Annotated in this window: 15 protein-coding genes (2 of these 15 only partly in view); 6 read left to right on the forward strand and 9 right to left on the reverse strand. The window is 68.5% G+C overall.

Features of this window, described 5'->3' with window-relative positions:
* The 3 genes from FHR38_RS04120 to aceA all read right to left on the reverse strand — a co-directional run.
* Positions 1-236, reverse strand: the 5' portion of a protein-coding gene (locus tag FHR38_RS04120) for a hypothetical protein (protein WP_184532907.1). It extends 118 nt beyond the left edge of the window; the window shows 236 of its 354 coding nt (coding positions 1-236); its start codon is at positions 234-236; its stop codon lies beyond the left edge, outside the window.
* A gap of 238 nt (positions 237-474) precedes the next feature.
* On the reverse strand, positions 475-2,085 hold the full coding sequence (aceB, locus tag FHR38_RS04125) for a malate synthase A (protein ID WP_184532909.1): 1,611 nt from the start codon (positions 2,083-2,085) through the stop codon (positions 475-477).
* Positions 2,082-3,353: an isocitrate lyase gene (gene aceA, locus FHR38_RS04130; protein ID WP_184532911.1), complete on the reverse strand. Its 1,272-nt coding sequence runs from the start codon at positions 3,351-3,353 to the stop codon at positions 2,082-2,084. The genes aceB and aceA overlap by 4 nt, the downstream gene beginning before the upstream one ends.
* Before the next feature lie 232 nt (positions 3,354-3,585).
* Between aceA and FHR38_RS04135 the strand changes: the two genes are divergently transcribed.
* Positions 3,586-4,992 (forward strand): short-chain fatty acyl-CoA regulator family protein, encoded by a 1,407-nt coding sequence (locus FHR38_RS04135; protein ID WP_221448904.1) that lies wholly within the window; start codon positions 3,586-3,588, stop codon positions 4,990-4,992.
* Positions 4,993-5,052: 60 nt separating this feature from the next.
* Here the strand turns inward: FHR38_RS04135 and FHR38_RS04140 are convergent, their stop codons facing one another.
* Complete coding sequence (locus tag FHR38_RS04140; protein WP_184532913.1) at positions 5,053-5,634, reverse strand: STAS domain-containing protein; 582 nt, start codon at positions 5,632-5,634, stop codon at positions 5,053-5,055.
* 306 nt (positions 5,635-5,940) lie between these two features.
* Here FHR38_RS04140 and FHR38_RS04145 point away from each other — a divergent pair, with 306 nt between their 5' ends.
* Genes FHR38_RS04145 through FHR38_RS04155 form a run of 3 tightly spaced genes read left to right on the forward strand, consistent with a single transcriptional unit; the run spans position 5,941 to position 8,545 of the window.
* Entirely contained in the window at positions 5,941-6,615 is a 675-nt protein-coding gene (locus FHR38_RS04145; protein ID WP_184532915.1) for a response regulator transcription factor, read from the forward strand.
* On the forward strand, positions 6,612-7,970 hold the full coding sequence (locus FHR38_RS04150; RefSeq protein WP_184532917.1) for a sensor histidine kinase: 1,359 nt from the start codon (positions 6,612-6,614) through the stop codon (positions 7,968-7,970). Before FHR38_RS04145 ends, FHR38_RS04150 begins: the two co-directional genes overlap by 4 nt.
* Positions 7,967-8,545, forward strand: coding sequence for a GerMN domain-containing protein (locus FHR38_RS04155; RefSeq protein ID WP_184532919.1), 579 nt, complete (start codon positions 7,967-7,969; stop codon positions 8,543-8,545). The genes FHR38_RS04150 and FHR38_RS04155 overlap by 4 nt, the downstream gene beginning before the upstream one ends.
* A gap of 87 nt (positions 8,546-8,632) precedes the next feature.
* Here FHR38_RS04155 and FHR38_RS04160 read toward each other — a convergent pair whose 3' ends face one another.
* The 4 genes from FHR38_RS04160 to FHR38_RS04175 all read right to left on the reverse strand — a co-directional run bounded on the left by FHR38_RS04160 (position 8,633) and on the right by FHR38_RS04175 (position 13,667).
* Positions 8,633-9,655, reverse strand: coding sequence for a siderophore-interacting protein (locus FHR38_RS04160; RefSeq protein ID WP_184532921.1), 1,023 nt, complete (start codon positions 9,653-9,655; stop codon positions 8,633-8,635).
* A gap of 61 nt (positions 9,656-9,716) precedes the next feature.
* Positions 9,717-11,825: an iron ABC transporter permease gene (locus FHR38_RS04165; protein ID WP_184532923.1), complete on the reverse strand. Its 2,109-nt coding sequence runs from the start codon at positions 11,823-11,825 to the stop codon at positions 9,717-9,719.
* Positions 11,822-12,808, reverse strand: coding sequence for an ABC transporter substrate-binding protein (locus FHR38_RS04170; RefSeq protein ID WP_184532926.1), 987 nt, complete (start codon positions 12,806-12,808; stop codon positions 11,822-11,824). The genes FHR38_RS04165 and FHR38_RS04170 overlap by 4 nt, the downstream gene beginning before the upstream one ends.
* A gap of 34 nt (positions 12,809-12,842) precedes the next feature.
* Positions 12,843-13,667 carry an ABC transporter ATP-binding protein gene (locus tag FHR38_RS04175; protein ID WP_184532928.1) on the reverse strand — a complete coding sequence of 275 codons (825 nt, stop codon included), beginning with the start codon at positions 13,665-13,667 and terminating at the stop codon, positions 12,843-12,845.
* Positions 13,668-13,819: 152 nt separating this feature from the next.
* Here FHR38_RS04175 and FHR38_RS04180 point away from each other — a divergent pair, with 152 nt between their 5' ends.
* Both FHR38_RS04180 and FHR38_RS04185 read left to right on the forward strand, forming a co-directional pair.
* Positions 13,820-15,577 carry an ABC transporter transmembrane domain-containing protein gene (locus FHR38_RS04180; protein WP_184532930.1) on the forward strand — a complete coding sequence of 586 codons (1,758 nt, stop codon included), beginning with the start codon at positions 13,820-13,822 and terminating at the stop codon, positions 15,575-15,577.
* Entirely contained in the window at positions 15,574-17,358 is a 1,785-nt protein-coding gene (locus FHR38_RS04185) for an ABC transporter ATP-binding protein (protein WP_184532932.1), read from the forward strand. Before FHR38_RS04180 ends, FHR38_RS04185 begins: the two co-directional genes overlap by 4 nt.
* A 61-nt stretch (positions 17,359-17,419) precedes the next feature.
* Here the strand turns inward: FHR38_RS04185 and FHR38_RS04190 are convergent, their stop codons facing one another.
* Positions 17,420-57,671 carry the 3' portion of a WXG100-like domain-containing protein gene (locus FHR38_RS04190; protein WP_184532934.1) on the reverse strand. Its footprint extends 1,211 nt past the window's final position, so the window shows 40,252 of its 41,463 coding nt (coding positions 1,212-41,463); its start codon lies beyond the right edge, outside the window — the gene reads right to left on this strand; the stop codon is at positions 17,420-17,422.

The following is a 57,671-nucleotide window of genomic DNA, read 5'->3' on the forward strand; positions in this document are numbered from 1 at the left end:
TTGGTCGGAAGGTTCAGGCACTTCGCCCAAGTCCGGTAGGTGCCGGTGCCCGAGGTGCACTTCCAGGCGGTGAAGTTGTTCGGGAAGGTAATTCCCGAGCAGTTCGTCGGCAGGGCGTAGGCCGGTGACGCCACCACGGCCACGGACCCGAAGGTCAGTCCCAATGTCATGACCGCGCCGACCGCCATCTTCCTTGTGGCCGTTGCGAGCCGCCCGCCGTCGGTCTTCTTCCACATCGTCGTCCTCCGCTGCCTGGGATCGAGGCGGACGTGCCGATCGGCATCCGCGAAACGAACCTAAAACCCCGAACTGCTCCCTCGCATGTCCCACTTATGTGGCATACGGTCGACGATCAAGTAGTCGGTCCGACCTTTGTCGGTCGCCGGTCGGGACCGATGACGTGGGTACGGCGGGGCCGGGAAGGTCGGTGCCTGCCCACCTCCCCGGCCCCCGGGGCGTTGCTGACGATCCCGGTCAGCGCCCCGTCGGGCCGGAGCCGCAGGACGGCCCGAGATGGTGGGCGTACGCGTCGGTGGTGAAGAACGCCGGCAGGTCCTCCCCGAGTGCGGTCCGCTCGAAGATCCGCGCGGCCTGCTCGGCGCGCTCCCGGTCGGCGGCCGTACCGCCCCGGACCAGGTCGCCCCACTCCTCGGCGAGGATCGACCGCACCAGTGCGTCGGTCACGCAACCACCGTCGGCCAGTGGTGTGCCGTGGTGCACCCACTGCCACACCTGGCAGCGGGCGATCTCGGCGGTCGCCGCGTCCTCCATCAGGTTCCACAGCGCCACCGCACCGGTGCCGCCGAGCCAGGCGTGGACGTAGCGCAGGGCGACCGCGATGTTGGAGCGGAGGCCCGCCGCCGTGACCTGGCCGGGGGTCTTGTCGACGGCGAGCAGGTCGGCGGCGCTGACCAGCACGTCGTCCCGGCGACGCGCGATCTGGTGCAGGCGGTCGCCCAGCACCTGGTCGAAGACCTCCCGGCACACCCCGACCAGACCCGGGTGGGCGACCCAGGACCCGTCGAAGCCGTCGCCGGCCTCCCGCTGCTTGTCCGCCCGTACCCGGGTCATGGCGTCCTCGTTGACCTCCGGGTCCCGGCTGGGGATGAAGGCGGCCATTCCCCCGATCGCGTGCGCGCCGCGTCGGTGGCAGGTCCGCACCAGCAACTCCGTGTACGCCCGCATGAACGGCACGGTCATGGTCACCGCGGACCGGTCCGGCAGCACGAAGTCGGACCACTGCCCGAAGTTCTTGATCACGCTGAAGATGTAGTCCCACCGCCCGGCGTTCAGGCCCGCCGAGTGTTCCCGCAGCTCGTAGAGGATTTCCTCCATTTCGAACGCAGCGGTGATCGTCTCGATCAGCGTGGTGGCCCGGATGGTGCCCTGCGGTAGCCCGAGGTAACGCTGGGCGAAGACGAAGATGTCGTTCCAGAGCCGGGCCTCGCGGTGGGTTTCCAGCTTCGGCAGATAGAAGTACGGCCCGAGGCCGGCGTCCAGTTGCCGACGGGCACAGTGGAACAGGTAGAGGCCGAAGTCGACCAGGCTGGCCGAGATCGGCCGGCCGTCCACCGCGATCCCCTTCTCCACCAGGTGCCAGCCGCGCGGGCGGACCACGATCGTGGCCAGCTCGTCGCCGAGGGCGTACCGCTTGCCGCGCGGATCGGTGAAGTCGATCCGCCGCTCCAGGGCGTCGACCAGGTTGAGCTGGCCGTCGATGATGTTGTGCCAGGTGGGCGCGGTGGCGTCCTCGAAGTCCGCCAGCCACACCCGGGCACCGGAATTGAGGGCGTTGACGGTCATCTTGCGGTCGGTCGGTCCGGTGATCTCGACCCGCCGGTCGGTCAGGCCGGGCGCGGCTGGTGCCACCTGCCAACTGGGGTCGGTGCGGATCCGGGCGGTCTCCGGAAGGAAGTCGGGCAGTTGCCCGCTGGCGTACCGGGCCCGGCGAGCCCGTCGGGTGTCCAGCAGCGCCACCCGGCGGGTGGCGAACTCGCTGTCCAGGGCGACCAGGAAGTCGAGTGCTTCGGCGGTCAGGATCTCGTCGAACCGGTCCGCCATCGGGCCGATGATCTCGTACCTCATGCGAACTGCTCCTCCTCGGTGGAGCCGCGCAGCGCGGTGGTCTCGGCGGTCGGGTTGAGCACGGTGCTGATCAGGTCGAAGTAGCCGGTGCCCACCTCCCGCTGGTGCTTGACGGCGGTGTAGCCGGCCGCCTCGGCGGCGAACTCCCGCTCCTGGAGTGAGACGTACGCGGACATGCCGTCGGTGGCGTACCCCCGGGCCAGGTCGAACATCGAGTAGTTCAGGGCGTGGAAGCCGGCCAGGGTGATGAACTGGAACTTGTACCCCATGTGCCCGAGTTCCCGCTGGAACTTGGCGATCGTGGCGTCGTCCAAGTGCTTGCGCCAGTTGAACGACGGCGAGCAGTTGTAGGCGAGCAACTGCTCCGGGTACTGCTCCTTGATGGCCTCGGCGAAACGGCGGGCGACCTCCAGGTCCGGGGTGCTGGTCTCCATCCAGAGCAGGTCGGCGTGCGGGGCGTAGGCCAGGCCCCGGGCGATGCACGGCTCGATGCCGTTGCGGACCCGGTAGAAGCCCTCGGCGGTCCGCTCGCCGGTGACGAAGGGCTGGTCCCGCTCGTCCACGTCGGTGGTGAGCAGGGTCGCCGCCTGCGCATCGGTACGGGCGACGACCACCGTGGGTACGCCGGCCACGTCGGCGGCCAGCCGGGCCGCCTCCAGGGTACGGATGTGCTGGCCGGTGGGGATGAGCACCTTTCCGCCGAGGTGGCCGCACTTCTTCTCGGCGGCGAGCTGGTCCTCCCAGTGCACCCCGGCCGCACCGGCGGCGATCATCGCGGTCATCAGCTCGTACGCGTTGAGCGGCCCGCCGAAGCCGGCCTCGGCGTCGGCGACGATCGGGGCCAGCCAGCCGCCGCTGTCGGTGTCGCCCTCGGCCGTGGTGATCTGGGCGGCCCGCAGCAGGGCGTTGTTGATCCGGCGGACCACGGCGGGCACCGAGTTGGCCGGGTAGAGGCTCTGGTCGGGGTAGGTGTGTCCGGCGAGGTTGGCGTCCGCCGCCACCTGCCAGCCGGAAAGGTAGATCGCCTTGAGCCCGGCCCGGACCATCTGCACGGCCTGGTTGCCGGTGAGGGCACCGAGCGCGTGAACGTAGTCCTCGCGGTGCAGCAGCCGCCACAGCTGGTCCGCCCCGTGTCGGGCCAGCGTGTGTTCCTCCTGGATCGCGCCACGCAGCCGGACGACGTCCTCGGCGCGGTAGCTTCGCCGTACCCCCTGCCAGCGCGGGTCGGTGTTCCACTCGTTGCGCAACCGCTCGACTGCGTTCTCCATCTCTTCGTACCTCCGCAGGTCGGTGGTGTCCGGAAGTCGTCTTCAGGCCGCACCACGGCGTCGACGGGCGGTGGGATCGGTGCTGGTCCGCCCGTGTGTCGACCACGGTCACATGGAGCTGGCAAACAGGTCGAGGGACGGAACAAGCCAACTATTGGAAATTCTCGATGCCATTCTGCGAAGTTGCGAAGAGGTAGATTCACAGGACTGTTAACCAGGTCGGCTCCGGCCGATGGGACGGGAGGTGAGGGCGATCGCCAAGACCTTCGCCGGTGCCCGGCTCCGCCGGATGCGGGAGGACCGGGCGCTCAGCCAGGCGGACCTGGCCCGGCACCTGAACATCTCCCCGAGCTACCTCAACCAGATCGAGCACGACTCCCGACCGTTGACCGTCGCGGTGCTCATGCGCATCACCGAACTGTTCGGCGTCGACCCGACCGTCTTCGCACCCCACGACACCCCCCGGCTGGTCGCCGGGCTACGCGAAGCACTCACCAGCCGATCCAGCCTCGCCGACCTCACCGAACTCGCCACGCGGCTGCCCGAGATCGCCGAAGCCGTCATCGACCTGCATCGCCGGTACCAGCAGGTGGACGAGCAGCTCGCCGAACTGGTCGGTGACCGGGACACCGTCGGCCGCAGCCCGCACGACCAGGTGACCGAGTTCTTCTACCGGCGGCAGAACTACGTACCGGACCTGGACGAGGCGGCCGAGGGGCTGGCCGCGCGAATCGGGCTGCGTCGAGGCGAGGTCCGCGCCGCGTTGCAGGACCGGTTGGCCCAGCGGCACGGGGTACGGATCTCCCGGGACGACGCCGGGTCGCTCAGCGGCGAGCTGCACCGCTACCGGCCACAGACCCACACCCTGCACCTGTCCACCTCGCTACGGCCCGGGCAGGAGGCGATGCGGATGGCGGCGCAGATCGCCCTGCTGGAATTCGCCGACGTCATCGACGAGATCATCGAAGAGGAGCGGTTCGACGACGTCCAGACCCAGATCCTCACCCGGGTCGGCCTGGCGAACTACTTCGCGGCGGCGCTCATCCTGCCGTACGAGAAGTTCCTGACCGCCGCCGAGAGCCGCCGGTACGACATCGAACTGCTCACTCAGCACTTCGCCATCGGCTGGGAGCCGGTCTGCCATCGCCTCAGCACGCTGCAACGGCCCCGGGCCCGCGGTGTGCCGTTCTCGTTCGTCCGGGTCGACCGGGCCGGCAACATGTCGAAGCGGCAGTCGGCCACGGGATTTCCGTTCTCCCGCACCGGCGGGACGTGTCCACTCTGGAACGTCTACGAGGCGTTCAGCTCGCCGGGCCGGGTGGTCACGCAGGTGGCCGCCATGCCGGACGGGCAGCGCTACCTGTGGATCGCCCGTACGATCACCCGCCACCACGGCGGCTACGGTCAGCCCGGCAAGGTCTACGCGATCGGACTGGGTTGTGAGACCCGACATGCCAGCCGGCTGGTCTACTCCGCCGGGATGGACCTACACGCGGTCGAGGCCGCCACCCCCATCGGCCCCGGCTGCAAGACCTGCGATCGGATGACCTGCCCGCAGCGGGCCGCCCCGCCGATCAGCCGGCAACTCGACCTGGACGAGAACCGGAGCACCTTCATCCCGTACCCGTTGAAGAGCTGAACCAGCGGATTCTCCCGACGCGGGTCGTCTGCCGCTTTCCCGCTCCGCACCGGTCGCCCGCTACCCGCCACGAAGTTCGTCGAGCGCCTGCCGCCGGCTCCCGAAGATCGGAAAGAGCAGGTCGATTCGCATGGTGTGCAGGACGGTCAGGATGAACCGGGAGGGTGCCGCCAGGCAGAGGTTCCCGCCGCGCTGCCGAAGATCCTGATGGGCTCGGACCAGCACCCCCAGGCCGGTGGAATCGATCAGCCGCACATCGGTGAGGTCGAGAACCACCGACTGCCGGAGCAGTCCGGCTACCGCCAGCGCATCGCGCAGGGTTGGCGCAACGGAGGCGTCGACATCGCCATCGACCCACACCACCGCCGCGGCGGCCTCGTAATCAATCCGGAGACTCCCGGGCAGCGGTCGCGGACCGGTCGACCGGCCCCGGCCGTCCTCGCCGAGTAGGCCCAGCGCCACGCAGGTCGGGCAACTGTGTGGCCCGAGCGCGAAGGGCGACCCAGCCCAGCCATGCTTCGTGGTGATCGGCCACACCAGGTCGCTGTCCCGAATGTCACTGGCCGGGGCGACCACGGCCCCACCACACCGGTCGCAGATCAACCTGACGGTACCGCCACCTGGTCCGGGTACGACGGTCATCGGTGTCCTACTGATCGTCGAGGTCTACATATCGCGCGTGGTGGGGCCGGGCTCGAACCGATACCCGGCCCCACCACCCGCCTCGGGGGAGCAAGGTCTGCCCGCCGGTGTCACGGGTTCGTCAAGAACCTCCACCACGCTCGACGCCCCGTCCCTGGGTAGTCAGCTTGCCGCGCGGTCTTGGCGTTTCGTTTTCGGAATCATGACAGTCGCGTGACAAAACTGCTTCGACTCGGCCAGCGACAGCGGGCGATCCCGCATACCCTCGATTTCACCCCCATTCGGTTCGGCCGCCATGATGACGAGATGGCGGACGTGCTGGTGATCGAGGATGACGACCGGATTCGGTTGTCCCTGGTGCTCGCGCTACAGGACGAGGGTTACCACACCCGTGGCGCGTCGACCGCAGAGGAGGGCATCGCGGAGCAGCGTCGCAACCCAGCTGACACGGTCCTGGTCGACCTGATGCTGCCCGGGGTCGACGGGTACGAGTGCATTCGTGAGCTGCGCCGTACCGACGGGGTACCGATCGTGGTGGTCAGTGCCCGGGACGACACCCACGACATCGTCGCCGCGTTGGAGGCGGGTGCCGACGACTACCTGGTCAAGCCGGTGGCGGTGAAGGAACTGTCGGCGCGACTGCGGGCCCTGCGCCGCCGGATGCGTGCGGTGGCCGCCCCGGTACTCGGCCTGCGGTTCGGAGAGTTGGAGGTGCTACCGGAGGCCGGCGAGGTACGGCTGCGGGACGAGCCGGTGCCCGTGACCCGGACCGAGTTCCGGCTCCTCTGCGAACTCGCCCAACACGCCGGTCGGGTACTCAGCCGGCAGCAACTGCTGGAGCGAGTCTGGGACTACGTGGTCGGCGACGAGCGGCTGGTCGACGTGCACATCGGACGGCTCCGGCAGAAAATCGAGGACGACACCTCGGCACCCCGCCATCTGGTCACGGTCCGTGGCCTGGGCTACCGGCTCCAGCGATGAGACGTGCTGGCCTCCGTACCCGGGTGACCGCGGGTTTCGCCGCCGGGGCACTATTCCTGTCCACTGCGATGGCACTGGTGTCGTACCAGTTGACCTGCGATTCCCTACTGGACGAGCGGGAACGCACGGCGGTGCGGGCCGCGTACCTTGAGGCGGCGATGGTGCAGAGCCGGCTCACTGCCGACCGGCCGGACATCGTCGAGACCCTCCGCTCGTTGAACACCGGCGAGAACCGTCGGGCGGTGATCCGACGCAACGGCACCTGGTACGCGCGTAGCGCCGACACCGGCATCACCGCTGCCATTCCGCCACAGTTGCAGCAGCTCGTCGAGGACGGGCGGCCGGCGATGCAGCGGGTCCGTACCGACGGTATACCGGCCGTCGTGGTGGGCGTGCCGCTGTCTGGATCGACCACCCTCTACCACGTGGACTCGCTCATAGAGCTGGACCACACCCTGCGGGTCCTCGGCCTCGTGCTGACCGTGGTCGCCATCATCACCTCCGCCGCCGGTGCCGGCATCGGTTGGTACACGACTCGCTACACGATGCACCCGTTACGTTCGGTCGCGAACGCCGCTCAGGAGATCGCCAAGGGCGATCTGACGGCCCGCCTGGACGCCGCCACCGAACCCGACCTGGCTCAGCTCACCACGTCGTTCAACGACATGGTCGACCAACTCGCCCGGCGGATCGAACGCGACCGCCGATTCGCCGCCGACGTCAGCCACGAGCTGCGTTCCCCGCTACAGACCCTGGCTGCGGCGGTGAGCGTACTGGCCCGACGTCGGGAACACCTCGACGAACGAACCGCCACCGCTGCCGGCCTTGTCGCCGACGAGGTCACCCGGTTCCAGTACCTGGTCGACAACCTGCTGGAACTGGCCCGTAGCGACCGCCCGCCAGACCGGGGTCCGGTCGACGTGGCAAAACTGGCCCGGCAGGTCTGCCGAGCCCGGCAGCTGCCAGAAACTCTCGTCGAGTCAGACGACGACGGCACCGAACCGATCTGGCTGGTCGACCGGCGACGCCTGGAACAGGTGCTCAGCAACCTGTTGGACAACGCGACCAAGTACGGCGGTGGGCCGTCGGCGATCCGGCTCGGCAGGTCGCACGGGCGGTACCACCTCGAAGTCGACGACGAAGGCCCAGGCGTCACGCCCGACGACAAGCTCGTCATCTTCGACCGCTTCGTCCGTGGCCGGACGGCGGGTGCCCGAGGCGCGACCGAGGGCAGCGGGCTGGGCCTGGCGATCGTCGCCCAGCACGCCGCCGCGCACGGCGGCGAAGCGGCGGTGCGGGACCGGCCCGGCGGTGGTGCGCGGTTCCGGGTCGAGCTGCCGGAGGTCGCCCCGTGAAGCACCGCATCGGCCTGGCCGGAGTGCTCACCGCAGCCGTCCTGTACGCACTTGTCGGGTGTGGGGTGCCCGATGAGGACACGCCACGTCGGGTCACTCCCCCACGGGACATCCTCCCGGCAACCGGCACCCCGGCAACCGCGCCAACCCAGGCAGGTACGGTCGTCGAACGCCTCTACTACGTGCGTGACGACCGACTCGTACCGGTCGATCGTCGGCTCTGGACCGCGCCATCCGCTGCGGCCCATCTCGAACTGCTCCTCGCCGGACCGAACAACGAGGAACAGGACGCCGGGCTGAGTAGCGCCCTCACGGGTGCCGATCCGATCGTCGGGCTACGGATCGTCGGCAACGAGGCGATCATCGATGTCGGCGACAGCCTCGCCGGTGCCGGCCGCACCGACGAGATCCTCGCATTCGGCCAGATCGTCGCCACCCTCACCACCCGCCCCGACATCGATCGGGTCACCTTCCGGCACAACGGCGATGGCCTCGGCATACCCCGCGCCGACGGTTCGCTGTCCCGCACACCGCTGACCGCCGGCGACTACGCAGCGCTGACCTCGACGGACTGACCGCCGAGGACGGTCCGATCGATGATCGTCGCCATCGGTTCAGCCACCGGTTCAGCCACCGGCTCAGCCATCGGTTCAGCCACGGACTCAGCCCTCGGCGCGGCCCAGCCGCCAGTAGCCCATGAAGGCCACCGCACTGCGGTCGAGGCCCCGTTCCACGACCAGATGCCGTCGCAAACCACGGATCACACCCGCCTCGCCGGCCAGCCACGCATAGATCGTCGCGGCTGCCGAGGAGGTGGGCACCTCCCAGAGGATCTCCTGGTCCACGTCCACGTCCGGCAAGGGCTCGGAACCGACGGCCGGGGCCGGCGGAAGATCGACGCGACCCGTCGGCAGCATCCCAGCGGTGGACGGAGTCACGGCCGGCAGCATCCCAGCGGTGAGCGGAGCCACTGCCGGCAGCATCTGGGCGGTGGGCGGAGCCACTGCCGGCAGCATCTGGGCGGCGAGCGCGGTCACGGCCGGCGTGAGGCGGCTGCCGTACTGGCCGCTGTTGCGGGCCAGCCAGGTCACGGTCATTCCCGGCGGAGCGGAAACCGGCAACTCGTCGTCCGGGTGGGGCACCTCGATCACCGCGTGGCCGTGGCTCTCCATCGGCAGCCGCTCCAGGATGGCGCAGATGGCGGGTGCGGCGGTCTCGTCCCCCGCGAGCAGCAGTGCGGCATCCTGCGGCGGCTGGAACTCGATTCCGCCGTGTACGCCCGGATAGCCGGCGTCGGGCCCGACCAGGGCGAGCCGGTCGCCAAGCCGGGCTCGTCGGGCCCACCGGGTCGCCGGGCCGCCGTCACCGTGGAGGACGAGGTCGACGTCCACCTCCTGCCGGTGCTGCCGGACCGCCCGAACGGTGTACGTACGGACCGGACTGCGCCGATCCTCGGGGAGCTCTCGCCACTGCTGGTACCAGTCGGGACCGTCGGGCAGTTCCGCCACACTGTCCCCGGCCAGTGGCAGGGCCAGTTTGATCCGCTGGTCGTATCCGTTGTCGGCGAACCGGTCCAGGTCCGGCCCGGTGAAGGTCACGCGCAGGAACGACGGGCTGAGCTGCCGCAACGTCCGTACCTCGACGTTGAAGACGCGCCACGGCACGACGGACAGGGTGGTCGTCATGATTGTGCCTCCTTACTGGACATCGACCGTCGGGCGGGCCGCCGTACGGCTTTACGGGTTCTCATCGGGGTCCGGTCGTGGTGTTGCGCGAGCGCCACAGCAGCCAGACGAAGTACGGGGTGCCGATCATGGCGGTGACCAGACCGGCGGGAATCTGGGCCGGGGCGATGACCGCCCGGCCGAGGGTGTCCGCAATGCTGACCAGTGCCGCACCGAGCAGGATCGCGACCGGCAGCACCCGGCCGTGCCGGCCACCGACGAGGGCTCGCGCGGCGTGCGGCGCGACTAGGCCGACGAAGCCGATCACGCCGACGGCGGAGACCGCGGTCGAGGTGAGCAACGCCGCCACGCCCAGGGCGATCAGCCGGGTGCGTTCCAGCCGGACCCCGAGCACGCGGGGCGTGTCGTCGTCCAGGGACAGCAGGTCGAGTTCGCGGCGGACCGCGATCACCGCCGGGATGCTGAGCAGCAGGGCGATCAGCACCGGGAGGACCTGCGGGCCAGTACGACCGTAGGTGGAGCCGGAGAGCCAGGTCAGGGCCTTTGCGGTGTTCCACGGATCGGAGGTGACGATGATGAAGGTGATGACCGCCGTGCCGCCCTGCCACACCGCGAAGCCGATGAGTACGAGGCGGTCGGAACTCAGTCCCCCGGATCGGGCAATCCCGTAGACGAGGGCGAACGCCACGACCGCACCGAGGGCGGCGGCCCCGGAGATGGCGGCCACCCCGGCGAGCGGGACGAAGGTCAGCAGGGAGACCGCGCCGATCCCGGCGCCGGCGGTGATGCCGAGGATGCCTGGTTCGGCCAGTGGGTTGCGGCAGACCGCCTGCACGATGGTGCCGGCCACCGCGAGCGCCGCACCGGCCAGCAGGGCCGCGGCGACTCGCGGCCACCGCTGTTCCAGCACGAAGGTGTACGCCGGACCGGTGCGTCCCTGGATCCAGTTGACGATGTCGCCGAGGAGGACCCAGGTGTCCCCGGCAAGCATGCCGAGCACCACCGCCCCGACGGTCACCACCGCGCAGACGGTGACCACGCTGAGGTGGAAGCTCCGGGACCGGACGGCGGCGTGCGCACCCGGGGGCTGTCGGGTCGGCCCGGCGTCCCGGTGCCGTCGGGCCAGCCACACCATCAGCGCGGCGCCGAAGAGGGTGGTGACGACCCCGGCGGGCACTTCCACCCCGGCGTGTCCGCCGAGCACGACGCGGAGCAGGACATCGGAGCCGAGCACGATGACCACCCCGACGAGGCCGGACATCGGCAGCAGGATCCGGTGCCGGTGCACGCCGGGGACCGCCCGGCCGAGCAGCCGGACGATGACCGGTGCGCAGAGGCCGACGAACGCGACCGGTCCGGCCAGGGTCACCGCGGCGGCGGCGAGCAGGACGGCGAGCAGGGTGACCACGAGCCGGGTACGGCGGACGTTCAGCCCGAGCACGGTGGCGGTGTCGTCGCCGAGGGCGAGGATGTCCAGCCGGTGTCCGAGGGCCACGAGTAGTACGGCGGCGATGCCGATGACCGGGGCGAGTTGGGTGAAGGCGGTCAGGTCGGTCTGTACGAGGGAGCCGTTGCCCCAGGCGAAGAGGCCGATGGTGGCCTGTTCGAAGAGGAGTAGCAGCAGCATGGTGAGCGAGTTGAGGGCCAGGGCGGTGGCCGAGCCGGCGAGGATCAGTCGGGTCGTCGCGGCCTGTCCCCCGGCTGACAGTGCCATCACCAGACCTGCCGCGAGGAGTCCGCCGCAGAAGGCGAGCGCACCGGAGGAGAGCACCGGCAACGCGATCCCGGACGCTGCCACGACGACGATCGCCAGGTGTGCTCCGGCGTTGATCGCGAGGGTGTCCGGTGCGGCGAGTGGGTTACGGGCCAGCGACTGGAGCGCGGCGCCGGCGAAGCCCAGGGCGATGCCGACGGCCAACCCGGCCAGCAGTCGCGGGATGCGGGCGGCGACCAGCACGCGGGCGGCCTCGTCGTCACCGCCGGTGATCAGGTGCAGCAGGTCGCGGGCGCCGACCGAGGAGGTGCCCTGGGTGAGGTGCACCAACATGATCACTACGAGGAGCGCCCCGACGAGGACGAAGGCACCGACGACCCGGGGGTGGGAGCGTGGCTCGGGTGGGGCCGGCTCGGTCGCCGGCCCCACCTGAGGGGATGTGCTTAGCTGACTCAACCCGCGTAGACCTTCACGAACTGGTCGATGTACTGCTTGGCGGAGAGCGGACCGCCGAAGGTCCAGATGCCGTTGGGCATCCGGTGCAGCTTCTTCTGCTGTACGAACGTCAGGGACTTCCAGATCGCGTTCTTCGCCAGCCCGTCGGCGAAGACGTCATCCCCGTCCGAGGCGTTGTAGAAGAAGTGCAGATCCTGGCCCTTGAGGACGGTCAGCCCCTCGACGTCGGTCTGCCCCAACCCCCATTCCTTGTCGGTTTCACCGGTCCAGGCGTTCTTCAGGCCGAGTTGGATACCGAGTTGCGAGATCAGCGATCCCTGGCCGAACGTCCGGATCGAGATCGTGCTGCCCTGTTTCCAGCCATCGGCGACGACGAACTGCTGGCCGGCGGCGCCGGCGTCGGCGATCTTCTTCTTTCCCTCGGCGATGGCGGCGTCGAAGTCGGCGAAGAGCTTCTGTGCTTCGGCGGTCTTGCCGGTCGCTGTGGCGATCATGTTGACGTCGGACCGCATCCGGCCGATGTTGTCGGCGGCGTCGCTACCCTTGGCGACCAGCACCGGGACGAACTTCTCCAACTGGGGGATCAGCGCGGCACTCGAGTCGTTCTCCATCACCACGAGGTCCGGCTGCAACGCGACGATCGAGTCGACGCTCGCCTCACCCCGGGTGCCGACGTCCTTGACGCTCGGGTCGAGCGGGGCGGCGGTGACCCAGGTGGCGTACCCCTTGGTGTCGGCGACGCCGACCGGCATGACGCCGAGGCCGACCAGGATCTCGACCTCGCCCCACTCCAGCCCCACGACCCTGGTGGCCGGGGCCTTGAGCGTGACGGGCTTGCCACGGGCGTCGGTGATGGTGATCGGTCCGCTGGACGGGGTGTCCGAGCCGGCCGGGCCGGCGGCCGGGGTCTCGGTGGTGCCGCAGGCACTGAGCAACAGCGCCGCGGCGGCAGCGACCAGTACGGTCGCGCGAATGCGCTTCATCGGTTTCTTCCCTGTTCGTGAGGGGTTGCGGGGGTCAGGCAGGAACCCGGGCCGTGTGCCGCCCGATGGGACGGGTGGAGAGCATGCCGGTCATCGGGTCGAGGCTCACCTCGATCCGGATTCCGTACGTCTCGGTGAGAACGTCCTCGGTGAACACGTCCGCAGGTCGGCCAGCCGCCCGTACCCGTCCAGCGGAGAGGAGCACCACCTCGTCGGCGACGGCGGCGGCCTGGTTGAGGTCGTGCAGGACGACACCGACGGCGATCCCGTCGGTGTCGGCGAGTTCCCGCATCAGGTCGAGGATCTCCACCTGGTAGCGCAGGTCGAGGAAGGTGGTCGGCTCGTCGAGGAGCAGGACGGCGGTGTCCTGGGCCAGGCAGGTGGCCAACCAGACCCGCTGCAACTCCCCGCCGGAGAGTTCACCGACAGACCGGTCCGCCATGGCGGTGACGCCGGTGACGGTCATGGCCCGGTCGATCAGGGCTGGCCCCTCGGGGTCGTCGGCGCGCCACCGTCCCCGGTAGGGGTGCCGGCCGTATCCCACCACGTCCCGCACCGTGACTCCGTTCGGCGTGGGACGGCTCTGGGCGAGCAGGGTGACCCGGCGGGCGAACTCGCGGGCGGAGAGGGCGCGGGCCGGGGTGCCGTCGGCGAGCAGGACCTCACCTCGATCGATCGGGTGCAGCCGGGCCAGTCCCCGCAACAGCGTCGACTTGCCGCTGCCGTTCGGCCCGATCAGTGCCGTGACCGCTCCCGGGCGCAACGTGATCGCCGCGTCTCGCACCACGGTGGCACCGTGGTACCCCAGTTGCAGATCGACGCCCTGAAGACCATCGCCGTGCCCGCTCCTACCGCTCACAGAGGTTAGGCCAACCTAATTGGGTTTGACCTTGTCAAGACACCTACCAGTCGGGAAACCTCAGAACTCCGGGAGCACCGAGCCTCCCGCCGTCCAACGACCGCCGACGAAGCGATAGGTTAGCCTCCCCTAATCTCTGGAAGCGGGTGGGGATGGCACAGGCCACAGACGGGTACGTCGTCGAGGACCACGGTCGAACGCCGCCCAGGTCCCCCGATCCGGGGATCGCACGCCCATCGCCGACCCGCCACCTGATCCGCGCGATGGTGCACCGCCAGCGCCGGCACACCGCCCTCTCCGCCGCCTTCTGGTCGCTGCACCAGGTGTGCGAGGCGCTCGTACCGGTAGCGATCGGCCTGGTCATCGACCATGCCGTCAGCACCGGCTCCGGTGGGGCGATGGTCTGGTCGCTACTGGGCATCTTCGGTCTCTTCACCGCGCTCACGATGGGATGGCGGACGGGTTACTGGTTCATCTGCAAGGCGCTCCTGGAGGAATCGCACCTGCTGCGGATGCAGATCGTCCGGCGAGTCGTCACCGGGCGGGGCATCAGAACCAACCGCCAGTCCGGCGAACTGCTCTCGATCTCCACCTCGGACACCCACGCCGCCGCCCAGTTGCTCGAACTGGGCAGCCGGAGTGTCGCCGCACTCGTCGGACTCGTGGTGTCGACCGTCGTCCTACTGCGCATCGACTGGTTGCTCGGCATCGGGCTGGTGGTCGGCGTTCCGGTGCTCATCCTCGGGCTCAACGCGCTCGGCCCGCTGGTCGAACGCCGCACCTCGATGCAGCAACAGGCCCTCGGTCAGGCCGCTGCGACGGCATCGGACCTGCTCACCGGGCTTCGCCCACTACGCGGATTCGGTGGCATCGACGAAGCCACCCGCCGCTACCACACCGCCAGCCGCGTCTCGCTACGGGCCAACATCGGCGCAGTCCGAGCCGGTGCCACCTTCATCAGCGCGTCGACCTTCACCACGAGCCTCCTGATCGCCGTCGTAGCCGCCCTCTCCGGCTGGTTCGCGCTACAGGAACGGATCACCATCGGCGAACTCATCATGGTCGTCGGACTGGCCACCTTCATCACCGACCCGGTCCTCAACCTCGCCGACTGCGTCTTCCGGCTGGCCACCGCCCGAGCCAGCGCCAAGCGGGTCGCCGAGATCCTCGCCGCCCCCGAAGGGAGCACGTCCGGCACCCGGACCGCCCTCGCGGGCGCGATCCGGCTCGACCAGGTCCACACGCCGGGCCTCGCCGAAGTCAGCCTCACCATCGAACCCAGCGAACTGCTCGGCATCGTCACCACGGAGATCGCCGCCGCCGACGCCGTCACCGAACTGCTCGCCGGCACCCGCCGGCCCGAACGGGGCGAGGTAACGCTGGCCGGGACGGCCATCGCCGACCTCGACGTGGTCTCGTCGCGCCGGATCGTGCTCGTCGAGCCGCACACGGTCGACCTGTTCGGGTCCACGCTGCGCGAGGCACTACGCACCGACGACGGTCAGGACGAGACCGCCATGGGCAAGGCGATGGCGGCCGCCGCCATAGCCGAACTACACGGGGACGACGGTGGCGGGCTCGACCGCGAACTGCTCGACCACGGCCTGAACCTCTCCGGCGGCCAACGACAGCGGGTCGCCCTGTCCCGGGCGTTGCTCGCCGACCGGCCCGTGACGGTCCTGCGCGATCCGACGACTGCGGTCGACGCGGTCACCGAACACAGCATCGCCGAGGGCCTACGCGCCTACCGGGCCAACGACACCCGTACGACGGTCCTGATCACCGCCAGCGCACCTCTGCTGGCCCGCTGCGACCGCGTCGTGTTCCTGCACGACAGCCGTCTGGCGGGCATCGGACAGCACCGAGAACTACTCCAAGATCCCGCCTACGCCGAGGTGGTACTGCGATGAGCAAGGCAGCCGCCACCCTCCCACCCGTGGTGAACGAACGGGCCACCGTCCTACCCGTGGCAACCGGACGGGCCACCGCCACGGCCTTCGGCAGGAAACTACGGCGCTACCCCGTACTCGCCTCGACATCGATCCTGGCCGCGACCGGGGCGAGCGTGGCGGGAGCCGCCGTACCGATCCTGCTCGGCCGGCTGGTCGACCTGGTCGTCGCCGGTGACACCATCGGATCGCTGCTCACCCTGGCGGCCTGGGTCCTCGCCTGCGGCCTCGCCGCCGCGCTGCTCGTCGGAGCCGCCCGATGGCTCGTCGCCGAATGGATCACCCGCGCCTGCGCCGACCTTCGCGAAGAGGTGCTCGGTAACGCCCTGCGGATGGACGCCGCCCGGCTCGAGGCCGCCGGTGCGGGCGACGTCGCCTCCCGGGTCACCGACGACGTGGAACAGGTCACCGACATGGCCCGTCCCGCCGCCGAGGTCTTCGCCGCCCTGGTCACCGTCGTCATCACCTTCGCCGGCTTCGCCACCCTCGACTGGCGCATCGCGCTCGCGTTCCTGGTGGTCTTCCCGGTCTACGCGATCAGCCTGCACCGCTTCCTGCCGCAGGCACAGCGCCGGTACGCCGCCGAACGGCGAGCGGTCGCGATCCAGTCCCAGAGCCTGCTCACCACCTTCGGCGGCACCCGGACCATCCACGCCTACGGCATGGAGGACCGGCAGAGTCTGCGGGTCGAACGCGCGTCCCGTGGCGCGGTCGACGCACAACTACGAGCCGTACGTGGGTTCCTCTGGTTCGCCAACATGATGAACTACGCCGAGGCGCTCGGACTGGCGGCGGTGCTCCTCACCGGGTTCCTGCTGGTACGCGCCGACGTCAGCACCGTCGGCGACGTCACCGCCGCCGCCCTGCTCTTCCACCGCCTCTTCGGCCCGCTCGGTCTCCTGCTGATCACGTTCAACGACATCCAGTCCGCCGGCGCCGCGCTCGCCCGGCTCGTCGGCATCGCCAGCCTCCCGGTGCCGGTGGCGGGGACGGCCGGCTCCACCACAGCGCGGCGCTCGGTCGGCGTCGTCGCCACCGCCGTAGGGCACCACTACCTCGACGGTCCGGCGGTGCTACACGACGTGTCGGTCGAGGTCCCACCCGGCCAGTCGCTGGCCATCGTCGGAGAGAGCGGAGCGGGCAAGACGACCCTCGCGGCCATCATCGGCGGTGTCTTTCCCGCCACCGCTGGACGGGTACGACTGGGCGACCGGCCGATCAACGCGCTGGCACCGGACGAGCTACGGCGACTGGTCGGCGTCGTCACCCAGGAGGTGCACGTCTTCGCCGGCACGCTCGCCGACGATCTTCGGCTGGCCGCCCCGGCCGCATCCGACGAGGACCTGCACGCCGCCTTGGCGCTGGTCGGTGCGGACGACTGGGTCGCCGCACTGCCCGACGGACTGCACACCCGGGTCGGTGACGGCGAACATCCGCTCACCGCGGGGCAGGCACAGCAGTTAGCGCTGGCCCGGATCGCGCTGGTCGACCCACCGGTCGTCATCCTCGACGAGGCGACCGCCGAGGCGGGCAGTGCGGGCGCACGCCAGCTCGAACGCGCCAGCGCGGCGCTGCTGCGCGGCCGGACGGCCATCGTGGTCGCGCACCGGCTCACCCAGGCCCAGGCGTGTGATCGGATCGCCGTCATGGCCCACGGACGGATCATCGAGCTCGGCACGCACGACGAACTCGTCGCGCAGGGTGGCAGCTATGCCCGGCTCTGGTCGGCCTGGCGCCGCTGACCGCGACATACCGTCCCGCCCAGACCGTCACCACCCACCGCTCATCAGAGGTGGTGCCACCTCACCTCCGGCGAGACTGGGCCACACCGTCTCCTGGGCGGAAGAGCATCAGTGGGGTGGAACCAGTCAGGCCATCGGTAAGCCACCGGTCGGCGGCCGCCCGCAGCACGACCGCCAGCATCCCCGGTTCGCCCAGCAGCGTGGGGTGCAGCCGCAGGCGGTGCGGCCCGTCCGACACGGGCTCCAGCGTGGCCATGACCTCGGGTGACCCGCTGTCGTGGACGGTGAGATCCAGCGCGAACTCGCCATCACGGGTCACGACATGCAACAGACCGCCAGCTCCGGCCCGGATGTGTCGCACCCCGTCGGCGTCGTCCAGGACCGGCCCCAGCGAGAGCCAGCCGTTGCGAGCCATCACGTCCAGCGCGGTGACGACCGCGTGGCCGAGTGGATCGCTCTGGCGTGCGGTGTCCACCCAGGTACGCACGGCCTCAGCCGCGCGCCGGTTCGGCCAGGCGTCGTAGGGCGCACGCAGAGTAGCGAGTTCCAGCTCATCGGTGGCGAGGTCGAGGCCGAACCGCCGCCGGATGTCCGCCGCGACCGCGTTCCAACGGGCCTGCGAGCCGGCCTGCTCAGCCAGCAGACCCAGCCGTGCCAGCTCCAGCCGGAGGTAGCCGCGCAGCATCGTTGGGGCCTGCGCCACCGGCCGACGCCGGCGTGGCATCCCCGGCGGGATGTCCCCCGCTATCTCGACCGGGTTGTCGACCACGTGGGCGAGGTCCCGGGCGACCTCGACGAGTCGGTTCACCGCGAGTGCGTCGCGGCGATGCAGACGGACGCCGTCCGGATCGTTGTCGCCGGGCCGCAACGACGGCCCGAGGCCCAGATCCGAGACGAGTGCCCGCTGGAGGCCCGTCCCGCCACGGACGGTCGTGTGCACGACCTCACGCCGCAGATGGTGGCGACGCTCGGCCGGGGTCGGCGACGGCGGCACGATCATCGGGACGATCTGCCCGTTCGCAGTCCGCCCCATCTCCGCCCGGTTCCGAGCGGCATCGGCAAGCTCGTCCATCGTGAACGGCAGCCGGTCCGCCGCCTCGGTGAGCTGGACGTCGCGGTCGATTCGCGCGTCGAGCGTCTCCATCCGGGCACCCAGCATCTCCGCGGCACCCGCCAGCGCGTCCGCGAAAGCCTGTCCGGCCACCCAGAACGCCACGTTCCCGCCGGGAATGCCGATCAGGAGGATCGGGGACGCAACGACCACCGAACCGACGAAGGCCCGGATCCACTTTGGGCTCTGTGTGGCCGGGGACAGCTCGTACGGGATGCCTGCTGCCCGGTCCCGTCGCTGCTGCTCGCTGCGGGCCGAACGCCCGGACGGCGGTTCCGGCCGAGCCTGGCGGCCCCGGTCGGGATCGAGAATGGCCTGGATCGCCTCCTCGGCCTGGCGGAGGTGGTGTAGGGCACGAGCCGCGCGGACCGTCGCGGCGTCCTCGACCATCCGCGCCACGGCCTCGTTCCAACCCCGGCCGAGGCTCGGGCCGCGGCCCCAGGCGGCCAACATGTTGGCCGCCATCAGCATGGGTGACTCGGGTGAGCCCACGTAGAACGAGGGGGCCTGACCAGCGCCAAGATAGGCGAAGATGCGGCCCGGGTTGGTCAGCGCGGGTGGCATGGCCGGGGGCAGGTGGATCATCTCGTACGTGATGGTGGTGTGCGCTGTCCCGCGGCCGGTCACCCGGTGCACCCGGCGCGAGACCCGTACGGCCGTGCTACGCCGCTGCCGCATCTCCGCCAATCGGTGAGCCACCTCCGGTGCCGTCCGGTCGATCATTGCCCGGACATGGGTCAGGGCCTCCACCAGGTGCGTCCGGGTCAACTCGCTCGGTGTATCCACCTCGGAGCGAATACGGTTGACGAGGTAGTAGACGGCCTCCGCCGCGGAGTCACGGACACGGTCCGGTTCGTGCTGCTCCAACTCCTCCCGCTTGACCATGACGTTCTTCTCGAACGGATCAGCAATATGGTCCGTAGCCGCCTGCGCCAGCGACGCACCGATCATGAGGGCCGAGCCGGTGAGTATCATGCCGAGACCAGCATCGTCCCCCAGCATGAAGCCCGTCACGGCGGTGGCCCCGGCGGCGCCGTACACGATCCGACTCTTCACCGCCTCGGCGACCGTCATGCCCTTGACCCGCGCGGATGGTCGTGGATCGGCCGGTGCCACCGGGTCGAGCGCGAGCGTGACCTCGGGCAGCGGCTTGGCCAGCGTGCCATCGACCTGGCTCTGTAGCAGGTCACCGAAGGTGCCCGTGGTCACGCTGATCAGGATGCTGGTCGGGTCGCGGTCGAAGTGTGCTCCGGTGAACGACGTGTTGCCGCTGGTGCCGATGGACCGCGTGATCCGGCGGACCACCTTCGCGGCGAAGCTTCTGCTTCGGGTGCTCGGGACGCCGAGCGGCTGGTCCAGCCGTGTCCCACGTCGACGGTCCAGGCGGCGCAGTTCAGCCAGTAGTTCGCGACGTGCCGCCTCGTCCGGGGTGGGCATCGTGGCGGCGAAGCGGCGGATCATGATGCGCTCGGCACGCGAGGCAACCTGGAACAGCGCGGTCAGGGCCGCCGCACGGGCGGCATGAACGGCCTCCGCCGACGAGTCGTCCGCGAGACGACCAAGCTCGGCCAGGACACCGGCCGTGTCGACCAGGATCGCCGGATCGCTCGCATCGAGGCGCACCTGGATGCGCACATCGCCCGAGGGCTCCGTCACCAGTCGGACGGCGAAGCTCCGGTCGCCCGGCGCGACGACCTCCACGGGCAGGCGCGACACCGTGTCGCCGACCCGCACGGTCACCACCGGAGCCGAGACGTCCCGGATGGCGGCACCAACGACAGACTCCCCAGCCAGACCGGATGCGACGGCGAGCACGGCCTGAAGCGCGCCGACCACGGTCGGCCCGCTCGCCTCCGCGCGTGTGTCGAACAGCCGCTGGCCAACCGCAGCATCCATCTTCGCCAGCTGCCGTCGTACCGCCTCGACCCGCTGCCGGGCCCGCGGCTGGTCACCGAGTAGCCCGCTCTCGGCGAGCAACCCCACCGCCGCGTCCGGCTCGCCGACGAGCAGGGCCTGCTCGACCGCGGCCATCGTGGCCAGCTCGCCGCGACCGTCCATGGTGAGTCGCGCCACCGCACCGACCACTTGGACAGCGAGAAGGTTCGCCAGCCGTCGCGGATCGGCCGCGACAGAGTCCGAAAGGGTGATCCGGACCCGGCTCGACCCGTCGACGCGGTGCGTATGGGTGGCGGGCAGCGCATCGAAGGTGACTTCGACGGTCAGGTGGTGACCGTCCGCCGTCCGGACCATCAGCTCATTCCGGATACCGTCGTGCCCGTGCCCGACCATCGTCAGGCCGGTGTCGATCCGGGCCAGCCCCGAACGGATCCTTGAGGCTGCCGCGTCCAGGGCCGCCGCCGTCGTAGCAAGCAACTCGGGACTGCTTTCCCGGACCATCTGCGTAACGAAGAACGGACCGGCCTCCGCATCCACCACGAGCTTTGCGTGCAGGTCGGCCAGCGCCCGCTGCCGTCCCGCTCCCGAGTCGTCCGCTGGCGAGAGCTGGATCCGGGCGGCAATCGTGGCCCGGCCGTCTGCTCCGCGCAGCGGCAGCCCGTCCGGCCCGGGGGCCGGCCCGAGCAGCCGCACCTCGGTCCTGGACCCGCCATGGGCGAACTCCACCGAGGCGGTACGGCCGTCGGGGAAGCGGACGGTCGTGCCGCCGTCGCGCGCGAGCGTCACGCCAAGGCTCGCGAGGCGTGCCGTCACCTCCTGGTCGAACTCCTCAAGGATCCCGGCCGTGAATCGGTGGTCCGCATGGTTTCGGCGGTAGACGAGGCTACCGTCCGGACGGACCACCAGGCTCCGGCTGACATGGCCCACCCCCAACTGTCCGCCGATGTCGACGCGTACCTCGAAGTGCGCGGTAACCGCTCCCTCCGTGACGATTACGGACGAGTTCCGGATCTCGAAAGGTCCGAGCTGTGCGCCAAGTAGAAGCTGGGGCCAGCCCTGCCATCCCGGGTCATGCACACCGGACGGTAGATCGGCCGTGTAGGCGTCGAGGACCGCTAGCCGGACGCGCCAGTCCCACGACAGGCGTGACAGCAGCTGTGTCAGGACGAGGTGCCGTCGCTCGACCATCGCATACAGCCCGCTCCGCCCGGGCGCTCCCCCGCGCATGGTCACCGCAGCGTCCCGGACGGCCGACATCCGCCAGTCCGTTGGCTGGGTTTCCCAGCTCACGGAGGTAGCGGCGTCCAATAGCCGAAACGCTTCGGCCAGCTGATGAGAATCCTGCGCCTTGCTGATCGCCCACGCCCGCTGTTGGTCCCGCTCGTGGACACTCGTACCGAGTTCCTTGTCGAGGGCGGCGAACTCGAACACCGCGGACAACCACGGCCACACCTTGCCGGCGTCGTCCGGCGTGTTCGCCGGTTGGTCGAGCACCTGGCGGGCAAGAACCTCGAACTCCGCCACCCGTCCGAACCGGTGCGCGTCCCCCGGCAGGACGCCGGATTCAAGCGCCACGATCTCGCGCATCTCATGCGCCAGGGCCCGCTCGACGTCGTCCGGCCGGATCCCGGCCGCGACGACCACCTTCCACACCACGCGCCCATCCTCGGCCTGGGCCGTTGGTCGGGACATGGCCGCCGGTGGCGCCTCGTGCGCCGGCCCCGACAGGTCACCGACGGACAACTTCAGCCGCAGCGAGAAACCGGGTACATCGAGGTCCACAGTGTGCTCGTGCTCGTCCGACGTGAGGGTCACCCGCGCCTCATCGCCAAACGCCGAACCAGCTGCCTGCCGGACGAGTCCAGCCGCCTCCGCCAGCCGCGCCGCCACGTCCTCGGCGCCCGGGTCCGGAGTCCAGTCCCCCCGCAACAAGCCCCCTGGCACCGCTGAGGCGGTGATCGGGTCGGGCAGCTGCGCCCAGTTGACGATCAAACGCAACGTGGTGTCTGCGTCCAGACGGCGTAGGTCGGCCGGGCCGAGGCTCTGGATGAATTCCCTCGCGAGATCGCGTCCCAGCGTGATACGGATTTCGTGATGCCCGATGAGCGCGGCCAGGGTCGTCGCTCGCCGCAGGAACGCGTCCTGCGCACCGTCGCGGTGCGGGTCCCGGGCACCGTGGGCCGTGACCAGCGCAGCCGCCCAGGCGATCCGTTGCTCGGCCGAGACAGTACGTACCTGGTTGCGACGGAACGGCCGCGAACGCTGCGGCAGGTCGTGGAGCGATCGGAGCCGGTTCTCGACCCCGCTCAAAATCGGCCCGGACACGGCCGCCACCCACCTGCCAGAGCCCACGTCGTCGAGACCGGCGGCTACGACCGCCTCGGCCAGCACCAGCGCCGAATCGATCCACTCCCAATCCAGGACCGGCCGGGCCGGCATCGCGCGGACGGCCTCCCGGACGGCTGCCAACGCCGAGGGGTCCAACTCGACGGCGGGGGCGACGGCCTCGATCTCGCCAACGCGCGACGGACCTACGCCGACCAGAGCGGATCGCGGCGCATTGACACTGGCCGAGGCGGCGAGCGACGGGCCGGCGGCGAGCAGGGCGGCGATCGAGGCTCGGTGGACGGGGTGGACCGATGCCAGGAAGCCGGCCGCGAGTTCCTGCCGCTGTGCCGGTGACAACGACTGCTCGCTCAGTAACCACGCCACCGCCGCAACGCGCTCAAGCAGCAGCCGCTCCGGCGACCATGCCCGTTCCGCCTCGACGGCACGTCGGGCGACCATCTGGGCGGCCAACCAGGCCTCGCGCTGGCCCGTTACCAACGAGTAGGGCTGTTCGTACAGCCGTCGGAGCAGGCCGTTCACCCCGTCAAGGTCGAGGGACAGCTCGGATTCCGGGATCCGCAGCGGTGGCAGCGCCGCCAGTTCGAACGCCGCCCCGAGCCAGGCCCAGCTGAGCTCGTCACCGGTCGGCATCCGGGACGCCCACGCCCGGGCCAGGTATGTCTGCAGCAGGCCCTGCGCTGAATTTACGTGCTCACCCAGTAGCCCGGCTCGAATCGACCGCAACGCCGCGTCGACCACCACGGGTAGTTGGGCCAGGTCCATCCGCGCGTCGACATCGATCCGATAGCTCCGCGCCCCCAGTTGGTGCACGACCATGGGCACCGCCAGGGACGGGACCGCCTGGACAGCCACGGTCGCGGTGTGGTGAAGACCAAAATCGATCTCCACACCACCGGTCACGAAGCCGACGACGACATAACCGGACTCACGGGTCTGCGCCAGCAGCATGCGCTGGCCAAGCGCCGTCACCTGGGCCGCGTTGCCTATCGGTAGGAACGCGGGTCGCAGCGCCGATCCGGGCACGGGTCGAAGAGCAACCTGTCCACGGACCGCCTCCCGCCAGAACTCGCTGTGCCGGGCGTCGGCTATCTCCTCGTGAATCGGCCGGGTCGCGGTCCAGTCGTTGCCGTCGAGTAGCCGCACTCCGAGCCACTGGTACGTTCCGGCCGAGACGGAACGCGGATCGCCGGGCCTCAGGACGGACTGCCAACTGCCGTCCCCCTCCCGCCACCCCAGCCGCATCAGGCGGCCGAGAGGTAGCTCCATGCCAACGGTGAGCAGCGCCGATCGGATCTGTCCCAGTTCGGCACGTAGGTCATTCAGCTCGTCTGCGGTGAATCGGGAGAATCGCGGGTCCATGAGTGCGAAGCCGGAGTCGTGAATCGCCCGATCGAGCGCCTCCGCCTCGGCGTTCAGCCGGGGCAGGATGCCGGCGTATGCGTCATTGTCGACGATGTACCCGGCGGGATTCGAGTCGATGCTGCCCAGCCCCGCCTGGACCGCCACCACACCCAGCTTCGCGAGCTGCGGCTCCAGCTCCGCATCGAAGTCGTCAAGTACTCGCGGCGCCGTAGCCAGCCACGGCCTAGCTGTCTGTTCACGACGGAGGATGAGACTGCCGTCGTCGCGCAGCGTCAGGCTCCGGACGACGACGAGGACATCGTCCTCGTCGGGGTGACTCACCTGCAGGTGAACGACGATCGAACCGTCGAAGGGCACCACGGACGCGTTGATGATCTCGAACTCGCCGTACGTCCTGCCGATCAGGGCCATCGCCAGACGATCGCGTGGCCTTATCGCACTGCTGGGTAGATCGGCCAGGAAGGACCGGAGCACCCGCTGCCGGGCCCACCAACGCCATGGCAGGTTGCGCACCACGTCTGCCAGCACGTCCGTACGCAGGTCGAGCAGTGCCTGACGTGCGCGGTGCTCCGCGAAGACCTCCCTCACGGCAGCCGTAACCGCGCTCCTCCGCCAGTCCGGGGGCTGCGTCTCCGGATCGACCTCGGTGGCGGTGTCGATGAGCTGGAAGGCTCTGGTAAGCCGGTGGGGGTTCTGGGCATTGTTGGTCACCCAGACACGCCAGCCCGGTCCTTGGTGGGGATCGGTGGCAAACTCCTTGGTCAGGGCGGCAAACTCGAACACCGCTGACAGCCATGGCCACACCTTGCCGGCATTATCTGGATCGTCCGATGGTTCATCAAGCACCTGGTAGGCAAGTACCTCCATCTCGCCGACCCGCCCGAGCTGATGTGCCAGGTGGGGCGTGGCACCGGATTCGAGAGCGACGATCTCGCGCATCTCGTGGGCAAAAGCGCGTTCGATGTCATCGGGGCGAATCCCTGCGGCGATGGTCACCTCATACTCCACCGGACCGTCGTCGTCCAGTCGAGGAAGGCGTTGCGACATGGCGGCGGGCGGCACCTCGTGGCCCTGCCCGGACAGGTCACCGATCGTAAGCAGCAGCCGCACGGACTTGGTCGGCGTGTCGAGGTCCAGCGTGTTACTGGCACCGGAGACCGGGGTGACGTGGGCATACTTGCCAAACGCCGCTCGGGCGGCCTGCCCCGCCCCTGACATGGCCCGGTCCAAGCGTCCGTCGGCGTCATCCGGGTTGGCATACGGGTCCCAGTCGCCACGGAAGGTGCCGTTCGGCACCGCCGTAGCAGTAATCGGACCACTGTCACCAGAGGACAAGCCGGACACGTCGGGTGGACTCGCACTCAGCCCCGGCAGCATCGCCGTCACGTCCCGAACCGCGGTCAGCACCCGTCCTGTCAACCGCGTCGGTTTCAACACCACTGCGGAGTCCGCACCGACGTCGATGTTCGCCACGCCGAGTTCGGCCAGGCGGGACGCGATAGCCCGGTCGAAGGCCTCCGCAACATCCGACCGGCCCTGGTCGGTATCGTCACGGCGATAGGACAGACCACCGTCTTCGCCCAGCAGCAAACTCCGAACCACATCCACCGGTTCGTCGTTCTCGCCACGCCGCACCCGAAGATGCATCGTGATCGCACTCTCGGCAACCGACACAGACGAACCCACGATGGCAAACTCACCATGCTGGTGGGCCAGCAGCAGCCCCGGCCACCCAGGAGAATGATCCCCAGGTGACAGGTCAGCGAGGTAGGCGTTGAGAACAGCCAGCCGAGCCTGCCAATCCCAGGAGAGACGACCCAGAAGGCCCGCCACGACCCGGTCGCGGTTCAGCTGCGTCAGAGCCTGACTCATCGGCCCAGTCGGGTCCTCCTGAAGACTGTCGACCGCGTCCCGGACAGCCAGCATCTGCCACTGCAACCCCGACGTATCCGAACCCGACCCGACAGCGGCGTCGAACATCCGGAACGCCTGGGCAAGAGTCCCCTGATCCTGCGCCTGGCTGAGCAGCAAATCCCGGAAGGACAGCTGGGCGACAGCCTCCCGGCCACCCCCACGTTCCCGGACCTGACCAACAAGCCAATCCCGCAACGTCTGACGACCGACGACGTCCCGATCCAACTCCCGATCCAACGCCGCGAAGTCCAGCACCGCAGAAAGCCATGGCCACACCTTGGAGGCATCCTCCGGGGTATCCCCCGGCACATCCGTCACCTGCTGAGCAAGCACCTCCAACTCGGCAACCCGACCAAGAAGGTCAGCCACGTCCGGCGGAGCTCCACGCTCATGGGCGACGATCTCACGAATCTCATGAGCCAAGGCACGAGTCACATCCCGCAACCGCAGCCCAGCCCCAAGCACCACCGACCAAGCCCGGCCACCCAACCGACGCGACATCGCCGCGGGCGGCACCGCAAAACCCTGATCGGAGAGATCGTCGACCCCAAGCTCCAGCTCTACGGACTCACCCGCCGAATCGACCCGCACCACTCCCGGGCGACCCGCGACCGGAGTGACCGTCGCATCCTCACCAAGCGCCGCCCGCGCGGCCTCACCCAACGACTCCCTTGCCAACTCCGCACGCTCCTGACGACCCCCCGGAGTATCCGGCTGGTAATCACCCTGGTACGGCGAATCCGCCACCGCCCCGGACGTGATGTAGCCCGCCGCCAGCTTGAGGTCGAGGTGCAACTGCGGATTCTTCGCGAGCCAGCTCTGCTCCTGCGGTTCCAGACTCCGGAGGAAGTCCTCCGCCAGCGCATGCTTCGTCTCCCTGGGCAGGCCGAGGTGCGCGAGGAGCGCGTTGAGGGTCGCCGCCCGGTGTACGAACGCTTCCTCCGGCTCGACTCTGCCGGGCCGGGGGAAGCTCGCGGCGAAGGCCAGCGCTGCCTGCCAGGCGAGTTCCTGCTCAGGTGAGAGCACCGGTGGGCGGTGACGACGGGACATGAGCCGCGACTTGTCGGTACGGGGTGGCAGCCCATGAAGCGGCCGCAACCAGTTCTGGATCTCGTACGGAAGGGAGGTGAAGAGGGTCGCCTGCCAACCCCCGGAGGTGACCTGATCCAAGCCCGCCCCCGCGACCGCATCCGCCAGCATCATCGCGGACCGCAGCCAGGTCCAGTCGAGCTTTGAGCCAGACGGCATTCCCCGCACCGCTGCGGAGACCGCCTGCAACGCATCCTCGCGGCGGCGGAGCTGCTCCCACGGATACTCACGTTCGTCGTGACGGCCGAGTTCCTCGATCTCGGCAAGCGGCGTCGCGTGCCCGGCATAGCTGTTCAGGATCGCGATCCGGTGGGCCGGAGGAACCGACTGCAGGAACTCCCGGGCCAGATCGTGCCGCTGCTCCGGGAGCAGCGGGGCAGTGCGTAGTACCTGCGCCACCACGAAGGCGCGTTCGAGCATCACCTGCTCGGAAGACCAGATCGTGTCCCGGGCCCGGCGGGCCATCTCCCGGGCGGCCAGCCAGACTTCGCGCTGGCCCGCCGGCAACGAATCTGGCTCACCGTGCAACTGTCGAAGCAGCGCAGTCGAGCCGTCGAGCCCGATGGGCGACTCCACACGCCCGTCGACCCAAAGCGACGGCAACGCCGCGAGTTCGAACGCCGCCTGCATCCACGTCCAGGTCAGTCCGCGGCTCGCGAGCATCTGCCTCGCCCACGCGTGGGCGAGGTAAGAACGGAACAGGTCTGGCGGGGAATCCACCGCCTCGTCGCGCAATCCCGCCTCGATCAGCCGCAGCGCCGCCGTCACCACGGGGCGCACCTGCGCCACATCGATCCCCGCGCCGACGGTGATTCGGTAGACGTGTGGGCCCTCCTGGCTGACCGTCATTTGCCAGACCGCGCCAGCATCGACCTCGAACATGACGGTCGCCTGGTTGTCGAGTCCCGATCCCAACTGCACCCGGGGAGTAATGGAACCAACGGGCTGAAAACCGAGTCGCACCCCGTACTCGATCTCGCCATCCCGCATCCGTGGCACCACCGGATCGATGATCAACCGACCATGGTGGCTGGCCTCGTCACGCAGCGCGGCCAGACCGGCGGTCAGCACCCGGGATGGATCGCCTACCGAGACGAAGTCGGGTCGCAGGGTGGATCCGGCGACTGGTTCTATCTCCACCGCCTGGCTCGCCTGCCAGAGTGCCAGTCGGCGGGGGCCGGACCAAGACGGACGGATCGGCCGAGTCGCTGTCCAGTCAAGGCCGTCCAGAACCCGTCCCCCCGGCCAGCCAGTGCGGTCCGGGCTGACTCCGGAGACTCGCCACTCCCACGGCAACTCGACAGCCCCGTCGGCCGACGGCCAGGCTCCGTCCTCCAGCCGCCAGCCCAGCCGGATCAGGCGTCCGAGGGGAACCGCCCCTGGGCTTTCCACCAGAGCGGTACGGAGGTCAGCCACCTCGCGCTGGAGTGCCCGCAGCTCCAGATCGTTGTACCGGACGTAGCGGCTGTCTTGATGCGGGCTCATCTCCTCGCTGATCGCTCGACCGAGGGCTGCTTCCTCGACGGCCAGTCGGTTCAGCACACCGCCGAGCGAGTCGGGGTCGAGTCGGAAGTCGTCGGCGGCCGCATCGATGCTGTCCCGGCTGGCCTGGACGCTGACCACGCCGAGTTCCCGGAGCAGCGGCTCGATCGCGCCGTCGAACACGTCGACGAACTCGGGACCGAACCGTCGGTCGGTGTGATCACGACGATAGGCGAGGGTGCCGTCCTCGCGGCGGACCAGGCTCCGCTCCACGACCCCCTCGTCGTGGTAGCCGCCGGTGCTCACCTCCAGGCGGATCGTGATGGCGTCGTCGGTGACCGCGACCGACGAGTCACGGATCTCGAAGTGACCGAACTCGGAACCGAGCAGGAGTTGCGGCCAGCCCGCCCAGGCCGAGTTCTGCATGTCAGGTGGCTGGTCGGCCGCGTACGAGGAGAGAACGGCCAGCCGAGCCTGCCAGTTCCAGGAGACGCGCCTCAGTACTCCCGCGAGGACCGCATCGCGCTGCGCGAGTGCCATAAGCCGCGGATCAAGCTCGCCCGATCCCTTGTGTACGGCTGCCACGGCCTCTCGAATGGCGGCCGTTCGCCAGTCCGACTGCTGCACTTCGCCAGCGACATTGGCGGCGTCGATGAGACGGAAGGCTCCGGCGAGCTGCTCGGGGTTCTGGGAGTTGCTGATCGCCCAGGCGCGCCGCTCCGCCCTGCGATCAGGGTCGGTACCCAGTTCCTTGTCCAACGCCGCGAGCTCGAACACCGCCGACAACCACGGCCACACCTTGCCGGCGTCGTCCGGCGTGTCGGAAGGCTGGTCGAGCACCTGACGGGCGACGACATCGAACTCCGCGACGCGGCCAAACCAGTGTGCCTCTGCCGGCGGTACCCTGGTTTGAAGCGCGAAGATCTCCCGCATCTCGTGGGCGAGCGCTCGTTCCACGTCGCCGGGACGGATCCCGGCCGCGACGGTGACGTCCCACACCACCCGCCCGTCTTCAGTGCTCCCGATCATCTGGGAGCGGGCTGCGGGCGGCACGCTGTGCTTCGGGTCGGACAGGTCACCTACGGAAAGCCGCAGGCGCACGCGAACGCCGGCAACGTCGAGGTCCACGGTGTTACCGGTGGTGGTGACGTCCGCCTCACCACCGAACGCGGACGCTCCGGCCTGCTCGGCGAGGCTGATCGCCTCCGCCAGGCGTGCTGCCGCGTCATCGGGGCTGGCGTTCGGGTTCCAGTCGCCCCGCAACATGCCGTCCGGCAGCGCCGAGGCGGTGATGTCCGAGGCCCGGCGTGCCCACTGCTGGAGGTCGTAGCCCGCCGATTGGTCTTCGCCGAGCCAATGCTTCTCGTCCGGGCTGAGCGCGGCGACGAAGTCCCGCGCCAGGGTGTTCCGCGTCGCCTCGGGCACATCGTCGTGCTGGAGCAGCGCGTGGATCGTCGCCATCCGGTGCGCGAAGATGTCCCGGGCGCTGGTGAGCCCGAGTTCCCGGACGGCGTGGGCAACGGCGAGCGCGGCCCGCCAGGCAAGTCCCTGTTCGGACGACAGTTCGGACGACGGCTCGGTCCCACGTTTGCGAGACCACGGCCAACGCGGGCTCGGCTGCTCCTGGCGGGGCGAGCCGTAGAACGGCCGCAGGCGTTGCCCGACGTCCTGCGGAATCGCCCGAAACACGGCCTGTAGCCCACCACCAAACACGACGTCGTACAGACCGTTCGCCGTCACCACCTCGGCGAGCGCCAGCGCGGCGCTCAGCCAGGCCCAGTCGAGAACGGGTCGGTCGGGCATGGCTTCGATCGCGGCGCGGACCTCCTGCACCACGCTCTCGTCGGCATCTCCCGGCACCCGAGTGGCGTCCAACACGCCGATGCGGGCGAAATCTTCGAGTTCGGCAAAGAGCGCCGCCTGTGACGAAGCCGCGGCGATTCGGTGCACCGGATGCACCGACGCCAGGAAGTTGCTCGCCAGCTCCTGCCGCTGCTCTGCGGTGAGCGAAAGCCTTCGCAGCAGCCGGGCCATGGTGGCGGCGCGTTCCAGGACCACCTGGGTGGGGGACCAGTGTGCGTCGCGGGCGCGCTGCGCCGTCTCGCGGGCGGCTTGCCAGGCTTTCCACTGTCCGGGTGGCAACGAGTCCGGCTGGTCGTACAACCGGCGGATGCGGTCGGTCGATCCGCTGAGGTCGACGAGCAGCCCACCACCACGACCCGGCGGCGGCAGCGTGGCCAGCTCGAACGCCGCCCGCATCCACTCCCAACTCAGGGCCGCGTCGGTGGGCAGGCGAGACGACCACGCGCGAGCCAGCTCCGCCCGGAACATGTCATGGGCGGATTCCACCGGTCGGCCGAGCAGCCCCGCCTGCACCATCCGCAGACCTGCCGACACCACCGCCGACAGGAGCGCCGCGTCCATCGTCTCGGGGATGAGAAGCTGGTACGCGCGTGGGCCGAGCTGCCGGAGTCCGACCTGTCCCCCGCTGCGGACCTCCACGGTGGCCGGGTCACCGAGCCCGAAGTCGATCTCAATTCCGGCGGGTTCGAACCTTCCGTCCACCGATCTCAGCGGCGCGGGATCGACGAGGAGGTAGCCCGAGCGGGCAATCTCCGTCACCAGCGCCCGATGGCCAGCCTGACGCACCTGGGCGGGATCGCCCACCGGCAGGAAACCGGGCTGCAGCGTGGAGCCGGCGATCGGCGCGAAGGTCAGACTCCGCCGGCCGTGCTCCCCTCGGGCAGCGTCCCGCCATAGTGGGCTTTCACGTGGGTCGAGTTCACCGGTGCGGATCGGTCGGCTCGCCGTCCAGTCGTCGGTGTCGAGCACCCGCGCCCCGAGCCATCGGTGCGTGGCACGACGCGGCGCGTTGGAGCGAATGTCCCCGGGCAGGTCGACGGAGACGTCCGACCGCGGCGGCCAGGTTCCGTCGCCCTCCCGCCAGCCGAGCCGGATCAGCCGGGCGAGTGGCACCGCCTCGGGGACCTCGGTCAGCGCGCGATGGATCTCACCCACCTCACGCTGAAGGTCGCGCAGCTCGTCGAGGCGGAACCCGGCGTAGCGGTCGTCGAGCACCGCCGCCTCGGGATCGCGGATCGCGGCGGCGAGCGCGGCGTCCTCGTCCGCCAGCCGGCTCAGCACCCCGTCCACCGACTCGGGATCAAGGTGGAAGCCGTCAGGGTTGGCGTCGATGCTGTCCCGGCCCGCCTGCACCACCACCACGCCTAGGGCCGGCAGGTGCTTCTGTTCCAGCACCCGATCGAAGGCTTCGAGGAAGTCCGCTCCCCACCGGTGGTCCGTGTGATCACGGCGGTAGGCAAGGCTGCCGTCCTCGCGTAGCACGAGGCTGCGCTCCACGGCACCCTGACTGTGGTAGTTCCCCTGATTGACGACGAGACGAACGCTGATTTCGCCATCTCCCACGGTCACCGAGGTCTCACGGATCTCGAACTGCCCGTATCCGAAGTCGAGCAGCAGTCCCGGCCAGCCCTCCCAGTTAGCGCGATGCTCCCCGGGCGGCAGGTCGGCGACATAGGCGTTGATGACGGTCAGGCGAGTTCGCCAGTCCCACGACACGCTCCGCAGCAGGCGCGCCAGGACTTCGCGACGCGCCGCCAGTTGCCGGACCAGTATCTCTCGACTGGCTTCCCCCACGAAGAAGTTCCGTACGGCGGCACGCATGGCCGCCATCCGCCAGTGTGGCTGCGGCCCATCCCACGGAAGCGTGGCGGCGGCGTCGATGAGTCGGAAGGCTTCGGCGACGGTGCGGGGATCATGGGCCTGTTCGAGGACCCACTGCCGCCGGGCCTCCTTCTGCCGGCCAGCGCCGAGTTCCTGGTCGAGCGCGACGAACTCGTATACCGCCGACAGCCACGGCCACACCCGGTGTGCGCTCTCCGGCGTGTCATCCGGCGAGTTGAGCACTCGCCAGGCGCGTGTCTCGAACTCCGCCACCCGGCCGTGCAGATGGGCGACGTCCGGGTCGCCACGTTGCTCGACTGCGAGGATCTCGCGCATCTCGTGCGCCAGTGCCCGGTCGATGTCGGTGGGACGGATTCCCACGCTCACCGTCACCGCCCACTCACGTCGGTCTGCTTCACCGGGCAGGCGCTGTGACATCGCGGCCGGCGGGATCTCGTAGCCCAACCGGGAGAAGTCGCCCACGCCCAGGTACAGCCGGAGGGACACGCCGGCGACGTCCACGTCGAGGATGTCCGGCCGGCCGGGCGGATGACTGACCTTCGCCCCCTCGCCGAATCCGAAGTACGTCGCCGACTGGGCGAGGCGCAGCGTCCGCGCCAGACGCCCGCCGTCCCGCCTCGGGGTGAAGTCGGGACTCCAGTCACCGCGGAACGCGCTACCCGGCACCGCCGAAGCCGTCCGACCACCGAGAGCGGCCATCCCCGCCAGTTCGTCGTACAACGAGGGATCGGAGCGCAGCCACCGGTGCTCGTCGGGGCCGAGCTGGTCGAGGAACTCACGCGCGATGGCGCGGCTCGTCGCCACGCTCAGTTCGTAGCGACGAAGCAGCGCGATCACCGTCCCCGCCCGATGTAGCAGCACCTGGTCGGGTCCGATCGGGCCGACCTCCCGGACACCGCGGGCGAAGGAGAGCGCGGCTTCCCAGCCGAGTAGTTGGTCGAGGGTCAGCATCTCCACCCGGTGGCTGCCCGACGCCCCGTAGAGCGAGCGGAGCCGGTCTGCGACATCAGCCGGCAGCGACCGTGTCACGGTCGCCGGCCAGTTCTCGGGGCCGACGGTGTCCAACCCGGCCGCCGCCATCATGTCCGCGAGCGCCATCGCGGCTCCGAGCCATCCCCAGTCCAGCGCCGGTCCGTCCGGCATCGCCTCGACCGCGTTCTGGACCGCCGCTGCCGTCGCCTCGTCCACTTCGACGGCGGGAACGGCGGCCTCGATCTCCGCCAGGGGCGTACGGCCCTCGTCCTGTGCCTCGGCGATCGCGATCCGGTGCGTCGGATGCACCGACGCCAGGAAGTTCATGGCCAGCTCCCGCCGCTGCGCGGGGGTCAGCGGGAGTTCGCTCAGCAACCGCGCCACGACGGCGGCGCGCTCCAGCGTCAGCCGATAGGCGGGCCACTCACCGCGTGCGTTCCGCGCGAGGTCACGCGCCGCCTGCCAGGCCGTACGCTGGTTGGCTGGCAACGACTCCGGCTCCTCGTGCAGTCGCCGGAGTCGGTCGTCGGTCCCGTCGAGGTCGATCGGTGCGGCAGCCGGCCGCGGTAGGGTGGCCAGCTCGAACGCCGCCTGGAGCCAGGCCCAGCTCAGGCCGTCGCCGGTCGGCATCCGGGCTGCCCACGCGCGGGCCAGGTGGTCGACGAAGAGACCCTGCGGGGAGTCCACCGGGGCGCCACGCAGCCCCGCCTGGATCATCCGCAGCACCGCTGCGGCTACCACCGGCAACTGCGTCACGTCAATCCCCGCGCCGACGGCAAGCCGGTAGACCCGCGCGCCTTCCTGGTAGATCTCGACGTGCCATTCGGTGCCGAGACCAGCCACGACGTCCACGGTGGCCGGATCGGAGAGCCCGAAGTCAATCTCGATGACGGCGTCGGCCCGACCCATCCGGATCCGCGTCGCCGTCGGATCGATGACCAGGAGACCAGCCCGCTTTGCCTCCACGAGCAACGCGCGTTCGCCGAGCGTCGTCACCTGCGTCGGGTCGCCCACCGCGACGAAGTCCGGTTGCAACATCGACCCGACGACCGGGGTCAGGACGAGCCTTGCGTGACTGGCGTGCCGCCAGAGTGGGCTGCGCCGGGGGTCGGCCGCACTCGGACGGATGGGTCGGGTCGCGGTCCAGTCGCCACCATCGAGCACCTGCGCGCCGAGCCAACGGTACGCGGAGCCGTCCCGCGCCGGCGGCCGGGTGGCGTCCCGCTCCTGCCAGCCGAGTCGGAGCAGACGCCCGAGCGGCACCCACTCGGGCGCATCGCGCAGCATGGCGAGGATGTCGCCCACCTCGCGGTGCAGCTCGCGTAGTTGGTCCCCGGTGAAGCGCGCGTAGTGGTCGTCCCGACTGGCACGCTCGACGCCGCTGATCACCCGGGCGAGCGCGGCTTCCTCGTCGGCCAGCCGGCTCAGCACCCCGTCGATCGATTCGGGGTCGAGACGGAACTCGTTGGGGTTCGCGTCGATGCTGCCCAGCCCGGCCTGCACCGCCCCGACACCGAGTTGCCAGAGGAGCGACTCCAGGCCCCGGTCGAAATCATCGATGGCCTGAGCTGCCCATCGGGGGGCGGTGTGATCCCGACGGTAGACGAGCACGCCGTCGCGCCGCCGAACGAGGCTTCGCCGCACGACGCCGCTCTCAGTATCGCCGTCGATGCGTACGGCCAGGTCTGCCGTGACCACGTTGTCGGACAGCGTCACGGAAGATCCCTCGATGGTGAACGCCCCGTGGCGGTGACCGAGCAGCCACCCCGGCCAGCCCTTCCATGCCTGGTCTCGGTGCCCCGGTGGCAGGTCGGCGGCGTAGGCCCGCAGCACCGCCAATCGGGCGGGCCACTCCCACGACCGGTCCCGCAACAACATCGCCAGCGCCTTGCCCCGCTGTTGGACGAGGACGTCTCGATCGTCTGACGCGGAGGCAGCGGCGACCATGGCCGCGTGGATCGCGGACACCAGCCAGCTCGACCAACCGATCTCTCCCTGAGGGCCAGAGGGATCGACGGCGGCCATCAGTCGCAGCGCCTCCGCCACCACGTCCGGGTTCCGGGCCTGGCTGGTGACCCACGCTCCAAGCCGCTGCCGCTGATCGGGGTCGGTGCCGAGCTCGCCGTAGAGCGCGGCGAACTCGAACACGGCCGAGAGCCAGGGCCACACCCGTGCCGCATCGTCCGGTCTGTCCATCGGCGCGTTGAGCACCTCTTGGGCGAGCAGGTCGAACTCGGCCACCCGTCCGTACAGGTGGGCGTCGAACATGCCGAACTCGAGCGCGAGAATCTCCCGCATCTCGTGGGCCAGGGCTCGCTCGATGTCCTCCGGACGGATGCCCACGCCGACGTTGATCGCCCAGACGCTATGCACATCGTCTTTCCCCAGCTGGTGCGACATCGCGGCGGGTGGCACGCGGTGGCCTCGACCGGAGAAGTCGTCCACCCCCACCAGCAACCGCAGGTGCACACCGGCGACGTCGACGTCCACCACGTGGGGGGTGTCCGGATATGTCGTGACCGTGGCATGTTCGCCGAACACAAGCTGGGCAACCGACGGCGCGAGCGCGACTGCCTGCTCTCGGCGCCCTCCGTCGTCGTCCAGGCTGGAATTTGAATCCCAGTCACCCCGGAAGGTGCTGTTGTGGGGTGAAGAGGCGGTGATCCCGTTGGAGCCGAGAGCCCACAGGTGGAAGGCGTGGCTCAGCCGCCGGTCGGCCAGGAGCCAGCGCCGCTCGTCCGGTTGCAGTTGCGCCATGAAGTCCCGGGCCAGCGCGTGACGGATCGGGTTCGGCAGGTGCCGGAGGAGCTGATGGAGCGTCGCCGCCCGATGGGTGAAGACCTCGCGTGGCGTCGCCGCGCGCAGTTCCCGGATGGCATGTGCCGACGCGAGCGCCGCCTGCCAGCCGAGCTGCTGATCTGCTGACAGGACAAGTCCGTCGGGCCTGCCCTCGCCATGGAGTGATCGCAGAATCTGCTCCACGCTGCTGAGCACCGGCCCGGCGATGATGGCCGCCCGGTCGTGAGGGGTCAGTTCGTCCAGCCTGGCAGCGGCTAGCGCATCCGCGAGTGCCAGGGCGGCGTTGAGCCACGCCCAGTCGAGGTCGCGCTGGTCGGGCAGTGCCGCCGCCGCGATGCGGACCGCCTGCAGGGCGCTTTCGTCAATAGTGTGCGACTGCTGCGGGCCGGCCAGCTCGGCGGCTTGGCCAAGGACCGCGATCTCGGCGAGAAGCTGCACCTGCAGGATGGACATGGCGTACCGGTGCACCGGATGCAGCGATCGCAGAAAACCAGTCGCCACCTCGCGCCGCTCGTCGTTGGACAGTGGGGAGTCGGCGCGCAGCAGACGCGCGATGGCGGCGGCACGCTCCAGCATGACCACCAGCGGGTCCGCAGCCGTACGTCTGGCGTACTCCGCGACGTCCCGCGCGGCCAACCAGGCTGCACGCTGACTCGCCGGCAACGAGGCCGGATCCCCGTACCACCGCTGGAGCCGGTCTGCCGAATCGTCAAAATCAAGGAGATCCGTCCCGGCCTGTTCGGGTGGCGGCAGGGTTGCCAGCTCGAACGCCACCCCCAGCCACTCCCAGCTCAGCGCGTCGCCGGCCGACAGCCGGGCCGACCAGGCCCGGGCCAGCTCCGCCTGGAACAGACGCTGGGGGGAGTCCAGCGGACGACCGAGCAGCCCGGCCTCCACCATGCGCAGGCTGGCCCCGACCAGGGCGGCCATGACTGCCGGGTTCAGCCCCGGCGGAACCCGGAGTTGGTACGCGCGCGGACCGAACTGTTCGAGGGCGACGTCCCAGCCCTGGGAAACGATCTCCACGACAGCGAGATCGTTCATCCCGAAATCGAATTCGACCCCGACGCCTTCGACCTCTCCGTCACTCCTCCGCGCAACCGCCGAATCCACCAGGAGGTAGCCCAGTCGCGTGGCCTCAACCGGAAGGGCTTGCCGGCCAAGCTCCACCAGGTAGGCCGGATCACTCACCGGAAGGAAGTCGGAGTGCAGCGTGGACCCGTTGACGGAATCGAGGAACACGGCGCGGACCCCGCGCACCCCGATGGGAGCCGCACTCCACAACGGGCTCTGCAGCGGATCACGTACGGATCGCAGCGGTCGGGTCACCGTCAGGTCGGAGTCGCCGAGCACCCGTGCACCGATCCAGCCACCAGGGGTGATGTCCTGTACGTCTGCGGACCCGGCGCCGGAGGTATCGATCCTGGGCGGCCAGGAACCAGCTCCTTCCCACCAACCGAGCCGGATCAGCCGCCCGAGCGGCACCCGCTCCGGCCCCTCGACCAACAGCCGATGGATGTCGCGAATCTCGCCGCGTAGGTCGTGCAGCTGCTGCGGGGTCAACCAGCTGTAGCGAGTATCCAGCAGCGCCATCTCTGGCTGCTCGATCGCCTGGGCCAGCGCGCGCTCCTCCTCCGCCAGTCGCTGCAGCACCTCAGGCACCGACTCGGGATCGAGGTGGAAGCCCTCGGGGTTGACGTCGACGTCGTCCCGACCGGCCTGGATCGCCACCACGCCCAGGGCCGCAAACTGCAGCCGCTCCAGCATTCGGTCGACGGCCTCGACGAACTCCCTCGCCCAACGTGGATCGGTGTGGTCCCGGCGATAGACGAGAGTGCCGTCATCCCGCAGGACGAGGCTCCGCCGCACCTCACTCGGCTCCTCATCCCGCCCCAGGCTCACCAGCAGGCGGGCGGTGATCTCGCCCGGTCCCACCTGCACGAGGCTGTCGTGGATGTAGAAACGCCCATGCCGGCGACCGATCAGTCCCTCCGGCCAGTGGTCCCAATCCCGGTTCTCCTCACCGGGCGGCACATCCTCCAGGTAGGAGTTGATGACCGCGAGTCTCGCGCGCCAGCCCCAGGGGACGTTCTGGAGCAACTCCCAGAGGACCACCCGACGGTTGCTCAACGTGTCGCCCACCGTGTCCTGCTGTCGAGAGTCACTGTGGGAGGCGGCGACGGCCGAGCGGACGGCGGTCTCCCGCCAGTCCGGGTCCGGCGGAAGCACCCTCGCGCTGTCGGCGGCGTCGATGATCCGGAAGGCTGCGGCGACCGCTTCGGGGGCATGGGAGTTGCGGAGCACCCAGTCGCGGCGACTCAGCTTGTCGATACTTTCCTGACCGAGTTCGTTGTCCAGCGCGACGAACTCGAACACCGCCGACAGCCAGGACCATACCCGGCTCGGGTCGTCCGGCAGATCGTCCGGCCGGTCGAGCACCTGCTGCGCGAGCAGCTCGAACTCCGCCACCCGGCCGTGCAGGTGGGCCATCTCCGGCGGGACACCCTGCTCGCGCCGCAGAATCTCCCGCATCTCATGTGCCAGCGCCCGCGCGATGTCGGCGGGCCGGATGCCGACACTGACCGTCACCGCCCATGTGTGGCGGCCCTCCTCGCCGGGGAGACGGTGTGACATCGCGGCCGGTGCCACATCGTGCGACAGCCCTGAGAAGTCCCCCACCCCAAGCATCAACCGTACGGACACGCCGTCGACGTCCACGTCGACCAGATCGGGTCGGCCGGGAACGACCCTGACCTCCGCCTCCTCACCGAATCCGACCTTCGCCGCCGTCTCGACCTGGCTCAGTGTCTGGGTCAGCCGACCGCCGTCGTGTCCCGGCGTGGAGCTGGAACTCCAGTCGCCGCGGAACAGGCTCCTGCGCACCGCCGAGGCCGTTATGGGGTCGACGAAGCCCGCCGCCAACTGCAGGTCGAGGTACAGCAGTCGCTCGGCTTCAAGCCAGCCCCGCTCCTCCGCCCCGAGCTGCCCGAGGAACTCCCTCGCGAGCCTGTTGCGAGTCGAGCCGGACACGTCGGGGTTCATGATCAGCGCTAGGAGGGTCGCCGTCCGGTGCATGAAGATCTGCTGCTGGTCGGTGCTGTCCAGGTCGCCGAGGGCGTGGCCGTACGCAATGGCAGCCTGCCATGCGAGCTTCTGCTCGGGTGACAGCTTCAGTGCCTCGCTGTGCTGCAACGGCCGACGCTGCTGCGGTCGTTCGGTCTGCGGTGACATGCCGTAGAGACTCCGCAGCCGCTGCCTGACGTCACTCAATTCCGGCACCAAGCCGACCTTCCAGAAGAAGGAGCCGACCAGATCGCCAAAGGCGTGCGACAGCGCCTCGGCAAGCGTCAGCGCGGCGTGCAGCCACTTCCAGTCCAGTTCCGGCCCGTTCGGCATTGCCTTGAGCGCGTCCCGCACCGGCCGCATCACTTCCGGAGAGAACTGGAACCTGCGCGAGGAGGCGACCAGTCCGTTAGAACCAGGGCCAGCTTCAATCTCCGCAAGGGGTGAGAGGGTGGAAAGGTACATCTCACGTATCGCGATGTTATGCACGGGGTGAACCGATTCCAGGTACGCCCTGCGCAAACTGCCCTCTTCCAGGTCGAGCAGGGTGGGGTTACGCAGGACGTGTGCCACCACGTGGGCGCGGTGAAGAGTCAACTGCGCGGGAGACCATAGTTCCTCCTCGGCACGCCGGGCAAGCTCACGCGCGGCTGCCCAAATTTCCCGCTCGGGCGATGCCAACGTATCCGGCGACGCGTACAGACGCTGAAGTTCCGCACCTATCGCCCCCCACTCAACAAATATCGCCTCCCACTCAGCAAGCGGCATGCCATTCCTGTTTGCGTCGCCCGACAGCCACGGCAACGCTGCCAGTTCGAACGCCGCGCGTATCCACTTTGCCGATCGAGATCCCGGGAACCCTGTTAACAGGGCGGACGCCCACTCGAAGGCCAGGTAGGTGAAGAACAGGTCCGACGCGGACCGGTCTACCGACGCGTTTAGTAGCCCGTCCCAAATCAACTGCAGGGCCGCCTCGACAATCGGCTGGATTTGCGCAGTGTCGATACCCGCCCCGAGCACGATCTGGTAGTCCCGTGGACCAAGCTGATGAATTTCGATGCTTGATGTCGACCCCACAGCGACCACGATGTCCACGGTCGCCACTTCATAGTCGCCGAAATCGATTTCCACCGCGTACTCGGCCTGCCCGTCCCGCACCCGCATCGCCGCGAGATTGGTAATAAACATGTTGTGCCGTGCCGCAGCGCGCAAAATCTCCTGCCGGCCGAGCGACCGCACCTGGGTGGGGACACCTACCGGAAGGAAGTCGGACCGGAGGGTGGATCCAAACGGAGCATCGATAGCCACAACCGGGCCGGCTTGCCAGATGGGGTGCCGTCGAGGGTCGGCATCGTCGGGGCGGACGGGACGGGTAGCCGTCCAGTCGTCATGGCGGATCACCTGTTGCCCAAGGCGCAAGTGGTCGGTTCGCAATAACCGCGAATTGTGCTTGACAAGGGCCTGCCAATCCCACGGCAGCTGCGACACGTCGGGGGTCGACGACCAGATCCCGCGTACCCGGGCTCCGCCGAGTTGGGCGATGGCCCCGACCTGTAGCCGCCGATCGGGGTCGGCCAACAGGTCGATGATTCTGCTGAGCTCCTCCTGGAGGCGACGCATGTCACCAACGGTGAGCCCAGCAAAACGCTCGTCTGAATGCTTGGTCTCCCCAGAGGCGATGAGCGGGGCAAGCGTCATCGACGCGCTGACCAGCCGCGAACGAAGTCCGCTCACGGAGTCGTGGTTGAGGCGGAAATAGCGTAGGTTCATGTCGAGGCTGTGTAGCCCGGCTTGGACTGCCGTCACACCGAGTTCGATGAGGCGGGGTTCGATGGCCCGGTCGAACGCCTCGACGAAGTCGCGTGACCACTGTGGCTCGGTGTCGTCCCGGCGATAGAGCAGGCTGCCATCCTCACGCAGCACCAGACTGCGGGTCACCTCGCCCGTCTCGTCGCTCTCCCCGCGCCGCACCTCCAGACGCACGGTGATCGAGTTTTCGGTGACCGTGGCGGACGAGCCCACGATGGTGAATTCGCCATGCTGATGGCCCAACAGCAGGCCGGGCCATCCCCCGGTGTTGTCACCGGGCAGATCGGCCACGTACGCGTTGTAGACGGTGAGCCGCGCCCGCCAACCCCAGGAGACCCGGGCGAGCAGGTTTGCCACGACCTTGTCGCGGCGCATCTGCATCAAGGCTCGCCCCGTCGATCCCGGCATGCGCGGGCCGACCATGTCGAGAGCGTCGCGGACGGCGAGCAACCGCCATTGTGATCGCGGCCCGTCTACTTCCAACCCGGCCGCCGCCTCGAGCAGGCGGAACACCTGGTCGAGGCTCCCTCGGTCTCGGGCCCGGTCCAGCAACCACTCCCGAAGCGCCTGGTCATCGGTGATGGCTTCACCGAACTCACGATTCAGCGCGACGAACTCGAGCACCGCGTTCAGCCACGGCCACACCCGCGCCGCGTCGTCCGGCGAATCATCAGGCAAGTCGAGCACCTGCGACGCGAGCCCTTCCAACTCGGTGATCCGCCCGAGGAGTTCCGCCACGTCCGGCGGGACGAGACGTTGCCGTTCGACGACCTCGCGGATCTGGCGGGTCAGGGCGCGTTCCACATCGTCCAGCCGGATACCGCTGTCCAAGGTCACGGCCCAACCGGAACCCTCGTCGACGGGCTGTGACATCGCAGCTGGCGGCACGGCGTATCCGTGCCGGGAAAGGTCACGGACTCCCAACTCCAGCCGTACGGACGTACCCTCCGCCTCGACCAGCACGGTCCCGGGACGGTCCGACAGGTGGGTGACCCGCACGTCCTCGCCGAACGCCGCCCGCGCGGCGTCCTCCACCACCTGGATCGCCCGGTCGCGCCGCTGTTCGATGCCCTCAACCTGCACGCCGAGTTCGATGAGGCGGGGTTCGATGGCTCGGTCGAACGCCTCCACGAAGTCTTGTCTCCATGCCGCCTCAGCGTCACCCCGGCGGTGGACAAGAGTGCCGTCCTCGCGCAGGAGCAGATCCAGTTCCACGCGGACGGGCGCGGTGTCCCGGTCTCGGAGGACCTGGAGGTGGGCGGTGACCGAACTGTCGGTAACCGTCACGGACGAGCCCACGATGGTGAACTCCCCATGCCGATGGCCGAGCAACAGACCCAGCCATCCCGAGGTCTCCGCATTCGTGGGCAGGCTGGCGGTGTAGGCGGCGAGGACGGCCAACCTCGCCTGCCAGTCCCAGGGGACGTAGGTGAGCAGGTTCACCACGACCTGGTCACGGCTCGTCTGTGTCGGGGACCGACTCGACGGTCCGTCTGGCTCCGCTGGCAAGCTGCCGACGGCTTCCCGGACGGCCAGCATCTGCCACCGCGACCCCGAGATATCCGACCCCGACCCAACCGCAGCGTCGAACATCCGGAACGCCTGGTCCAAGCTGCCCCGATCGTGGGCCTGAGAGAGCAGCAAATCCCGCAACGACTGATCATCGATGTTGCCCAGACCAATCCCACTACCCTGGGCCTGGCTTCGCAGCCAATCCCGCAACGCCTGCTGCCCAGCAACATCCCGGCGCAACTCACGATCCAACGCGGCAAACTCCAACACCGCGTTCAACCACGACCACACCCTGGCCGCATCCTCCGCGGCATCCCGCGGCGAATCCATCACCTGCCGAGCCAGATCCTCCAACTCCGCGACCCGACCCAAAAGATCAGCCACCACCGGCGGAACCCCACGCCCAAGCACCACAATCTCGCGAATCTCATGCGCCAACGCACGCCGGACATCCCCCAACCGGATACCCGCACCCAGCGTCACCGCCCACCCGGAACCATCACCCAAACGCTGCGACATCGCAGCCGGCGGCACCGCAAACCCACGCCCAGAAAGATCATCAACCCCAAGCTCAAGATCTACAGACGCACCCGCAACCTTGACCCGCACAACCCCAGGACGACCATCAACCAGGGAGACCGTCGCCTCATCACCAAGCGCAACCCGCGCCGCCTCCTCAACCGACCTCCTCGCCAGCTCCAAACGCTCCCGCCGACCCTCCGGAGTGTCCGGATGGTAATCACCCCGATAGGCAGAACGCTCCACCGCGCCAGACGTGATCACATCCGGCCCCGACGAACTACTCGGCGGCGTACTCGTATGCGGCGTACCCGTTTTCGGCGCTCCGATTTGTGGCGTACCGGTCTGCGACGTCCCCGCCGACGACTTACGCTCCAACAGGGGATCAGACTCGCGAGGCTCACCAAAGACACCCAAGGGCAGCTCGGCAAGCACCCGGCCATCAGGCATCGCCCGATACCGACGCACACTGCCATCGACGAGTTGAACATCGACAACAACGACAGCACCGGTTTCCCGAGCAAGCCGAGACGCAAAATCCAGCGGATTCAGCGTGCCCGGCGCGTGCCGGTAGACCTTCGGGAGATAGATCACCTCGGTGCGCCCACGCCATCGCCACGCCAGCCTGCTCGCCAAGTACTGGTGCAGGTTCTCCTCGGTCGCCCCCCGCGCCAGCTCACGCCGGACCATCCGGTCGACCGCCGCGGTGGTGGTATCGAGGCCAAGCAATTCACGCAGCAGGTTGCCCTGCGGGCCCAGCGAGGGGCTCGGGCTGGACCAGATCGAGGCCTGCTCCGTCTGGTCGGCTCCGGTCAGCTTGGGCAGATCGCTGGCGGGCAGCTCCACGAACGCAAGTCCGGGCGGAATCGGACCGATTTGGATCGGAGTAGCACCGACCAGGCGGTCAGCGCCCGGGGCTACCCGACGTGGCCGGTCGACGAGCCAGATCGTCACGTCATAGTCGATCCGAAGCCGAACAATCCGCCCCTCGGCGTCGATCAGCAAGATGGTCTCGTCGCGGTCGCCCAGCTTCTCAATCCCCACCGACCCGAAGGACCTTCTGGAGTCGTAAGCGATCGCGCCGCCCAGGGCTTCGAAGCTCGCAGAAGATGTCCTGTTACTGCCGGCCTCAGCGTTCCACTCGGCAATGTGCTGTGCTCGATCTGCGCCGCCGAACCGCACCTGCTTGCGGTGGTGGGTGACCTGGACCTCCGAGATCCGCGCGCGGACCTCTATGACGACCTGCCGTCGTGGCTCGCCGGGAACCGACATCGGCTGAAGCTGGTGTCCGGTCGGAGATGCCATACGGTGCAGAAGAACCGCGTACGAACTGGGAGCCAACTCGGCCATCAGCGCATGGTCGAGCCCATCTCCGTCGCGACCAATGTAAAGGCGATCCCGAAGGTGCCGGAGTATCTCGTTGGCCAGCGGTCCCGGATCAGCGGCGATCACCTTCGCCGCATGAGGTAGTACGACGGCACCAGGATTAACGATGGTCGGCTCGCTTACCGCGCCATCTAGCACATCCTCCGGCACCAGCTGTACGGCTGTCCCGCTCAACCTCTGCGGGTTGCTCTCCCGATCACCGAACGGAGACTCAAAACGGACCCGCACCGTGAAGCTAATCGATCGTTGCACCATGGTAAACGGGGTGAAGCTTGACAGATGGAACAGCCGGGTTGACTGATCACTGGCAGCACCGGCGACCGCCCTGGTCCTGGAGACACCAACGCCGAACTTCACTCTCAGTTTGTCGGCAATCGGAAGATCCGAGACCGAGAACTTCTGTTCGCCGGTTCTCGTACTCGTTTGGGATTCCGCCAACCGCTGTCCCGACTCCAGATAGTGGTAGATCTGGTTAATGACAGCGATATGGTCAGCCTCGCCCAGCAGCACGCCGTCGGTGCCCAACTCCACACCGGTTATTTCAACGACCAGCCGGCGGGTAGTACCCAACCTGCCGGGCACATCGATCGCTGTCCGCCAAACCCGAGATCCCCGTGCGTCCTCGACCCCCGTCACCCAGCGCCCAAAAGCGAACCTGTTGTAAAGGTCCTGCCACAGACCCGGCGTCTGCTCGATCAGCCCCGGCGCCGTCTGCTCGACCATGCCCTCGATCGTCGCAAATAGATCCTCGACGGCCTGGCCCTGCTCATCCACCAGGTCAACGTCGTAGAGCCGGTTCTGCCCGATGCCGTACTGAAGATGCTCAACCAGGCGCCTCGACGGCTCCTTACTTGACGGAAGCAAGTCGAACTCGACCAGCGGTCGCAGAACGTCCAACAACGGTTGACTACCCAACTGCCCCGCAACGTTCGCCGATGGCCAGATGTCGGCGAAATCCTCCCGCAGTCGAGCGGCCAACGCCGCGTCCACCGCGGCAAGCGTCGCCGGCCAGTCCTTGGCGTGCTCGTCGGCGTAGCGGAACAGCAGCTTCAACACGGCCAGCCGGTCCAGCTTGAGCTCGCCATCGGCGTACCGCCTGATCGCGTCGGCAGCCAACTCCTTGGGCAGGTTGGTGCGCTCGGCCCCGTAGTTGAGCACCTCCTCCCGCTCCGGGGTCATGTAGAACACCGAGCGGTTGTCGCTGCTAGCCGAGCCCATCCGCGGGCCGCGGTCGGACCGGTCCGGTGCCGTCACCGTAACGGTGAACTTGGCGGAGGCCGTGCGGAACACCTGTTGCCCCAGGTGCAGGATGAGGCCCTCGTCACCGACGATTTGCGCCGACGAAGCGCCGTCCGCGCCCTTCGCAGTGCTGGAATGGGAGTAACTCGCAGGGTTGTCGGAGAGATGGCCATCGAAAACGGCAGCTTCCGAACCGTTAGGGTCCATCGCCGCAGATAGCGAACTATTTAGCGAACGTTCGGTGCCATGCGATTCGGCCACCGTTTGCATGCCGAAGAGGATGTCTGCCGCCACCATGTTGCCGGCGCTGACGACTGTCGAGTCCCTGAGTTCCCCCGCTATCCGGACAGTGGTACGCACCGGCTCGCCGTTCCGGTCAAAGGCGGTTACCTCGAATTGGTATCCCACCCCGGTGAAGAGACTCGGTCCGGCCGCCACAAGACTGCTCACATTCGTACCTGCCGAGAGCGAAACATAGGCAGGGGAGCCAGGATCGAGCGTGAGGTCCGCGTCCCGGAGCGCGCTCTGAACCACCGCACGCAGCCGTCCGTCCATGTGCAAAATCATTGCGTGACGCAGATCGCGCGGCGACGGGTCCGACTTCTTCTGCGCCGACCAGGGCTGGCTGTCGCCAAGAACGGCGGTCGGCAGGAAGATGTCGGCGGTGGCATCGTCCACCTCCGCGAGGGTGGAGAAGTCGCCCAGCTGGTCGTTCCAGATATCCGCCGTAAGGGTCAGCGTGTCCCGGTAGACGACGCTGCCCTCGTTTCCCCCCTCGAACAGCGCCCCCCGGTTGACCCAGTTGGAGGTCTGGTTGCTGGACCGTGCCGCACCGGCCAACGACCCCGAAGAGCTCATACCGCTGCTGAAGGCTTCCTTTGCCTCGGCATCTCCCAATCCCTGCCCCACGCCGCCATTGACGCCCGCGCTCGAACCGATACCCCGCCCAGCACCAGCCGAGTGGATAGACAGGTTCACCGCGGTTTGGGAGTGGGTATGGCCGACCTCCTCGACGCGTTGCACTTCCGCACGCAGCCGCAACGTCCGGAACCGCCCCTGCTCGTCGGTGACAAAGACTTCGATGCCGTCCTGCAGCAGCTGGTCGTAGCTCGCCTCACCACGTTCGCTGTTAATCTCGGCCAGGCCCCAGGCCTGTCCATCCTTGCTCGTCAGGGTGATACCCCGCGCCTTCAGCGCGTCAGCCAACTTCTTCAATAGCTGATCGATCTTTGTGAAGTCCTGAATAAGTCCCGGCCCAGCGCCAGGTGCATCACGTCGCCACTCGGGATTAGCGGAATTACGGTTGGGCGGTGCCCCGGGAGTAACATCTCCCTTCAACACCGGCAGTCCTTCGGCATCGACAATCGGATTGCCGTTCGAGTCGGTCCGTACCGCCAGTTCCGAAATCGGCAGGCCAGCACGATACGCATACCGCTCTGGCATGGCGAGCAGAGCCCGGCCCGACACCTCAATCGGACCGGAATCCGGGCGACCGGCAAACTTGAGCGACGCACGATGAGTGACCGCTACGTCGTATATCGCGTTGTCACCAGCGAACCGCTGCACGCTGGGGTGGATCGCGGACCCACCCGAGTTTGCATCAAGCGAGCGCGACCAGGATCGGGCGGATCGGGGGGCGACCTGGCCAAGCCAGTTAAGCAGCTCATGGATGACATTACTTGGCTCCACCGCCCCCTCTTCGTGCTGACCGAGCGCCAACGCAAGCGAGGCGTCCTTGGACTTGCCGCGACCGCTAGAGGCCTGTGAGAACGTAACTCGAAGCCACTCCAGAAAAAGTTTTCCGCTGCGCGAACCCAACAGCTTCGCATTCTCGACCTTGACCTCGGTACTGATCTCCAAGGTGATCTCGACACCGTCGACATCGAGGCTGATCGGCCAGGTCAGTGGGTATCCCGAGGCGGTTCTTCGGATACGGGTGGGATAAACCTCCAGCAGCTGCGCCCGAACCTGCGCATGCAGCAAAGCCTCCTGCGCGCTGCCGGGTTTGGTAAGCGGAGCGAGCTCTTTGACGATCTGTTCGTAGAGCTTGATCAGGCCGGTCATGTCCACCAGCGCATGCTCCGGAAGCGGCTCGCGCTCTACTCCGTCGGGCAGTTTTATCTTGGGACCGGGCTCATCCAGCATCGGGTCGGGCAGCCAGACCGGCGTCCGGACCTGACGCGCCGAGGGGGCGAGGTCAATAGATTCCCAGAACGTCGATGCGTTGTCGGTCGGACTGCGACGTCCCGAGATCTCCAGTTCGGCTACGAATTCCAAATACGTGGAGGCGCCACGACTGTTGAGCACCCCCCCGGACATGGCCCAGTCCCCCCCGGTCGCCGAGAACGAATTGCCACTACCCCGGCTACCTGTCCCGTCCACCTTGATCGGCCCGCGTGGGCTAAACCATTTCCTGGGGTTTAGCAGTCGGTCTACCGGCAGGGTCAGTGATGTGTTGTGCGAGCTACCAAAAACTGTCCGCCAAATATTGCTACTGTGCGCGAAATATGGAATTTGGCCGACTGCCTGTTCGGCAGCTTCGACTGGTGGTGTTTCGACCTCGATCGCGCTGCCGTTGCTCAGTTTCAGCAGCACCTCGACCGTGTTCGCGCCCTCGCCGAACTGGAGCACCACCCCGTCCCCGACACCCCACCGCCACAAGGCCCGCAAATCCCCGTTCAGCTGCTCGGGGTCGACGAGGTGGGGATGGTCCTCGAACGGCTGCAGTCCCCACTGTTTACGGAGATAAGCGTTGATCGACGCAGCGGCCGCGTCAATCCAGGGCAGCCGGTCATGCGGGATGGTAGCCGCCATCAGGCGCCCGTTCGGCCACAGCGCGTCGAGCGCCTCCTTGAAGCCGCTGAGCTTCAGCTTGACGTCCGCAGTCTGCGCAGCGTTAGGGTCGTTCGGGTCGGCCTGTTGCGCCGCTTTAAGCGCCACCAACGCGTCCGCTAGCTCCTGTGCCCGCCGCGCGGCATCGCGAAATTGCTTCGCCCGTTGCTCGTTACGCGGCTTGACCTCGTTCTCCTGGTACTCCTTCTCCCGTAGCTTTTCCGCAGCGCGGGCAGCGGCGAGCCGATCACCGGCGGTGGTCGCCGAAGGGTCGGGCACAAGCTCCCTTATCACCTTGGCCTGGGCCTTGGTCGCCGCTTTCATGGCCTCGGCCGCAGCCTCCTTAGCCTGAGCTTTCTCGGCCTCGTCCGCAACTCTCCGGGCATCGTCCGCAGCCTGGGCCGCAACTCTCCTGCCCTCGTCCGCAACTCTCCGGGCATCGTCCGCAGCCTGGGCCGCAACTCTCCTGGCCTCTGCCGCAACTCTCCTGGCCTCTGCCTCGGCTTTCCTGGCCTTGGCCTCCGCCTCGGCCGCGACTCTCCTGGCCTCTACCTCGGCTTTCCTGGCCTCTACCTCGGCTTTCCTGGCCTCTGCTTTGGCTGCGGCATCCCTGGTTTTGGCCGCAGCTTCCTCAGCCTTGGCCTTGGCTTTCCTGGCCTCTGCCCTGGCCGCAACCTTCCTGGCCGCGGCCTCCACCTTCCTGGCCTCTGCCTCGGCTCTCCTGGCCTTGCCCTCAGCCTCGGCCTTGGCCTTGCGGGCCTCAGGCTTGGCTTTCCGGGCTTCGTCCGCCGCTTTCGTGGCCTTGGCCGCCGCTTTCCGGACCTCGTCCGCCGCCTTGCTAGCCTCTGCCACGGCTTTCCGGGCCTCGTCTGCCGCCTTGCTGGCCTCTGCCACGGCTTTCCGGGCCTCGTCTGCCGCTTTGCTGGCCTCTGCCTCGGCTTTCCGGGCCTTATCCGCCGCTTCCTCTGCCTTTGTCGCGGACTCGGCGGCAACTCGCCCGGCCTCAGCAAAGGCATCGTCCGTAACTCTCTTGGCCTCGGCCGCAGCTTTCCGGGCCTCCGTAAGAGCCCTGGCCCCAGCCCTCCTGGCCTCAGCCCGAGCATCCAACGCGGCTTCCGTAGCCTTGTCCGCCGCTTGCTGGGCCCTGGCCGCCACCCCCCGGGCCTTGGCCGCCGCTTTCTTGGCCTCCGCAAAAGCCTCGTCCGCAGCTCGCTCGGCCTCCTCAATGTTGACCTTGCTCGCCGCATTCTTGGCCTCCGCAAAAGCCTCGGCCGCGGCTTTCTCGGCATTTTTGGCCCTAGCTTCCCGATCCTTCGCCCGGTCCGTGAGAGTCTTTTGGGCTCCCCTGAGCTCCTGCTCCAGGGCCGTCCACAGGTCGGCGTCCACCGCCCGCAGGTGGAGTGTTCCATCCACCAACTGGGTCAGCGTCGCCTCGACAGCGTCGAGCGCATTCGGGCGCAGCACTCGATTCTCATCAACCGGAACCTCGTCGCGGTTCTCCTGCACGGCCCTCAACAAACCAGCAGTACTGGCGGTGAACTCCGCCACCGGCAGTTCCCGCAACTCCGGGGCCGCCTCGACGAGCTCGGCCGCCACGACGACTGCGGCCTTGCCCACCTCCGAATCGGCTCCCTCCGCCTGCCACAGTTCGGCCAACGCGGTGAGTGCGTTCACGGCCGGCGTACGGGCCGCACCGACCAGAGTGACCCGGGTCCGCCCCGGGCGGGAACTCGCCGGATCGCGTGCGACCACCGCCGTGACCACCGCCCGTGCCCGCGGCACCGGATCAACACCGGCCTCGGCAACAGCAGCAGCACGCAACCCCGACGCAACAGAACTCACCAGCCACGCGAACACATCCGGTGGAGCAGCGTTTCGCCCCAACCCGAGCGCATCGTTCACCAGCATCTCGGCCAGCCGTTGAGGGAGCTGAGCAGCCACATCAGCAGGCGTGGTGGGATCACGGAGTGCGGCCGACAAGTCGTCGCGATCCATCGTGACGAAGTCACGCCGAAGGACATCGGCTACGGCCTCCCGGTCACGTTCCACCCCCGCCCAGAACTGGTGAGCCTGCGTCAACTGCGCCGCTACCGCCTGGTGCAACCGATTTGCCTCAAGGCGGTACTGCTCGTCGAGGCGCGTTACCCGTCGCAACCGTGCCAACAGGTCAAACCGCTCATCCAGGGAGCCGGCGGTGGCGATACGCCGACGCAACTTGTGTCGATCCGCACGCCGATCAGCCGCAAGCCGCTCAAGCCAACTCACCAAGGGCTGCCCAGAACGAGAATGATGCGCATCATCGACAGCACGACTGACTCCCTGAAGGAAGGCAACCATCCGCTCGTGCTCGCCGATCCACCGGTCAAGCTGAGCCGGGACACCAGGGCCCGCCTGACGGTGCTGCACGAGAACGTCACGAGCCGCAACATGATGCGCCCGCAGACGCTCAATCATGGCCCGCAGCGCCTGCAGCGCCGCCTCTTCCTCCATCCGCTGCGTCTGCGAATCAGCCGACCTGCCCACCCGCAACAACCGCCGATAACCGGCGTAAAGCTCTTCAAGTTGAGCCAGCGTGGGTACCCGCTCGGCGGCATCCGACCCAAGCATCACCACTGGATCCGACCGCAACCGCCCAGCCAACTCCTGAGCCCGCGTACTCAGCGCGGTATGGCCGTCAAGCTTGGACAACAGTCCGGCAAACTCCCGCCGTGCCAACGCCCGCGTCTCCGCCGACATCGCCGCATCAGTCGCCAGAGCAGCCAACATGTGCAGCCGCGACCTCAATGCCATTTGCAGCGGCACCGCTCGTTCCGCCGCATGCACCTCCCCCTGCATGCTCGTGAAGAGCGACATACCGGCCGACGTATGCAGTAGCGAACCCCACGCCATCTGCCCCAACCGCGCGGCCGCTCCCCGGCGCATCCGCATCAGTTGAGGCCGAATCAGACCCGTCACCGCGTCGGCGAGCCGCTCGGCAAGCACAATTCGCAGCTCGGCGTCGGTAAGCCCGTCCCGATTGCCTATCCGCCCCACCAACGCAGCTACATCAATCGTGCGCTCGATCTGTCCAATGCGAACGCTAATCCGTCCGGTGTTCGTCAAATCCACCAGGTCGATTGGCTGCACCGTAAGTTCCGCGAACGCACCCGACAGCGTCGCTATCACATCCCGGACAGCGTCCAGCACACGATCTATCGACGGCTTGCCTGACGCGGTGCCGGGTCGCGGCGCTGGAACGGAGTTCTCGGGGCGGACGGGACGAGTTGCGGTCCAATCGTTCCCGTCGAGCACCCATTTCCCGAGGCGCGAAAGGTCGCCGTGTGAGAACCCCAGTTGATTCTCGGCAGGCACCTGCCAATCTGACGGCAGTTGCGACAGGTTGGTGGACGGCAACCAGATTTCGCCCTTCCGGTACCGACCGAGCCGGGTAACGAGATGGAGCGGCAGCCGCTGGTCTGGGTCGGCCAACACCTGGTTGATGTAGCGGATGTCCTCTTGCAGACGGCGCAGCTCACCTGGTGTGAGCCCGGCGAAGCGGTTATCCGAGTTAGCGCTGTTTGGATCGGCGATGGCCTGGGCGACCGCTGCCGACAGTTCGACCAGTCGGGAACGCAGCCCGTTGATCGTCTCGGGGTCGAGGTGGTACCCAGCCACGTTCGTGTCGAGGCTATGCACCCCGGCTTGGACCGCTGTCACCCCGAGTTCGAGGAGGCGGGGTTCGATGGCCCGGTCGAACGCCTCGACAAAATCGCGCGACAATGCCGGGTTCGTGTCGTCGCGGCGGTAGAGGAGCGTGCCGTCCTCGCGCAGGACCAGGCTACGCGTCACATTGACGGGCGCGTTATTCGCGCCCCGCCGCACCTGAATGTGGGCGGTGATCGAGTTTCCGGTGATGGTGACGGACGAACCCACGATGGTGAACTCACCATGCTGATCGCCCAACAGCAGGCCCGGCCAACCCCGGCTGTTGTCACCAGGTGGCAGGTCAGCCGCGTACGCGTTAAAAACAGCAAGCCGCGCCCGCCAGTCCCAAGAAACCCGAGCCAGCACATTAGCCACAAGCCGGTCACGCTTCTCCCGGATCAGAGCCTGATCTTGCGGCCCAGTCGGATCCTCCGAAACACTGTTAACAACATCCCGCACCGCCAGAATTCGCCAATGCGACAGCCCGTCCACATCCAGCCCGGCCGCCGCGTCAAGAAGCCGGAGCGCCTGGTCCAAGCTGCCCCGATCGTGGGCCTGAGAGAGCAGCAACTCCCGCAACGACTGATCATCGATGTTGCCCAGACCAATCCCACTACCCTGGGCCTGGCTTCGCAGCCAATCCCGCAACGCCTGCTGCCCAGCAACATCCCGGCGCAACTCACGATCCAACGCGGCAAACTCCAACACCGCGTTCAACCACGACCACACCCTGGCCGCATCCTCCGCGGCATCCCGCGGCGGATCCATCACCTGCCGAGCCAGATCCTCCAACTCCGCGACCCGACCCAAAAGATCAGCCACCACCGGCGGAACCCCACGCCCAAGCACCACAATCTCGCGAATCTCATGCGCCAACGCACGCCGGACATCCCCCAACCGGATACCCGCACCCAGCGTCACCGCCCACCCGGAACCATCACCCAAACGCTGCGACATCGCAGCCGGCGGCACCGCAAACCCACGCCCAGAAAGATCATCAACCCCAAGCTCAAGATCTACAGACGCACCCGCAACCTTGACCCGCACAACCCCAGGACGACCATCAACCAGAGAGACCGTCGCCTCATCACCAAGCGCAACCCGCGCCGCCTCCTCAACCGACCTCCTCGCCAGCTCCAAACGCTCCCGCCGACCCTCCGGAGTGTCCGGATGGTAATCACCCCGATAGGCAGAACGCTCCACCGCGCCAGACGTGATCACATCCGGCCCCGACGAACTACTCGGCGGCGTACCCGTATGCGGCGTACCCGACTGCGGCGGCGCCACCCCCGCCGACAACGCACCCTCCAGCAGCGGATCAGACTCGCGAGGCTCACCAGAAACACCCGAGGGCTGCTCGGCGAGCTGCCCTGAACGGGCATCAGCCAGGTGATGCGCGACCGCCGCCGTCACCGCGGCTCGCGCTCGCGAAACCGAGTTGGCATCGGTCGCGGCGCTGGCACGCAGCCCTGTCGCGACAGAGCTGACCAGCCGCCTGACCACCGCCGGCGGAACGGTGTTACGTTCCGATCCGAGTGTGTCGTTCACGATCCGCTCAGCGAGTAGTAGCGGCAGCTGAGCGGCCACATCGGCGGGCGTGGTGGGGCTGCCGAGCACGGCCTGCAGGTCGTCGTAACCCATCGTGCGGAACTCGCGCCGAAGCTCGTCGGCCTGGGTCTGGCGCTGCTGCTCCACCGCTGCCCAGAACCGATGCGCCTGCTCCAACGACACCATCACCGAACGGTGTAGCCGGTCCGCGTTGAGGCGGTGCTGCTCTTCGATGTGCCTGATTCGCTCTATCTGCGCTACCCAACTGGCCCGGGCCTCAATGTGCCCGGCACCACGGCGCTGGCGCAACGCGTGTTCGTTGTCGGATGCGGTCGCGACGAGCGACTCCAGCCGGCGTATCCGGGGCTCTCCGAAGTGCGGACGATGCGCGTCCTCAATGGTCTGCTCGACGGTCCGGAGGAATTCCTCCATTCGCTCGTGCTCGCCGATCCACCGGTCCAACTGGACCCGGTCACCGATTCCTGTCGCCCAGTGCTGGACAAGGACACCGCGCGCCGCGGCATGATGGTCCCGCAGGCGATCCAACTCCATCCGCAACGCCTGCAGCGCCCGCTCCTCCCGCGCCTGCTGCGTCTGCGGATCGTCCGACCGGCCTTCCCGCAGCAGCCGCCGGTAGTCGTCGTACAGCTCGACAAGCTGGGTCGGTGTGAGCAGTGACAGGACGGCGTCCGGCTGGTTCATCGCCATCGGGTCCGACTGCAGGCGCACGGCCGCGTTCTGTGCCCGACCGCTCAGCGTGGCGCGGTCACCGATCTGGGGCAGGAGGATGGCGAACTGTTGCCGGGCGATGGCCCGGGTCTCCGTCGTCATCGCCGGGTCGGCCATCAGACCGGCAAGCATGTGCAGGCGCGTTCCCAACGCGGTCTGCCGTAACCGCTCGCCCGCACCCCGGCGCATCCGCATCAGCCGAGGCCGGCTCAGGCCGGTCACCGCGTCGGCGAGCCGTCCGACCAGCACGATACGCAGCTCCACGTCGGAGAGGGTGTCCCGATCGGTGATCCGCGCGAACAGCGCGGCCACGTCGATCATCCGCTCCCACCCATCGACGTAGATTCTGATGTAGCCGTCGTCGGCGAGCGTCGACACGTCCACCGGGTGTGCTGTCAGATTTTCCGATGCCCCCGCCAGGGTCGCCGCCACATCCCGAGCGGCGGTCAGCTCGCGACCCGTGAACGGCAGGGCCACCGGCACCACCTGGCTGGCCTGCTGTCGCGCCTCGATCTCCCGGATACGCTCTGCCCCCACCCATGTTCGCTGTGCCCGCTCCAGCCCTTCCGTCACCACGTTGTGTAGCCGGTCCGCGTCCTGGCGGTACCGGTCGTGTAGGCGCCTGGTCTCGTGCCACCGCTTCCGCAGCGCTGACCGGTCCTTCCTACTGGCTGCGTTGATCCGGCGGTGCAACCTGCGCTGGCCCATGGCCTGGGCTGCGGCAAGCCGCTCACTTCGGCGTACCCGGGGTTCACCGGAACGATGACGATGAGCTTCGTCGATGGCCTGGGCTACCGATTCGAGATCGTTCACCATTCGTTGGTGCTCGGTGATCCGCTGGGCGATCTGGGCTCGGCCGCCGAAGCCCGCCTGCTGGCGCTGGACGAGGATGTCCAGCACCTCCGCGTGGTAGGCCCGTAGGCGTTCGAGCTCGACCCGAACCGCCTGCAGCGCCGCTTCCTCGAACCCCTGCTGCTTCTGCGAATCAGCTGACCGGCCTTTGCGTAGCAGCCGACGGTAGTCGTCGTACAACTCGGCAAGCCGGGTGGGCGCGGGCTGCGGCGTGTCCGGTTGGGCCATCGCCGTTGGATCCGCCGCCAACAGCGTGGCCAGGTTTTGGGCCTCGGGGGTCAGCGTCATCTGGTCGTCGACCTGAGTAAGCAGGTCGACGAACTGCTGCCGCGCTGCCGCCCGGGTCTCCGAGGTCATCGTCACGTCGGTGGTCAGCTGGGCCAACATTTGTAGGTGTGCGCGTAACGCGGCCTGCCGCAACCGCTGGCCCGCCCCCCAACGCATCCGCGCCAGCCGAGGCCGGCTCAGGTCGGCCGCTGCGTCGGCGAGCCGCGCCGCCAGCACGATACGCAGCTCTGCGTCGGTAAGCGTGTCCAGCTCGGCGTTCCGCGTCACCAGCGCAACCACGTCGATCGTGCGCTCTCGGCCATTGACGTGGATGACGATCCGGCCATCGTCCGCCAACGCGGAGACGTCCACCGGGCCCACGCCAAGTTCCTGGGACGCGCTCGACAACGCGGCTACCACATCCTCGACGGCAGCCAGCACGCGACTCGTCAGCGGCCCGACCGGCGGTGCTACGGGACCGGCGGGCACTGCCCCATCCGCTCGCCGCGTCGCGCCGGTCTGCGGTGTCGCACTGGTCTGCGATGTCCCTTCTGACTGCGACGTCCCGCCGACGGCGGGTTGGTCGCCAGTGTTCGACGCATCATTGTCACCGGGCATGCCCGCGATGCTGAGGCTTACCGGCGGGCGGCTCAGGTGCGGCGGTATCGCTAGGTCGACGGGCCGGCCCGTACTGTCGAAGATCATGACTTGCATGAGCAGCATGCCGTTGGGGTCGGGCGGCTGGTCGACGGCCCCGCTGCCGAGTCCGGGTGTCCACCAGGAGGTCTCCCCGGATACGTTGTGCCCGACCACACCGTGGCCACCCGGAGTCGCAGTGGGCCGGTGGGCGTATGAAACCACCGCTGTCCAGCCGTGGCGTGCCGGACCACTGATCTGCGACTGGATCCACGCCATGGCCGCCGGACTCGCGACCATCGTGTCGAATCGGCCGCCAATCCAGCGCTCGAAGAGCGAAACAGGCAGGGCTTGACCGGCACGGCTGACCCCAGCCACAGTCGGAACGCCGTAGAACGTGCAGAGTTCGGACACGATCGCATCGAGGCAGTTGGCTTCTAGCGGGTTGGATCCGGTGATGGCCTCCTGCCATGGTGTTGCGCGGGGATCCGGATGAACCTGCGGCTGATTGTCGGCGTCTCGAGGGATCACCGACTCCAGGTGACTCTGGCTGCTGCGATGGTTCGGGTCTACATGACCTGCTCGCGCCTCCGACCAGGAACCGATCGGAGGTGCGGTCCGGCCGGTCGAAGGTCGTAGGGGTACCACGTTCGGGGCGGCGGTCGGCGTATCGACCGGCGCGTTGGAAACTGCGGTGGGGTTCGCTGGTGAGGTTGTGGGGCCCTCCGTACCGGCGTGCGTTTCCGTGTCCCGCCTCGGCTCGCTCTGCTCAGACTCGGTGCGCCCAGACTCCGCCTGCCCAGCACCTACCTGCTCAGACTCGGTGCGCCCAGACTCCGCCTGCCCAGCGTCAGCATTGTTGCGCGCCGATTCCGACCGTCCGCTGGACGGAACGCTGGTCGTCGACGGCGACCTGCCCGTGGTAGCCGCCGTGCTGCCGCTGGTTGGCGTGCCGGCGGCCGGCAATGCGCCGATGCTGGTTGGTGTGCCGGTGTTCGGTGATGTGCTGGTGTGGGCCGAGGCGTCGGGTGCCGCCGGGGCGGCAGCAGGCGTGGCATCGGTCGTCGGCGGGCCGGTCGATGGTTCGGTCGCCGGGGGCGCCGCGGGTGTCGAGGGCTCAGCTGTGGGAGACGTGGGAGCGCTGGCGGCGGGAGGTACATCGGCATTCGGCGCAGAGGACCGGGGCGTGGTCGAGGAGTCGGGCGTGGCTGAGGTGTCCCCGTCGCTCGGTGCATTGGCGTCTGGATTGGAATCGGCTGGCAGAGCGAAGAAGTCTTCGCTGACCCCAGCTTTTACACCAGCCTCAAAGGCTGCCTCGAAGGCATTGACGTGGGCACCTATCGCGTGTTGTGCCGCCCAGACCGCTCTCGGCACGGTGGAGGCCTCTGCAACTCGACCGGCGGCCTGAGCAGTCCGCTGCGCGGCCTCTTGGGCCGTCTGGGCAGCCCGGGCGGCATCAGCAGCCAGCTGATCAGTCGGTTGCTGCAACTGCTGGAACTGCTTATAAGCGGCCTCGACGGCTTGGGCGTTCTGGATCGCCTGGAACCGCTCGGCATCG

Origin of the sequence: Micromonospora polyrhachis (assembly GCF_014203835.1) — a bacterium.
Classification (GTDB): domain Bacteria; phylum Actinomycetota; class Actinomycetes; order Mycobacteriales; family Micromonosporaceae; genus Micromonospora_H; species Micromonospora_H polyrhachis.

Excerpts from the sequence above, each read along its gene's own strand:
- aceB (WP_184532909.1), bottom strand. The coding sequence starts at position 2,085 with ATGAGGTACGAGATCATCGGCCCGATGGCGGACCGGTTCGACGAGATC.
- FHR38_RS04170 (WP_184532926.1), bottom strand. The coding sequence starts at position 12,808 with ATGAAGCGCATTCGCGCGACCGTACTGGTCGCTGCCGCCGCGGCGCTG.
- FHR38_RS04185 (WP_184532932.1), top strand. The coding sequence starts at position 15,574 with ATGAGCAAGGCAGCCGCCACCCTCCCACCCGTGGTGAACGAACGGGCC.
- FHR38_RS04160 (WP_184532921.1), bottom strand. The coding sequence starts at position 9,655 with ATGACGACCACCCTGTCCGTCGTGCCGTGGCGCGTCTTCAACGTCGAG.
- FHR38_RS04180 (WP_184532930.1), top strand. The coding sequence starts at position 13,820 with ATGGCACAGGCCACAGACGGGTACGTCGTCGAGGACCACGGTCGAACG.
- FHR38_RS04150 (WP_184532917.1), top strand. The coding sequence starts at position 6,612 with ATGAGACGTGCTGGCCTCCGTACCCGGGTGACCGCGGGTTTCGCCGCC.
- FHR38_RS04135 (WP_221448904.1), top strand. The coding sequence starts at position 3,586 with ATGGGACGGGAGGTGAGGGCGATCGCCAAGACCTTCGCCGGTGCCCGG.
- aceA (WP_184532911.1), bottom strand. The coding sequence starts at position 3,353 with ATGGAGAACGCAGTCGAGCGGTTGCGCAACGAGTGGAACACCGACCCG.
- FHR38_RS04145 (WP_184532915.1), top strand. The coding sequence starts at position 5,941 with ATGGCGGACGTGCTGGTGATCGAGGATGACGACCGGATTCGGTTGTCC.
- FHR38_RS04140 (WP_184532913.1), bottom strand. The coding sequence starts at position 5,634 with ATGACCGTCGTACCCGGACCAGGTGGCGGTACCGTCAGGTTGATCTGC.